Below are 57,671 nucleotides of genomic sequence, written 5' to 3' on the forward strand. Positions count from 1 at the left end.
CGTGCACCGGACATGAGTATGGGGAACCGAGTAATCGTTCAGGTCGAAGCGGACATAGGGTGTCTTTCCGACCTTCGCGGCGATCTGCTCCTCGATGGGGTACGGGTTGGTGGGCAATGGCAGAAGCATGGGCTGCTCCTGCGCAAACACCTGACGAACCGTCATCGTCCGGTCCTCGGGGCATGGCCGGTCGGCGGCCTGGTTGCGGCACCATTGTTCGGCCTGGGCATTCAGATCGTCGAGGTCCTTGAACTTGCGGGCGATGAAGAAGGCTTCCCGGATGTGACGAATGGCGCGCTCGACGCGGCCCTTTTCGTTGCCCCGCGCCACGGCGACGGGACGGGGCTCGAAGCGATAATGGCCCGCGAAGGCCAGAAGTGTCGGATGGAACCGGATGGCATCGCCGTGACGCTCAAGCACAGCGCTCTTAAGGTTGTCATAGAGCAGCACCCTGGGCAAACCATTCCAGGCGTTGAACGCACCGGCGTGGCCGCGCAGGAAGTTTTCCATGCGGGCATCAAGAAAGAAGCGCAGATAGATGTCGCGCGAGTAGGACAACACCATGACGAAGGCCATCAGCGGGCGGCGAGCCTTGCCGATTTCGATGTGACCAAAATGCGCCCAGTCGACCTGGCCTTGCTCGCCCGGCAGGGTGCGCAGACGCAGGAACGCTTCCGCAGCCTTGCGCGGACGGTGGAGCGCGATCATATGCCGGAAGTGGGAGGACGAGCCCTTGTAGCCGCGCTCCTGCACCATCCCGTACAGGCGGCTGGCGGTCAGGTCTGGATATGTCTCAAGCGTCCGCTGGACGAACGGCAGATACTGGTCGACCTCGGCGGGACGTATCACCGGCCTGTGGCGGGGCAGACCGGCCTCCTTCAGAACCCGGAAGACCGTCGTATGGTGGCAATGCAATTGCGTTGCGATCGTTCCACAGCGCCACCTCTCAACGTGGTACAGGCGCAGGATCATCGCTTCCTTCTCGGCGGATATGGTCATCGGTTGGGTCTCCATAGTCGTGTTGACGGACATAGGCCCCTCGGCGACGCACGAAGCCGCCGCGAAAGAACGGCGGCAGCCGACAACTGCAGCGCCGGCAGCACGGAGCCGGAGGGATCGATGGCACCGCTTCAGCGGTGACGTCGTCCAGTGCGAGGGTGCCGTCGATCAGGGGCGCGTTCAGTCGTGAACCATCCGGCAGACAAGGTGGAGACTGATGCGTCACGTTGTTTTTGCAGCGCTGGCGATATCGGCGGGAGCGGTCGGCGTGGGCAAAGCGGCCCCGGCGGGTGTTCTGGTAGCGCAGCCCCGCCGCACGCAGACTGTCACGGCGGGCTTCATGGCCGCAGTCAGAACCACAGAAGCGCTGACCCCGATCGCAATGCCGGCAAAGCAAGACCTGTGAGCGGCACCGTGCGCAGAGAAAGAAACGACCGGTTTGCATTGCGGCGGCGAACCTCTCGGAACGCCGTCGGGATTGCGGGGAAAAGCTCGACGGAATGCGCCAATGCCATTATGCTGGCGCATACCGTGAACCAGTCGGCATCAGTGCCCGGGGACCTGCAAGTCCCCTCACACGGGCCGTTGGGATAGGACATCGAGTTTACGTGGTAGTGGGTCGATGTCTGATTGCGGCGCTCCGCACATGTAGCATGCGCGGACGCAGCGCGGGATGCGCCTCAGTCGCCCTCCGGGCTCCTGTCGGCGCATCCCGCGCTCTCATCCCCAACCAAATCAGATCATCAGCGTCATTCAGCACCACTCCGAGCCGAATTCCGCATCAATTCCCTCTCGGCGCCATCTATACGCGGTTCTCAACCGCCATCGACATGGAGGCACGCAGCGGTCTTACCATCCTTCTGCATCGCGGCATGTGGGCCTGGGTTAGCGCGATCTTGCGTATGCCGGGCTGGTCCCCACCCGCGGCTTTGCCGCCAGTCGCCAGGCTGCCGATCGCAGACGAAACGTCCGAGCGACGCACAATCATCCACTTGCTCGCCACCATCGTGATGGCGGCCCCTGAACGGAGAACAGCATGAACGAAAAGCTCAAGGTCCAATCGCATCATCTCGAGCGTGGCGCCTACCTCTACATCCGACAGTCATCGATGCGACAGGTCATGGAGAACGTCGAAAGCACCAAGCGTCAATACGATCTTCGTGGTCGCGCGATCGGGCTTGGATGGCGCGACGACCAGATCACCGTCATCGACAGCGACCAGGGCGAATCCGGCGCTTCAGCGGCGTGGCGCGAAGGCTTCCAGCACTTGGTGTCCGATGTCGGCATGGGGCGCGCGGGGATCGTCATGGGGCTGGAAGTATCCCGCCTCGCCAGAAACAATGCGGACTGGCATCGGCTGCTGGAGATCTGCGCTTTGGCCGACACACTCATCCTCGACGAAGATGGCGTGTACGACCCGGCCAACTTCAATGACCGGCTTCTGCTGGGCCTCAAGGGCACGATGAGCGAGGCCGAGTTGCACGTTATCAAAGCCCGGTTGCGTGGTGGCATTCTCAACAAAGCACGCCGCGGTGAATATCGTTGCCCCCTTCCGACCGGCTTCATCTATAATGAGGTTGGCGATGTGGTCCTCGATCCAGACGCTCAGATCCGGGAGATGATCACCCACTTCTTCGAGACGTTCTCGCGGGTCGGGTCGGCTACGCAGACCGTCAAGGCGTTTGCCAGCGAAGGTCTGCTCTTCCCATCCCGGTTCCGCAACAGCAAGCGGGTGGTCTTCCAACCCCTGACCACATCGACAGCCTTACGCACGCTGCACAATCCTCGCTTCGCGGGCGTCTATGCCTATGGCCAGCGTCTTTACCGCAGGACCGTCGACGGAAAGAAACAGGTCCGTAAACGTGAGCCCAATGAATGGCTCGCATGCATCCCGGACGCCCATCCCGGCTATATCAGTTGGGAGCAGTTCCAGCACAACCTGAAGGCGCTCGAGGCCAATGGCCAAGGCTACCAGACCGCGCGGGTCTCGCCACCGCGCGAAGGCGCGGCTTTGTTGCAGGGGCGCGTCATATGCGGGCGGTGTGGCTGCCACATGAGGGCCCGTTACGTCACCCGGCGCGGTCAGGTGGACACTTGGTACGTCTGCAGCCGCGCCTACGTCTCTCGGGGTGAGCCTCACTGCCAGTCGATCGCAGGCTGGCCCGTCGACGCGGCGATCGGTGAACTGATCGCCGCGGAAATGACGCCCGCCGCCGTGGAATTAGCTCTGGAGATCCGAAAAGAGATCGAAGCGCGCTATGACGAAGCGGACAAACTCCGGCTCCGCGCCGTCGAACGCGCCCAAATCGATGCCGATCTTGCACAGCGGCGGTTTATGCTGGTCGATCCGAACAACCGCCTGGTTGCCGACACCCTTGAACGCGAATGGAACGACAAACTGCGCATGCTGGCTGATCTACGAGAAGAAAGAGCGCGCGCTCTACGCGAAGACCGAGCGACACTCGACGATGCAATCCGTGATCGATTGATCGCCATGACGGCCGACTTCAAAACGGTCTGGTGCGACCCCACCTTGCCGAACCGAGAACGCAAGCGACTCCTTGCCTATCTTGTCGAAGACGTCACATTGCTCAAGTTCCAGGCCGAGGGAGAGACCCGGATCCACATCCGCTTCAGAGGCGGAAGGACCGAAACATTGACCACTCAGAACCCGAAATCCTCCGCACAGCAGGTAAGGACCCGGCCCGAGGTGGTCGAATTGGTCGACAAGCTTCTCGACGATCATATCTGCGCTGAAATCGCTGACATCCTGAATGCAAGGGGAATCCGTCCCGGCGGCTCAGCGCGGCGCGGCAAGGCTGACGCCCAGTTCACCGACTTGCGCGTCATCTATCTTGTCAAGCAATATGGTCTGCGCTCGCGCTACGACCGGCCGCGCGAGCGGGGAATGCTGACAAAAGCAGAAGCCTGCGCAAAACTCGGGATCACCGAATGTACCCTGGTCAGATGGGCGAAATACGACATCGTGAAAAGACATGCCTACAACGGCTATATCGGCCTCTATGAGCTGCCAGGACCGCACGTCCCAGCCAAGCAGTGCAGCCGATGGAACCAGCTCGCCCATCGGGCAGAAGCCATCCGCCGACTCAACTCCTCAAAATGCTCCGATCTCAAGGAAAGGGCTGTAGTATGAAGCCAGTTAGTTTGTAAAAAGGCAGAACCCCTGGTCGTCATGCGCCAGAATCTTGATGATATGACCCTTGCGTCCACGGAAGCAGAAGATCGCGCCAGTGTGCGGGTCGAGCGCAAGCACCTGCTGCACCATGCGTGCCAGGCTGTTGATCCCGCGGCGCATATCGGTCGCGCCGCAGCACAGGTAAATCCGGTCGGTCGGCACCACCGTGATCACCTGGTCAACTCCGCCAGAACGATGTGCAGCGCTGTCGGATCGACGATCCCGTCGATCCGCAATCGCGCGCCGTTCGCAAAGGCCATGACGATCCTGCCGGCCGGGTCCGGGCAATCGGCGACGGGGCGTTCGACCTCGGGCAGATCGCTCACGTCGATGCGCGCGAAGGTCGCCATCGCCTGATCGGCATCAGGCTCGCCGCCGGCCATCTGCTTGCGCCAGGCATAGAGCTGTGATGGGGCTACGCCGAACGCTTGCGCGACCTCGGTCACCGACGACCCCGCCGCGCTCGCCAGGTCGACCAACGCGCGCTTCTCAGTGCAGCTCCACAGCCTTCGTTGCCGCGCGCGCCCGGGCGTCGTTGCACAATCTTCGGCCGCCGCCGCACCGCTTAACTCGGCGACCAAATCGCCCTCTGCATGTTCCAATGTCATGGCGCGAAAACTCCATGTTCATCGGCCTATTGCAAGGTGCCTTGGTGCACCGCTTACACTGAGCGTCCCAGTCGTAGGGAACAATCCTGGTGAGGCAACGCGGGGGGCTGTTTCTCAATTCGCCCGACAAGGCGGCCAGCAGATGGTTCTTTGGGACGATATTCGAACCGCCCCACGGCACCATATGCAGATGTCTTTCCAGCAGCGCGGCCGCGGGATCGTTGGTGACGTTCGGCAGCTAAAGGTCGATGTCGATAGCTACAACGAGGCGAGGTCGGACGAAGAGCCTATCCAGATGGATTTCGACTTCACTATGGACTTGCGGAAATCGAGGCAGCAGAAGCCGCCTAGTCGCCGCGCCTTCTCCAGCGGGCGGATGCAGCTAATCGCGTCGCTGCTTCGGCCCTTTGTTCTGCGCGACATGCGGTCAGCCCGCACGCGGCCGCCAATCTTGCCACCGCGCCGCCCTAGCTCCACAGCGGCCTTGTTCTTGAGATCTTCTTCAGCCGGCGCCTCGCCAGTCGCGATGTCAACTATCGACCTCGCCAATTGGTTTGCGTCGCGCGGGCGCTTTGGATGCTTATCGGTCATAGCTTGAAGATGGCCTTCGTTTCCGCCTATTTCCACACGGCGTATAGGCGAAAGCGCCTATTGTGGTTGGGACGGAGTTTCAAACTGACCCCACTACCGCCGCGCCGAAGGGCTTGCATCGCCCGCTGGATCCGGCGTTGCTGAATGCTCTCGAACGCGCATGATGGCATATTCGTTTTATATGGGACGCTTCAGCATATCGTAGCTAAACAAAAAAGATGCCGTTGCCGGCCAGGAGACCCGGGAGACTCGGGGACGGTAGTCGGCCCGGCAGGAGCGGCTGGTGAGGCGATGGGCAAGGAGTTGAAAGCCGCGTAGCCAACGCTCAACGAGGCGCGCCCGACCGGCGACGGCCATGTGGAGCTGGCGTTTGGGCCCAGCTCAGGACGAACTGGCCCGCGAGATCAAGTCGCGCTGATGCCAAGTGCTCCGGACCAAAGGCTCGAAGTTGTGAGTGAGGACACCAAGCGAAATGATGCCACAACTGGACCACTGGCTCCAACAGGTAACAGGAATAACGGGGCTGCTCCCGGAGTTACTCGGCGCGATTGCGGAAAGGCTCAGCCCGATCGATCTGCTGGCGGTGTCGCAGACAGACGGCGAGCTGCGTGCTGCTGTCCAAATGTCCGCGGCGTTGGAAGAAAGGCGCCAGATGGCAATCCGGGTTCAGGCCGTCTGGAACAGGTTAATGGTCCCGCAGCCAGGAGTCGCGAATCCCTTTGTCGCACTAGTTGTTCCCGGCGTGTTGGAATCTCTCGCATCCAATTTCAATTGCCTGACCAGCGTGCAGCAGGAGCAGCTCGTTGCCATCGCCGAAGGACATAACGACCCCGAGCACCGCGTCTTTGCCCTGCGAGCCCTCGGCGGGGGGCTGGGAGGGCTCGCGCCCACGCTTCAGCAGCGCCTCGTCGAGGTCGCCGAAGGACTTGACGACGAAGAGCACTGCTTCCAAGCCCTGGAAGCGCTCAGACGGGGGGTGGGAGGGCTCGCGCCCGCGCTCCAGCAGCGTCTCATTGATCGCGCCGAGGCGCTTGACCCCGAATATCGCTTCTTGGCCTTGGAGGACCTCGGGCTGGCCGTGGGTGAGTTTACGCCCATGCTCCAGCAGCGTCTCGTCGAACTCGCCGAGGGGGTTGACGATCCCCAGTATCGCGTCGCTGCCCTCGTTTGTCTCGCAATGGGTGTGGGAGGGCTTGTGCCGGCGCTCCAGCAGCGTGTCGTCGATCGCGTCGAGGAGCTCAACCCGGAAGACCGCGTCTCGGTGCTTCGAGCCCTCGGGATAAGCGTGGGAGAGTTTGTACCCGCGCTCCAGCAGCGTGTGGTCGACCTCGCAGCAGGGCTTGTCGATCCCGTGCATCGCGCTCAAGCCCTGCAGCGCATCGGACTGGCCGCAGGAGAGTTTGCGCCGGAACTACAGCAGCGCCTCGTCAGGCTCGCCGAGGCGTTTGTCGATCCCGAGCATCGCGCTCAAGCCCTGGAGGGCATCGGACGGAACCTAGGAGAGCTTGCGCCCGCACTACAGCAGCGCCTCGTCGTGCTCGCCGAGGGGCTCGCCCAGTACGAGCATCGCGTCACAGCTCTGCGGGGCCTCGCAGTGGGCGTCGAAGGACTTGCGCCCACGCTCCAGCAGCGCCTCGTCGACCTCGTCGTGAGCCCTGACCTCGAAGATCACTTCTCGGCCCTCGCAGCCCTGGAGTCAGCCGTGGGAAAGCTTGTGCCCGAGCTACAGGAGCGCCTCGTCGTGCTCGTCGAGGGGCTCGCCCAGCCTCATCAACGCGTCTTAGCCCTATGGGGCTTCAGATGGGGCGTAGGCCGGTTTGCGCCGGCGTTACAAGAGCGCATCGTCGTGCTCGCCGAGGGGCTCGCCCAACCCGGAGATCTCAACCAGGCCATGTGGATCTTGAGAAAGGGCTTTGGACGTTTTACGCCCGAGCTACAGGAGCGCCTCGTCGTGCTCGCCGAGAATCTTAACGACCCACACGATCGTGTCACTGCGCTGCTAAGCCTCGGAGAGAGCGCGGGATTGCTTCCGCCCGAGCTACAGGAGCGCCTGGTCACCTTCGCCGAGAGTCTTAACGACCCGGACAACCGTGTCGCGGCCGCGCGGGTCCTTGGAGCAAGCGTGGGAGCGTTTCCGCCCGCGCTACAGCAGCGTCTCGCTGCTATTGCTGAAGGTCTTGTCCATCCGTGGGCTCGGGCTGCCGCCCTGGCAGCCCTGTGTCCTAGGAACTAAACCCATTCACTTGGGGTTTTTCCGCCCAGGGTAATTCAAGTCTTGCAATCGGGCGGCCTCCGGCCGCGTTGCCGGTACGAACTGATGGAGCACGAAAGCTTGATCATGTCACCGCTGTTGGCAAATGTCTCGTGGTGTTCTCGCGTCGGTCATTCGCGTCCTGAACAGCTCGGAAATGTCTGGTCGAATGGGTCATGCCCTAGCCCGCGGCGTCCGGGCTCCGTCGAAGTCGAGAAGGGTCGTCGTGCCATCAGCTCATCTTGAAATCGCCGGATGGCTCCTGTGGATCTCGATCAACTTTCTGGGAGCATAATGGGACGGGACTGAGAAGATGGACATGGTTGGACAACTTGTTAGCCTCAAAGGCCACATGCATATCTGCCCCCTGGTCGAGCCTGGACCACGGCCGCATATCGGCGGCCCCGTGATCTTGACCGGTCAGAATTTTGTCTGCGTGGAGGGCGTTCCAATCGCCACCGTGAGCGACAGATGCCTATGTTCCGGCGCGCCGACAACCTCCGACAGCATTAAAGAAGGCTCTTCAATCGCGCGGATCAACGGCAAGAGGATTGCGCGGATGGGAGATTCCTGTTCACACGGTGGGCGCTTGGTTCAAGGCGTGCCGTGGATAACGTTCGAGTAACATCGCCGGCGAACGCGCTGGCGCCGACTCGAACTTCGAGACGCCGCGGCATCGTGCAGGGCAACGCCACGCCGCCGCTCGTGCCGATGCCGGAGGCGATGAAGCGAGAGCTTGAAGAATACCCCGGGCGTATTTGCGACCAATTCTGCGGCGGAGCGGGCAACAACTCAGGATGCGGGCGGCCGAGGCCGAGCACGACTGCGAGGACCACGTGATCGTTGCGATGCGCCAGACGGTGGTCTACTCCTGTGAGCTGAAATTAGACGATCTGGAATATTCAAACAGCTTGAAGGCTGTAGCCTCCCGCATTCAGCACCGGCAGACGTGGCGGCCGCGCAACGAGGGCACGCAAGCGCCGACGATACTTTAGTGGAGTGCGTACATAAATGGTCCCGTGCTCGCCACCCACGAACTGCCGTTGCAGAGAGGACGTGAAGCCGCTCCACGTTGGCACGGTGCCGTCGCCGACGTCCTCTTCCTCGATCGCGCGGGACGCAGTTTGCCGAGATGGACCGACGTGCTTGAGACGGCATGATCCGTGTCGTCTGGCGTCACTGGGTTAACAACGTCGGACGTCTGCGCCCCGGTAAGCTGGCAGATCCATTCCATAACATCGGCAGCAAACGCCACCAAACAGCGGCCGAAATCCTGATGGAGGTCGCACGGGACTTTTGAGGCCGATCGCGCTTCATGGTTTGCGATCAAAGGCTGGAGCTAACCAACCCGAGTGCTGGCTACATCGCCAACCATATGTCATTCATGCTCGATCTCCTGAAGGTGCCGCGTCCGCACGCAGGTGCCGTCGACGGCCGCAGACATCTTTGGGCAGTCGCAGCCTGGATTGCCGCCTTTCACTCCGGTAGGCGCAGGAGGCGCCACGAACTTCAATAGCCCTTGACTGTATCGCAATTGAGACACATATAGGGGGTCATATCGCCATTCGATGTGAGTGGGCCACCGGCGAGTTGTTCGTTATAAGGAGTCTTGATGTGGCTGCCACTAAAATGATTCATGTTCGGGTCGAAGATGACATTCGTGAAGAGGCTTCCTTGGTTCTTGGGTCGTTCGGTCTTTCGCTTTCGGATGCCGTTCGGGTGTTTCTTCATCGAGTTGTGGCGAGCCAAAGCTTTCCTCTCGAGCTCAAGGTTCCCAACGAAACAACCCGCGCCGCCCTGACGGAGGCTCGTGAGATCAGGAAGGCCCGTAAGGCTCGCTTTATGACACCGGATGAGCTTTTCGCCGAGCTGAACGGCAAGAAGTAAATTCAGCGAGCAAGCAGCTTGAAGAAACCGAGCGACGTCAGACGCACCTCCCTTCCAAGAGCATCGGAATACACCAGACAATTTCGAAAGGACTGGAACCGATACAATAAGGCCGGGAAAATGGATATGAGTCGCGCAATCGAATTGATGACGCTGATCATTCTGAAAAGGCCACTCGGCGCTGAGTGGGCCGACCACGAGCTCTCAGGTAGAGAGTGGAAAGTGGCGAGGGAAGCACATATCGGTGGTGACTTTCTCCTTGTCTATACTGCCGATGACGACTTCGTCGAATTTGTCAGGCTTGGCTCACATTCAGAGCTGTTTGGAAGATAAGGCGCGGCGCTGGCGCGCCCGACATCGCGATTTGTATACCGCAAAAAGGGCAGAGCCGCCCAAGGGAGATTGGGGGCTTTTGCTATCCAATGCCGCATATCTGCTTGTCACGAGCACAAGCGGTAGTTCTCGTCCAGGCTCGGGGATAATGGTTACCGCTTCGCGCGTCGAATAGAAAACCGCAATCGCCGCGGTAGTCCCATCCTCTTCGACGCGCTCAAGGTGGTATGCATCCCGCCGTTCCGGTCTATTTTTGTCAGTTAACTGTAAGCGGTTTCCGACGGCCGAACGCTCGCCCGCGAGTGGAGAAGGCTTGCGTTGCGCCTTAGCTCGTGAGCCCCCCAAAACACAAATATTTCAGGTCCAGGTAATCATCGACGCCGTATTTCGAACCTTCCCGGCCAAATCCTGACTGCTTGATACCCCCGAACGGCGCGACCTCAGTCGAAATGAGCCCGGTGTTGATGCCAACCATGCCATACTCCAAGGCCTCCGCGACGGCCCACACACGGCTCATGTCCTGGGCGTAGAAATAGGCCGCAAGCCCGAATTCGGTGTCATTTGCCATCTCAATGACGTCATTGACCGCATCGAAGCGGAACAAGGGCGCCAACGGCCCGAAAGTTTCTTCGCGGGCGACCGCCATCTTGGAGGTTACCCCGGTCAGGACAGTCGGCCAGATGAAATTGCCGCCAAGAGGGTGGTCTGGCCCACCCGCCACAATGCTGGCGCCCTGAGAGACTGCATTCTCAATGTGACGCCTGACCTTGGCCACGGCGCGGTCATCGACCAGCGGGCCGATCTCGGTGCCTTCCGCAAAGCCGTCACCAACTTTGAAGGCTTTGACGCGATGCGCGAGCTTGTCGGCGAACTCTTCGTAGATACCGCTCTGCACGTAAAGGCGATTGGCGCAGACACAGGTCTGGCCAGCATTGCGGAACTTGGAGACGAGGGCTCCTTCGACGGCCGCATCGACATCGGCGTCGTCGAAGACGATGAACGGTGCGTTGCCGCCCAGTTCCATGCTGAGCTTCATGACTTGCGCCGAGGCTTGCGCCATCAGGGTGCGGCCGACCTCGGTCGACCCGGTGAACGTGAGTTTGCGAACCTTCTCGTTTTCGCAAACCTCATCGCCGAAGTCCGAGCTCTTCGTGATCGGGACAACGCTCAATAGCCCGGACGGCACCCCTGCCCTTTCCGCAAGTACGGCGAGGGCCAAGGCGGAGAGTGGCGTCAGGGCTGCCGGTTTGAAGACGATCGAGCAGCCCACCGCCAGCGCCGGAGCGATCTTGCGCGCCACCATCGCCGAGGGAAAATTCCAGGGCGTAACAGCGCCGACGACCCCGACAGGTTGCTTGATCACGACGATCCGCTTGTCACGGGCATGACCGGGGATAGTGTCGCCATAGACGCGCTTGGCCTCTTCGCCGAACCACTCGATGTAGGACGCGCCATAGAGGATCTCGCCCTTGGACTCGGCGAACGGCTTCCCCATTTCAGCGGTCAGGATCGTCGCCAGGTCATCAAGATTGGCGATCGTCAGATCATACCAGCGCCGAATGACTGCAGCGCGCTCCTTGCCGGTACGGGCAGCCCACTCCTTCTGGACGACATAGGCCACATCGATCGCATTGGCGATGTCGGCTCGGGTAAAATCGGGCAGCCTGGCCAGCACTTCGCTGGTCGAAGGGTTGGTGACCTCGAAGGTTTGTCCGGACCGGGATTGGCCGAGCCACTCCTTGCCGATCAATCCCGCTTCCCGGATCAGATCCTTGTCCTTGATCTTGTTGAGGAGTGTCGCTGATACGGCCATGGTTAGACACCTTCACTGAGTTGCGAACGGCCCCGCGCGAGAAGTGCCCGGGCCTGGGCGATAATGGGAGCGTCGATCATCTTGCCGTCGACAAGGCGCGCTGCGCCGTCCCGGGCCGCGTCGACGACGCGCTGCGCCCAGCGCAGTTGCTGTTCACTCGGCTGGAAAGCCGAGATGACATGGGAAGTCTGGGCAGGGTGTATGCAAAGCTTCCCGCCGGCCCCATGATCTAAGGCCTGCTGGCATTCGGTGGCCAGTCTGGCGGTGTCCGTGACCTCGAAGGATGGGCCATCCAACGGCAGGGGCATGCCGGCGGCCCTGCTCGCCACCGCCAGCCGCATCATGGCATGCGCTTTGAGGTCATTGGAGGCGGGCACACCCAAGTCCAGCGCAAAATCTGCGGGTCCGAAGGCCAGTCTCGCGACATGCGAATGAGCGGCCAGCGCCCCCGCCGCCTGCAGCCCTCGCGCCGTCTCGATCAGCGCCATGATCTCGATGTCGTCACCCAAAATCCGAACCATCGCGTCGAGGATCGCCGCGGACTCCGCTTTTGGCAGGCAGATGCGCCGAAGCCCGAGCGCCCCGACTGCAGCAAGGTCAGTCGTGTACCAGCTGCTGTCTTGGCTGTTGATCCGAACGTAGGTGGGGTTCCGCAATGTCAGGGCATGGTGAAGGTTGGACCGGGCGCCATCCTTGGCGGCGGGCGCAACGGCGTCCTCAAGATCGATAATAATCGCGTCGGCTCCGGACCGGTCGGCCTTTTCAAAACGCTCTGGCCGGTCGGCCGGAACGAACAAAGGCGCGACAGGCGTAAAATGCAAGTCACCCTGTGCAGACATCAGGCCACACCCCGGTCGATATCGGCTTCCATGTGCACGGCGCCGCTCCCGCCTTGCGTCCAGAGTCGCTGACCATCGATGCCGACCCTGACGGTCAGTTCACGGTCTACAATCGCCGGAGCTATCCCGCGGTAGCGAAACGTCAGGGGTATACCGGCGCCTTGGGACGCCGCGAGGTTGAGGAGAAGCGTTGCCTGGAGGGGGCCATGGACAACCAACCCCTCATAGCCTTCAGCCTCGGTCGCGTAAGGCAGATCGTAGTGGATACGGTGACCGTTAAAGGTGATCGCAGAGTAGCGGAAGAGCAACGTGGACGAAGGAACGACAGACCACACTTGCGCTGCTGGCCGGATTGCCGTGGGCTCGGCCGGTGAGGTGTTTCGAGACACGCCATTTCCCGAGATCGCAGCTTCCCGATAAACGATGTCCTGCCGTTCACTCAGTGCGAGACCACGATCGGAATGATAAGCGTGGCCGACCGCGACGAACCAGAGTTCACCGGATCGGCCTTGCTTGCGCACTATGTCCAGGATGGTGGACGCCTTGCGGACTTTGTCACCGATCCTAAGGTGATCATGCAGCTGAAGTTCACCACCAGCCCACATGCGGCGCGGCAGCGGCACAGGCGGCAACGACAGGTTCTTGGCGGGGTGTCCGTCAGCACCCAACTGGTCCATGCCGGCGATTGCCGGCGACAGGCACCAATGGATGCCCAACGAGGCGGCATCTGCGGGCAGCGGCGCTAGATGCGGTTCGAAAATGGCGCGGAAGCTCATCACGAGGCGCTCCGAAACGACATCGATGCTTTCGCTCTGACGGCCAATCCATTCTGCCGATAGCTTCTGTTCGGTCGCGTCCACTGGCCTTTACCGTCAGTACGAACGTGGCATCCCGAGCACATGCTCGGAGAGGTAGGACAGGATGAGGTTCGTCGAGATCGGCGCAACCTGGTAAAGCCTGGTCTCGCGAAACTTGCGTTCGACGTCATACTCTTCAGCGAATCCGAAACCGCCATGCGTCTGGATACAGGCGTTCGCGGCTTCATTGGAAGCATCAGCAGCCAGCATCTTGGCCATGTTCGCTTCAGCGCCGCAGTCCTGACCGGCCTCATAGAGCCGCGTGGCTTCGCGGACCATGAGTTCGGCTGCACGCATGTTCGCGTAAGCCTTAGCGATGGGAAACTGGACGCCTTGGTTGGCGCCGATGGCCCGGCCGAAGACGTTGCGGTCGCATGCGTAAGTGGAAGCCTTGTTGATCAGCCACTTGGCGTCGCCGACACATTCGGCGGCGATCAGGATCCGCTCGGCATTCATCCCGGAGAGGATATACCGGAAACCCTTGCCTTCCTCACCGATCAGGTTTTCGGCAGGGATCTTCACATTATCGAAAAAGACCTCCGTCGTGGAATGGTTCATCATCGTCCGGATCGGCCGGATTGAGAGACCCTGCTTGAGTGCTTCCTGCATATCAAGAATGAACACAGATAGGCCGTCAGTGCGCTTTGCGACCTGATCCTTCGGGGTGGTCCGGGCGAGCAGCAGCATGAGATCCGAGTACTCGGCCCGGCTGGTCCAGATTTTCTGACCGTTGACCACGTAGTGATCGCCGTTCTTCCGTGCGAAGGTACGGATTGAAGTGGTGTCGGTGCCGCTGGTCGGCTCGGTTACACCGAACGCCTGCAGCCTCAATTCTCCGGAGGCGATTTGCGGAAGATAGCACTGCTTCTGCGATTCATTGCCGTGGCGAAGCACCGTGCCCATGACATACATCTGCGCATGGCAAGCCGCACCATTGCATCCCGCCCGTTGAATCTCCTCGAGCACGGCGGCCGCTGCCGAAAGCGTCAAGCCCGACCCGCCATATTCCTCGGGGATCAGCGTCGCAAGGTAGCCGGCCTCGGTCAACGCGTTGACGAAATCCACGGGGTAGGCGCGGCCGGCATCGAGCTTGCGCCAGTATTCGCCCGGAAACCGCTCGCAGAGCCGACGCACGGCGTCGCGGATGTCCTCGTTGTCAAAGTCCTTGAACATCAGGCGCTCCGCGCGGCATGAACCTGGGGAGGCGCGTCCCCAGCGGTTTCAAACAGACCCAGCGAGCGCACCGGACGGTTGTCGGTAAGGCCCAGGATAGCGCCGATCAGGTCGTCGGCACGGGCTTGCGAAGTGCCGCCGGCGACGAGCTGCGTGCGCGCCTTCTGAGACAGCTCGGCTGCCGTCACCGGGTTATCGGGATCGCCCTTGGCGTCGTGTCGGGCGGCGAAAAAGCGTCTGCCGGAAGCCGTCTCGACGATCACCTCGGCACCCCACGATTCCGGATAGGCGGCATCGATCGACGGCGCCAGCTCGACCCTGACCTTCTTGCGTTCGCCGACCATTCGTTGCCGTGCATCAGCATCGAAGCTGGCCTGATCGACGCGGCCGTCCGCGAGCGCTATCGCAACCGTGTGCTGCAGCGAGAATTTGGCACTGTACGGATCTTCCGGAATGGGCCGGTCGCACACGTCAAGGGCCGCCCGGTAAGCCCCGACATGAACCCTTGCGATGGCTTCCCCGGCGATCTCGTTGTGCAAGGCGATCGCGCCGTCGATCGCCGGATGGGTGTGTCTGCAGCACGGCCATGGCTTGATCGAGGTCTTGATCAGTTGCCAGGCCCGCTCAGGCCCTGCCGTGACGGCCTCCGGAATCGGGTCCGGACACAGACCGGCGTAGAAGCCCTTCTCGCCTTCCAGGATGTTCTGCGCGCCCGTGAATCCTTCCTTGGCCAGGAACGAAGCGATGACGCCTGATTCCGCAGCCCTGGCGGTGTGGAGATGCTTGCTCATGGCGCCTTCGGCAAGGAACTCCCAAAGACCCGATGACTGGGTACCCGCATTCCCAAGCGCCCATACGGTCCTGGTGTCGTCGAGGCCGAGGAGCTCCGCCACGGCAAACGCCGCACCGAACGGCCCGCAGGTCGAGGTGTTGTGCCAGACCCGGTAATGCTTCTTGCCGACGGAGGTGCCGACCCGGCAGCAGGCCTCGTATCCTGCGAGAACCGCGCGAAGAAACGCTTTACCGCCAAGATCGTGGTCGTGGGCTACCGCCCAGGCCGCAGGAATGACGACACTGCCGGGATGGGTCACCGAGTCCCGGTGGAGGTCATCCATCTCCAAGATATGTGCTAGGCCGCCCAGGTAGAACGCCTTGCGGGCGGTATCGGTTTGCGCCGGCGGGGCGACCACCTTCAGCATGCGGGCGGGCTCGGTTGGCAATGCGCCGAGGGCGCAGCCGAGCGTATCCAGGACGAATAGCGATGCCCATTCGAGGTCGCGGTCGGTCACTGGCTTTTCACGGATCAACCGTGTCAGGTCGCGGGTCAAGCTCATAGTGCTGCATTTCCTATCCGTTTGGGACCTACCATATCTGGAGGACCGAACTCTTGCCGCAAAGCCCCATCGTGTTCCCCGAGCGAAGGCACACTGCCAAGCACGGGACGCATGCCATTGACAGTGACCGGCGGCGCAAACAGCTCAACCGGACCAACTGCGGTCTCAACCGATACTTTGGTGGCACTGCGATGCACCGCCAGTTCCGCCATGGTCGACACACGGCCATAGGCAATTCTGACGTTGTCAAGCAATTCGCATAATGCAGACATGGTGTAGGTCGCCAAGATCGCCTGCACGCATGCGTCAAGCGGCTCGCGGTTTTTGATGCGAAGCACGTTGCGCTCGAATCTCGGGTCCGTTGCAACCGACGGCCGGCGCAGGACACTGTCGCAGAAGACGACCCATTCGCGTTCGTTCTGGACGGCGATCAGGATTTCCCCGTCACTCACCTGAAACAGCCCGTAGGGCGCGATCGAGGGGTGGGCGAGCCCAAGCCGCCGCGGCTCCTTGCCACCGTAGTGGCGCGCCAGATATGGCACGTTCATGTATTCGGCGAGGGTGTCGAAAAGGGAAAGCTGCAGGTGAGCCCCGTCCCCAGTTCGGCTGCGCATGATCAGGGCTTCGAGGATAGCGGCGTAGGCCCCCTGTCCCGTAGCGATATCGGAGATCGATATGCCGACCCGGGTCGGGCCAGAAGTTGCGGACCCAGTGACCCCCGCCAAGCCCGCTTCCGCCTGGATCAGCAGATCGTAGGCTTTCCGCTCGTGGTCGGGTGTTCCGGGTGCGTAGCCACCGATGTCACACACGATTAGCCTGGGGAACCGCCGCCTGAGGTCGGCGCTGCCGATGCCCAACCTGTCGGTTGCGCCAGGTGCGAGGTTCTGGACGAACACGTCGGCGGTGGCGAGCATGGATTCGACCAGCGCAAGATCATCCGGCTGCTTCAGATCGACGGTGCAGGATTGCTTGCCGCGGTTGTTCCAGATGAAATAGCTGGAGAGGCCGTGAACATAATCGTCATAGCCGCGCGCGAAGTCGCCCTCGGGGCGCTCGAGCTTGATGACCCGCGCGCCCGCGTCGGCCAGACGGGACGTCGCCAAAGGCGCGGCCACGGCTTGCTCCAGCGAGATGACGGTCGTTCCCTCCAGCGCGCCTGGCATGGCTCGCTCCTTATGCTGCTTTTCCGATACCATCGCACCGGAAGGGGTCCTTCCGTCAAATAGCGTTTTGTAATGGGAGGTATAGCGAAACGGTACAGTCGGCCGCCCGCCTGCAGCACCCTAGCCGAAGAGGTTGGGTCGCTGGTTTTCGTTGGATAGCTCTGCGCTCCAGACCTGGTCCTTGACCAGCTGGCGAAGGATCTCCCACGATAGCTGCCCGACGGCGCGGGGCGCTGTCTGCAACGCCCGTTCGGTCGAGTAAGCCAGGTACACTTTACGTGTAATTGGCGGGTTTTGGAAACTCCACGCCCGAAACAAGCCGGCCTGCGCCTCAGCGTTGATCGCCATCCGCGGCAGGATCCCGTAACCGATGCCACGTGTCACCAATCTCTTGATTTGGGTGTAGGAGTCGATTTCGATCGCCGGGTTGATGGCGACCTGGACTGACGTTGCCACGGCTTCGATCAGTTCTCGCAGGCCGTGGCCCGGGCCCGGCACAACGAGGGGCAGTCCGGCGACGTCACGAAGCTCCACAGAAGAGCCCTGCAAGTCGGCCTGGCCCTGCATCGACGGGCCGGCAAAGAGACAGATTTCCTCGGACAAGCCGTGATGTACCGCGAGCCCCCGGGGATCCGAAGTTGCATAAATCATCGCGAGGTCAACCTCCCCGCGCTTCAACCATTCCAGAATGTAGCCGCTCATCGCCTCAACGATGCGGATGCGCACCTCGGGGAACCGCTCGCGGGCGGCCTCGATCAGCGGCGCCGCAAGAAGCTCGCTCACTGTACCCGGTAGGCCGAAACGCACTTCGCCGCGAGGGGCTATGGCGGCGCCCCGGACACTGTCGTTAATTTCGGCAAACTCGGCAAGGATGCGCTTGGCATGCACCATCAGCCGCGTGCCCGCTTCGGTCGCACTGACGCCGTGCGGCCCGCGATGCAGGAGAGCAAGGCCAAGCTCCTCTTCCATGTGCCTGACATGCTGGCTCAACGCGGGTTGTGCTACATGAAGCTGCGTCGCGGCTTTCGAGAACGAGCCGCTCTCGACGACCTTGGAAAAATATCTTAGCTGCCGAAGATCCAAAACGCCTCCCTACGCTCTACGGAGGGCTAGCGTATAACATTTCGTTATTGAGGGAACGACAAAAACCGGCGGTCCGTCTATCCCTGTCCCAACAAGACCACGTCGGCGCTGCCCATGGATCTTTTGATCCGTCCCGCCTGCCGGCGGACTTCGTCAATCAAGGCGGTGAGCACCACTTTCCGGGGGCTGCCTCCCTGGGGCCGCACCACGGCTATAGTGCGGACCATGGCGCTGTCGGCGATCGCATAAGCGCTCAGCACGTGCCCGGCCAGTTCACGCGTGACGCTCGAGTGCGGCAGAATGGTTGCGTACTGGGTGGTTTTGTCCGCAATGACAGCTTTTACGGCGTTGAGCGAGTCGAGTTCGAGTTCCGGCTGCAGCGCGATGCCACGCTCGCGATAGACCCGATCGATGATCCGCCGCAGTTCATGGATTTCGCTCGGCAATATCAACTTTAACCGGCTGATGTCACTCAGCTGGCGCGGCGCGTCGACCTGAGCGCGGGTATAAGAGGTTACCAGCACGAGGCGCTCTGCGAACAGATCCACGATGTCGAGCTGATCCGGCGCACTCGGCCGATAGGTGAGCGCAGCGTCGAGGCGGCCGCCGCGCATGAGACTGGCAAGGTCGCCGCTGTAGGCTTCGACAACATTCAGCGTCACACCCTGATACTGGGCTTCAACAAAATTGCGTATGTCTTCCAGAAACAGCGGCACAATGGTCGGGCATATGCCAAGTGAGATCTCGCCTTTGAGCTTATCCGAGCGCTGGCGCACCTCACGGACCGCATGATCGAGCCCATCGATGTGCAGGCGCGACTGGCCAAGGAGGAACCGTCCTTCGGCCGTAGGCTCGGCACCGCGCCCACTTCGGTTAATCAACGAGATACCGACTTCCTTTTCGAGCAGCTTGATTTGTCGCGTCAGGGACGGCTGGGCGACCCCTATGGATTGGGACGCGCGGGAGAAGCCGCCGTGCTCGCAAACCGCGATGAAATAGCGCAGACGCCTGAGGTCGATGCCTTCCATGCCCTGCCCCGGTTACCGGCCGGTCACGCGGTCGAGGAGCCGTGCGATCCACGGGGTCGAAACTGGCTCTAACAATGGGTTCACCTCCGGCACGAGGACGATCCCGTGGCTAGGACGTTCATCGATAACGGACAGGCGTCCTTGATAGGCCAACCACCACACGATGAATACGCCGACAAACCAGAACAGGACCTGCCAGATCAGCAGCGAAGGCACTCCCGGTGCCACCACCGTGCCAGCAAAAATCGGCTCGCTGAAAAATGTGTTGCCGAGGATTGCACCGGGGCCGAGCGCGAAAAACGCCCACAGAAGTGTCAGGGCCCATTTGGCCGTTGTGGCCGCCTGGCTCCCGTTACGCGCCGGCTGGCTCTCCTCAAAGGCGTCATGGAGGCGATCCCTGCGATCCCGCTCGGCGCCGCTGCGAGTAAACAGGGACACAAGGAGGCACGCCGTAAAATTGGTCGCAAGTCCCCATCCCGCCGAATGGACCGACAAGGGCCAGCGACCCCATGGCAGGTCGACGAAGAGCCGCTCGAACAGCACCAGCCCAAAGCTCTCGGTGAACACCACACAAAGGCTTCCGACAATCAAACCGGCCAGAACACCGCTGCGGCTGATCCAACGCATCCAGCACAACCCGAGCACCGCAGGCAGCAGCTGCATGGACAGGCTGAGCGTGAGGGATGAGAAGATTGTAGCGCCGAGGGGCGCAAAGCTCGCGACGGCAGCGACTGCTCCGTAGACGAGCGCCAGGGTCACGCGCGCGGCAAACCGCGTCGAACGCTGGTCCATGCCCGGGATAATGTATCGTGACGTCAGCTCGATGGTGCACACCGATGCACCTGATCCGGCAAAGAATGCGACGGCGATCTGGCTCGACGCGACCAGAAGAAGTGTAAAGCCCACCGCCACCATCGGATCGAGCGTTGCCAGTCGTGTCGTGAAGGCTGTCAGCGAGCCACTGGCCGCAATCTCCGCGGCCAGAACCGGCCCGATCAGTATCAGGGTGCCAGCCGCGAGGCCCGCGATCATCCAGACCTGGCCAAATGCAAGGCCGCGGCGCGGCGCACTTGTCACGCCCAGAAAGCTGAAGCCGGGACTGATGGCGATGCCGCCCAGAGACAGGGCGAACGTCAGTCCCGCGAAGGTGGTCCAGAGCCCCCCGGCCGGCAGCTCCTTGCCAATGCCGGCGCTAAACTGGATCACGCCCGGGATCTTGTCCGGCAGCACACCGCTGGCTGTACCAATCCCGTTGACGGCGAATGCCAATTTGTCGAGCGTAATGCCCGTGAACCCGCCGAAAAATACCATGAGGGCCAGGACCAGCAGGGACTGGGCGGCGACAAGATAGGCAATCCCGCGCCAGCCTCCGATCACGCTGCAGAGGAACAGGACGAACGCGATCGACCAGATTGCGAGACCGGACGGAACGTCGTTGGCGGTCGCGGCGCTCACCAGGGCACCCGCCTGAGACAGGCACATCGCTGCAAAGGGGATGCTGAAAAGGAACAGCACGAGCAGCAAATAGATGCGAAGGGTCGTGCTACCGAAGTAATCGCCCAGCAGGTCACCAAGCGTGCGCAGCGAGGTCAGCCGGGCGGCAAGCCAGACCCGCTTCTGCGTGATGGCAGCGCAAAGGGCGATACAGATGAGACCGACTGCAACCTGGTTATATTGAAGGCCGAAGGTGGCGAGTAAAAGCAGGTGATCGGGAAGGCTGAGGCTGGCCAAGGTGATGCCGGCGCCGGCGAAGATGGTCACCCATGGCGGCAATGCCAGGCCCGCGTCGACGAAATCACCGGGTTGCTGGGTGTGACGGCCGCTGATGGTCGCAAGGTAAAGGCCCAGGACCGCGACAATGCCGAGCACGGAAACCAAGAGCGGGGTCATATATGGTCTCCCGGCGAGCGTGAGCGGAAGTCCCGGATAACGTCGAACGCTGCGAAGGCCTGCCGTGCCCCGTACCGGGTGATCAGGTAGAAAACGACCACGGCCCCCGTTGTGATAAAACCGATGCTCAGCGGCAAGAAGTTGTGCGCGGCAAACGACGCGCTAACCAGCGAGAGGACAACGAACAACACAAGCGCGAGTCCGTAGATGACCAAGCCGAGCCCCAGTTCTCGGGGCGAGAAACCCGTCCCGTAGACCACATTGACGATCACGTGGGCGACAAAGCCTGCCAGAATGGCCGCGAACCCGGCAAGGATATAGGGTGTTCCGCCCCGGCCAAATCCATACTCAAACAGGATCGCGGCGGGCATGGCCGCTGCCAACCAGCAGGCCATGACCAAGGCGTGGCGGTCCAGCGCTTCGTTTTTGCCGAGCGGGGTCATCGGTTGCTCTCGCTAGTTTCGTACGCGCTCAGTCGTCCTTGTCCTTCGGCGCATCCGGACCCTGGAAGTTCCGGAACGACATGCCGCCGGCGCTTCCGAGGTTTTCGATCGGCAGTCCCAGGTCCTTCATGAGACCGTCTACGAAGGCGACCTGAGTGCGATACTTCATGGCGGAATTCACCACACGGTCTGTCATGTTGCCGCCGCCAGAGCCGCCCTCTCCCCCGCCACCCATCTCGGACGGGCTGTTGAGACCCGGCAGCCCGTCGACCTGGAGGATCTTGATCGATTCGATGTTTTCCATCGGCTTGACCGTTTCGCGGATGATGCTCGGCAGATTGCTGACGAGGTTTTCGTAGATGGCACTGCGTCTGCTGGCATCCGAACGGGTGTTTTCGGACTCGTTGAGCATGCGCTTCCCGGCGGCGTCCTTGGCATAGCGGACCTCGGCCGCATTGGAGTCGGCGATTTCCGCCAGCGCCCTGAGTTCCGTGGCTTCCTTCTCGGCCTTTGCCGAAGAAACGACGCGTTGGGCGTCACGCTCGACCCTGGACGAGGACTGAATGAGCTCGATCCGCTTGATGCGTTCGGCCACCTCTTCTTCGCGTGCGCTGTTGACCTGCTCTTCCTGTTCAACCTGTTTTTTCAGGGCTTCCGCAGCCTCGGTCTTTGCGTAGGCTTCCTCGATCGACTTGTTGATCACCGCGATCAGGCGCTCCTTGTCGATGATTTCGACTTCCTTCTGCTGCTCGATCTCAAACTTATCGACAAACTTCCGCGCAGCGATGCGCAACTCGTCGATCTGGCGGTTGGCGGCGATCGACGCGTCCTGAATCTCCTGAAACGCCTTGGTTTCGGCGAGCTTGATCTTCTGGTTTTTCTCGATCTCGAGCTGCACGATTTCCTCGTCGACCCTCAAGCGTTCGACATCGACATCGTAACGTTTCTTCAGGCGCGCCTTTTCCTGGTCAGCCTCAGCAAGTTCGTTGCTGATGCGAACCTCTTTCGACTTCGCCACGGCGAGCAATTCAATGGTTTTATCGGTTTCAATACGGTGCGACTCGGTTATCCGCTGGTTCTCCAGTTTGGCCTGGTCGATCTCTGCCGATGACGTCGTCTCGATGATCGACAGCTCCTGACGCGAACGGATTTCAAACTCCTTCACATGCTGCTCGTTGTCGATCCGCTCCGCCTCAACTTCCCGGCGGTTCTGGATCCTCTGCATCTCGAGCTCACGGCGCGACATAATCTCCGTCAATTCGGTCTCTTGCTGTTTCCTGATCTCCAATGACCGCACCTCCGACTGAGTGTTGATCCGTTCGGAATCGATGAGCCGGTCCTTGGCGATACGAATCCGCTCGCCTTCTTGTTCGCTGCGGATCCTGGCGTTCTGAATACTGATTGTGGAACTAGATCTCTCGGCCTCAATCTCGGCCAGTTGGGCGGCTTTACGGATTTCGATCGCTTGCGTCTGTTCGATGCGGGCGTATTCGAGGTCACGCTCGATCTCCAGAGACCGCTGCTCGGTCTCGAAATCCTTGAGCTTGATGCCGATCCGCGATTCGTTTTCGATGCGGTTGCGAAGCTGGCGGCGCTCTTCGATCTGCTCGGTCAGCTGCGTCAGGCCTTCGGCATCGAACGCATTGGAGGGATCAAATACGGAGATGTCGGTCTGGTTGAGGCTCGTCAGAGAGGCATTTTCAAGCTCGAGGCCATTCGACCCCAGGGTCGTCGCCGCCAGGGCGGCCGCCTCACTCATGTAGCGGCCGCGATTGGTGTGGATTTCATCCATGGTCATCGTGGAGGCGATGGCCGACATCGCATCGATGAACCGGCCCTGAACGATCTCCTTCAGCGCGGCAGGGTTCTGGGTGCGGTCACCGAGGGTGCGGGCCGCAGTCGACACCCCGGCTTCCGTCGGCACCACCCGCACGAAGAACTCGGCGATGATGTCGATGCGCATTTTGTTCCTGGTGATCAGGGATTGCTCGCCGAGCCTCCGGATCTCCACCGGGATCGCGTTCATGTTGACGCGCGTGATGTCGTGGACAATCGGGATGATCAGCGCACCACCGCCCATGACCACCCGCTCGCCGCCGAGGCCGGTTCGGACGAAGGACTGGTCTTTTGACGAGTGTCTGTAAAGCCAGTGCAGCAGATAGACACCGATCGCGATGATGATCGTTATGAGAATAACGACTGCGATCACATCAGAGCCATTCATGGGACGATCCTCCACTTAACCGCGGGCGCCGAGCAGGTTGGCGCGAAAGATTGACAGCCTTCAGAAACGCTCCTCGCCGGCGACGGCGAGGACGATCATTGAGACAGCGATGAGATTGATAAGGTCAGCAACGGTGTAGAGCACAATGATCGGTGCCACGTGTCCCGTGCCGATAACGACATCCACGAAATGCAGGATCGGGTAAATCACCCAACCGATGGTCATGATCAGCCTGATCCAGAAATAACCGAGCCGGATGGGCCGCGTCGACTTGCCAACGGCATCTGCCATGGCGCCGAAATACAATTCGCCCAGGATATAAAGCCAGAACGCGATCGACAGCAGCACGCCAAGGGTTGGGTTGAAAAGCCGTGCATCACCGAGGTAGCGAGCAAGCACCATCAGGATTGCCGCGGCCAGTGTCCGCCAGAACACGCCCACGGGCACTTTCCCTGCAATGCAGGTAAAGAAAAACACCGATGCGACCTGCATCGGCTGGACCACGAACCACGCGACGTAGCGTGAGGCGGCGCTGAGCTGCTGGCCCACCAGCCAGATGTTGGAGGCAGCATAGTATTCAAGGCCCGACGCCAGGAGCGCAACGGCTGACAGCGCCAGGGGAACCCGCCAGCGCTCTGACGTCCATGTCAGGCCCAGCATTGCCAGGGCAGCTGTGGCAAACATGGCAAGGGTTGCAACGCTGAGCGCGGTGCTGACCACGGCGCTGGACTGAAAGAGTGTTCCAAACATGGGCTTTCCCTAGACCTGGGCTCTGATGTGAGGGGCGCGGCCGTAGAGCGCGACCATCGGCAGGATCAGAAGACCGAAAATGAATTGTTGCCATTCGTATTTGAGCCCGATGCCAATCAGGAAGGCGCTCAGGACTTGCAGGACGAGTACCCCGATCACGGTGTAGCCATAGCCGCCATATCCGCCCATGAGCGACGTCCCGCCGATCACGACTGCGGCCAGGGTTGTGAAAAGATACTGGTCGCCGACCCCGATGAAGCCACCCCCGCTCCAACCGAGCAGGAGCGCCCCGGTCAACGCCGCGGAGAAGCCGCTGATGGTGTAGGCGAGTGTCCAGTATTTGAACTCGGAGACGCCGATCAGCTTGGCCGAGCGGCGATTGCCGCCCAGGGCGTAGATGTAGCGGCCGAAGGCGGAATAACGCAGGCCAACGATGACTATGACCGCGATGACAATCCACAACAGGATCGTTGGCGGGACAGCCAGGCCGAAGGTACGACCGTTCATGGCGGCGAGATTTTGCAGCCATTTCGGAACGGTCCCAAAGACGTTGCCGCCAAAGGACGATCCAATGCTGGTCAGAATCTGGACAAGCCCAGCGATTGCAAATCCCATTCCGAGGGTGAGGATCAATGCCTGACCTTGCAGGCGGTAGGACAGAACGCCGTTCAAGAAACCCAAGGCACCGCCGATGATCAGCACGAACACCACCGCGAGCCAGGGCGGTACGCCAAGACCGATCAGGAACAAAAGCCCTATGTTGGACGCGCCGATAACAAACGGGATCGAGAGGTCCAAGCCGCCGAGCAACGCCACCAGCGTTTGCCCGACGCAGGCAATGCCCAGGAAGGCTGCAAACAGCAAAATTGCTTTGATGTTGGCTGCGGAGAGGAACCCGTTGATCGTAAAGGAACTGATCACAATCAGCGCCAGCAGCACAATCAGTCCAATAAAGGCGCTGCGGCCATGGGCGAAACGGTTACCGACCTTGAACGCAAAGACCAGGATCGCTTCCAGCAGCAGGAAGGCTATCAGGTTGCCAAGGGATCTGAAGGACGGGACCGTGGCCGTGATCAGCAGATACACGATCAACATCACCGCCATGGTGATGATCAGAACTCGGTTGCCGGCCCAGACGCCACCGGCGCCAGCCGGGGCTGCAGTGTCGGTTTCAAGAGACGAAGATCGGGACTCGAAGATGACGGCGACGTAGTTGATCAGCCAGAACAGCACGGCGGCCAGAACGATGGTGTAGAGGATGACGATCTGGGCGCTGAGCCCCTGCCAAAAACCCAGGCTGAAGCTGATCGCCGCCACCACGAACGTGACGGCGAGGTTAAGCCACACCAAGGCGCGCGAATGGGGGATGAAGAGACCGCCATTGCGGCCGCCGTCGCCGAAAGTCTGACTCATGGCCCGATCCCCAACGATTGTCCTGTCGCCAGAATTCCGGCCGCGTGGCTTTGCTGGCCGACGACCAGGAAGAGGAGCAGGATGAGTGCCGAGACGAAGACATAGATGAAGGCGCCAAGGCGCACGGAAACCGCTTCAGCTACGATGACGCGGACAGTGAACGTCAGCACGGCCAAGATGACGGCGAAGCCGAAGACGATCTTTTGCAGCGGCGTGAGATCGGGCAGAGCCGGCCCGCTTCCCGACTGTACGGGCAGCAGCAGATAGCGGGTCATCACGTCCGGATTGGACTTGAAGGCCTCGCCGGCGACGGCCACGCCATAGGTATCGCGGGTGCTGATGTACAGCATGATCCCGACGACCACGCAGCCCAGGACCGCGAAGGCCGCAAAGGGTGAAATGAAGTGGAGGTATCGCCCGATGATGGGGACCAGAAGGGTCAGCAAGAGCGACAGAACGAGGATCAGCCCGTAGAAAAGCTGCGTCACAAAGGCTTGCGTGGAACCGAAATTGAACGTGGCAAGAACATAGCCGATAAGAAAGAGGTTGAGCGCGCCCAGCAGCCCGCCAGCCACGCCACCGCGTCCACCGGACAGGCTGACCCCGCCCAGCACCAGGGCGGTCACTGCCGTCAGCGTCATGGTGGTGCCCTGTGTCGGATCTCCTGACGAAATCAGGGCGGTATAGCAGATCGCGCCCAAGCCAACGAAGAGACCTGCGATGATGTGAGCCCCAATACGCACCACGTTGATGCGGACGCCGCTCGTATAAGCCGCACGCTCATCGTAGCCCATCAAACGCAAATTCGCGTAAAACGACGTCGTGGTGAACAGCAGCCAGGCCGCGATAGCCAGCAGCACGATCAGCAAGATCGGTGAAAAGATCGTGTTGCCGAGGCCCCAGGACGACATCCAGTCCGGTGCGGTGCCGCCAGGTCTTGGGAGGATGACGAGGTTGATCCCGGTCAGGGCCAGAAAGCCACTGAGCGCTACAATGATCGGCTGGACGCGCACGAAAATGATGATGAGGGCAAAGAAGAGCTGATAGAGAACGCCAATCCCCAGGGCGACCAGAAAGACGCCAAAGGGACCCGTGACGATGCCAAGGCCATTGAGCTTGACGATCGTGACGTTGATGAAGGCGAGCAAGGGTCCGACCGCAAGGTCGACTGTCCCACGTCCCGCCACAGCCAGGGCCATGAGTGAGAATGTCGCCAGGATCAGGGGCGCCGACACGATGATCGCGCTACCGAACCCCGACAAGGACACAAGGTTCGGCCCCCTGATGACCGCGGTACTCAAGAGCAGCGCGATCAGCAGGATCGGGACCAACAGGTAGGTGTTCTGGGAACCCCTGGACTGGGACATCAACATTTGTCTTTCGTTGCTAGCGCAACCTAGAACTCGATGACCTTCCGGCCTTCACTGGTCCGCTCACTGCGAGCGGTCGACCGAGTTTCGGAAATGCTCCGTCCGGAAAGGGCGTTGCTGCCCTGGCCGCGCCGTTCGGGATCCGCACCAAGGATCTTCTTCAGCACCGGCGTGATCACTTCCTTGAATTTTGCCGGGTCTTCCGAGGTCGGGAAGTGGCCGCCGCCAAAGATGATGCATTCCGAATTCTTGACTTTTTCGGCCGTGCGCTGGGTCATTTCCGGCGTGCAGGCGAAGTCATACTCACCGGTAAGGAAATAGATCGGCACCTTCCCAGAAATCTTCTGGCATTGATCCCGGAAGTCAGAATCGACGCTGTAAAAGTACAGATCGCCCTTGAAGATGCCGGGACCGCCCTGCGCGTAGTACCACCAGGTTTCCCACCGATAGTCGTCCGGCGAGAGCGGTGCCATGAGGCCGAACACCGAAGTCGCAACCACCTCGCCGCCATGGATATGGGGGTGATGCAGCGCGTCGATCCACCATCCCGGCGAGTAGTCGCATGCCTCTAGCGCGATAAAGGCCGAAAACTCGCTCTCATAGCGCAATGCCAGCGCCAGGCAGATGTTGCCGCCCATCGACTGGCCCATGAGGACCGGCTTGCGCAGTTCGAGGGCCCGACAGAACGCCACGATGAACTCGCAGTAAAATTTGGTTGTGAGTTTGTACTCGTCTTCCATCAGGTGAAAGTCTGCAGGCGGGATCGACTTGCCGTGCCAGGGCATGTCGAAAGCGATAACGCGGAAATTCAGGCTGATGTCCGGGTCGCACAACTGGTGCCGATACTGGCGCCCGTCCGTGCCGGCCGTGTGCAGGCAGACCATCGGAATGCCCTCGCCGTGTTCCTCGTAATAGGTGCGGTACGTCTTGCCTTCGCACTGGACGTAGACGTAGCGCCCAACGATTGGATCGTGTGTATTCATGACAACTCTCCTGCGCTGCCGTTAAACTTGTCGCATCAGCGAGAGCATGCGCGTCAGCGCCCGCAGATTTTGCCAGAAGGGGAGCGAATTGCCCTCGATAATCAGCTGCTTGTGCAGCGGATGCGCCATCGCCCATATGTCGTTGAACATCGGCGGTGGGATTTCCTGGGCAAATTTCGACCAGGCGCTGCTCGGCGCCTTGAGCCAAAATTCGACTCCCATGTCATTCGGAGTGAGGCCTTGCGCAATCTTCTGGATCTTGCCGCCCCGGACGTCGACGAGATACTCCGTGTCGTCGAAGCCGAGCACGAACTTACTCGTGAAAAACCGCCCTACTACCGGCAAAATGCGGTCGTCATTGACCTTCCTTGCCCATCGCTCGATCCACTCCAGATCAAAGCTGCTCCTGCTTCCATATCTACTCATGCGATCCTCCTGATTGGGGAATTACTTGCCCGGTTTTTACGCGGGCAGAGACTTCTTTGCTGGCCCGTAGACTGCCACGAACGACGCTGCATCGATGGCCACCGGCATGACCGCAGCCGCAAATGCGCCAAGATCGGCGTCGGCCGGCAACTCGACCTTGTCCGCCTTGAGCGCATAGAGCGTGAAAAAGTACCGGTGAGCCCTGTCCGGTGGCCAAGGGCCGCCATATCCCTTGCCGAACCCTGGGATCTTGAATGTCACGAAGTCGCTGTTGAACTCAGCGGCGCCGTGCGTCAGCCGCAAGCTGCCGCTGGCGCCTTCTGGGAGCTCACGAACCTCGACCGGAATGTTCGCCACCAGCCAGTGCGCAAACGAGCGGGGGAAATTAAATGCTTCCGGCAGATCAGGATCGGTGACGGCCAAGGCAAAGCTGCGCGTGCCTTCCGGCGGCCCAGACCAAACAAGTCTCGGCGAAAGCCGGTTGTCCTCGGTGAACCGGTCCGGGATGACGCTACCAGGCGCGATATCAGGACAACTCAGCATGAAAGATGGGGTTGCCGCCATATGGTTTACCTCCTTGTTCAGCAGCGTCACAGGCCTCGGCACCGGCCTGCCCTGCTCAAGTCTGGGATTGTGACTCTCGGCGACAGTCGCCGGCTTGCCTGGGCCATTCTCGTTGGCGGCCTCGCCGGGCAAGCGCGCCGTCGCGCGGCGGCCGAACATGGCGTTGAGGATGGCATGGCCATCGAAAGGCGGTTCGAAATCCGCCGATATGGCGCCATTGCGAAACACGTGAACCCGCGTGCACAGGTTCAGAAATTCCTCCAGTTCACTGGACAGGAAAACCACGGCGTTGCCGCGCGCAGCGAATTCCTTCAGGTTGCGGTAGAGATCGAGCTTGGCCCCGACGTCGATGCCGCGGGCAGGATCGTTGAGCACCAGAACCACCGGTTTTTCCGCGAAGGCCCTGGCAATCAGTACCTTCTGCTGGTTACCGCCGGACAGCGACGTGATGAGGTTCTCCGGGCTCCCCATCTTAACGGCCAGTTTGCTGGATTCCCACTCAAACACCGGCGTCAGCTTGGTGCGGTTAATGAAGTTGAGCACCCCGCCCGAGCGGAATTCGCGATACACCGGAAGCAGCAGGTTCTCGTAAATGCTCAGATTGGGAAAGGTGCCCTCTTTCTTGCGATCGCCGCTGACATAGCTGATGTTATTGCGTCGCGCCGATGCGAGATCCGTGACCTCACTGGCCTTGCCGTCGTTGACCACCACCAACCGGCCGGCGATCGGAGACTGGATGCCAGCGATGCATCTTACGAAATCCGCCTGCCCCTGCCCATCCAGCCCGGTAATCCCGACGACCTCGCCAGGATACACGGTGAATCTCACGGGGGCAGCGTCTGACCAGACCCGAAAATCGGTTGCGCGGAGGACCGGCCGATCGCCGCGCCGCGTCGGCAACGGCTGATCACGATTTGTGCCGCTGCGCTCGGCACCGGCAATCAGTTCGAGAATCCTGGCCTCGGTAATCTCTTCCTTCGCCAGCCTGCCGACATCCACGCCGTCGCGCAAAACCGTCGCACGGTCGGCGATACGCACCAGCTCGGCGATCCGGTGGGTGACGATCAGGATGCTTGCCCCCCGTTGCTTGAGCTGCCGCATCTTGCGGAACAGCCTTTCCGTGGAATCGAAGTCGAGCGCGGCCGAGGACTCGTCGAGAATCAGGACTTTGGGATCAGTCAGGAGAGCCCTGGCTATCGTCACCCATTGTCTGACGCTCAGGGGTAGTTCGCCCACCAACCCGGAGAGATTGATGTCAAAGCCGAGGAGTTCGCGCATCAATGCGGATGCCTTGGCTTCTTTTTCTTCCCGGTTCATGGACGAACCCAAAAGGCCATCCGCGCCCAGATAGAGGTTATCCAGCACCGAGCACTCGTCCGCGACGAGCACCTCCTGAAAGACATTTGAGATGCCCAGCTGGCGCGCCTCGTGCGGAGACGTTGCCGACTTTCCGAGTATCGACACCTGGCCACTGTCCGGTATCAGTACGCCGGAGATGACCTTCGCCAGCGTGCTCTTGCCCGAGCCGTTGCCGCCAATGATCGCATGAACCTCCCCAGCGTAGGCCGTCAGGTTGCAACCGCCGAGCGCTACAGTCGGCCCGAAGGTCTTCCTGACCGATGAGAGTTCAACCGTGGGGTACGACATCATAGGTCCAGTTGGCCGACGTTGGTCGGCTAGACTTGCACGGAATGAAGGAAATGCCACCCCGTCACCGCTGACGGGGTGGCCAGACCTCTTTCGGTCAGTTCGCCTTGAAGGCTTCGGGATCGGCCGGACGCAGGAAAAACTGGTCCAGGTAATCCTTGCTTGCCCAGTTTTGGGCACCAACGTTGTACCAGCCATCGGAATCTTCGCTGCAATCAGCCGGGACGGCCTTTTCAAGCTGGTCGTAGGTCATGGTCTGCGGCTTGGTCAGGATCGACTGGATCTTCGGGCCTTGGCCCTCGAGCGTGCGCATCATGACATTCCAGCCGAACTCGAAGTCGTCCCCCGGAGGCCAGGCATGGATCGCCTGCGAGATGAAATCCTTGTTGTTGCGCCAGTAGCAAAGCGCGCCGATCTCACCGCCGATCGAGAACGGGACCATATCGCGGCCGCTTTGCTGCAGTGCGCGCAAGGCGCCCAGTTCAGATGCCGACTGTATGATGATGCCGTTCAGATCGCCTGGATTGGTGGCCAGCCACTTCTGGATTTCCGACTGGGCAACCTGATCGGTCCACATGCCGGCAACCTGGCCCACGACCTTGATGTCCGGGTACTTCGCCAGGGCCTTCAGAACGCCGACGTTCTGTGAGTCGGAAGCAGACGCGCCCGGAATGCCTTCGACCACCAGGACATTGCCCTTGCCGTTGATCTGCTTGGCCATCCATTCGCCGAGCATGCTGCCACCCACGACGAAGTTCGCCGAAGTGTTCACCGCATAAGGCGAGGTGAGATAGCCAACGGCAGAGAAAACCGGGACGTCACGCTGGTGGGCATATTCGACGGTCTGGTTCAGTGACGTCGGGTTCGAGCAGCAGACGATGATCGCGTCGACGCCCTGGTCAACCAACTGCCGCATCTGCTGAATCTGCGTGGAGTCGTTCAGATTGGACTGGGTGATGATCACGTCCTTGATCAGGCCGAGCTTCTTCCATTTCGGAATAATCTCTTCCTGGAGCCGCTTCATGACGTCGGCGCGCCAGGTGTTACCAGCATAGGAGCTGGCGTAGCCGATCGTCCAAGGCGGACCCTTCTTGGGCTTCCAGTCGCGGTAGGCGCTTTCCGCGAGCGGCTGCATCGGATCCATCATGTCTTTGCTATAGAGCTCATCCTGGATGCTCTTGGGCAGCTCATCCACGCCACCGGCAAATGCAGGGGTGACGCTAGCGATCGTTGCGACAACGGCAAGCGATCGCAACATGGTTGCGAATGTCGTCAATTTATCCTCCCTTAGTGCCGGGCGTTGAGCCGTGGGCACGCTGAGTTCAGTGGAACCCGTGGGGGACTATCGGGCAATCAGGACTTTGGAGGTAATACATTTTTCAAATGCGCTCTATACGCTTTCGCTATGGACCTGCCCCCGCGTCGCGGCTCTCGTTTCAGGGAGAGGCCGGGCACTTACACCACCCGCATGGAGGCCTGCTCACCTGTCGCGGAGGTCGACGAGATGGTACGTGAACTCGATGCAGAAACCGACTGCCGCTGGTATCGATTTGCTTCGTCATTCGTGACCTTTGAGATGGGGCAAGGGTAGCTTGGGTGAGGTCGGAGCGTCGCACCTGTCGCTTGCTGACCCAAGATACAAGGGCGTGCGAAGCTGGTTTCAGGCCGGCAGCGATCCGATTTGAGCGGTTGGATGAATGCTGCTTGCGGGGCCTCAACACCTCCCGGAGTTACTTGATCGCCAGCGCGTTCGGCGGCGAACCAACGCCTCCGACAAGGTTCAACGGCTTGGCTGTCAGCAGGAACTCATACACGCCATCCCGCGCGCAATCCGCGGCCAGCTCGTCAAGTTTCCACATCTCGCCGAGACAGACGCCGAGAAGCGCAATGAGATCGGGATGCATCAGGCGCCCGACATTTGTTTCGAATGGCGACGTCGGGATGCTCGGCATCACCTCGACCACGACGGTATCGCTTGCGAGGACTGAGAAGTGGTTGTCCCAAATCCAAGCCAGCATCTCGCGCGACTGTTCGACACCGCAGAATGTGCGCTCCTTGATGATCCAAGCCCTATCCTCCGTCGTCAGATCGTTCAGGAAATGTCTGGCCCAGCCGGTATGCAGCAGAAGGATATCGCCTCGTTCGAACGAGATGCCCTGGGCCTCGGCCGCTCCCTCCAGATCACTGAGCGCAATCACGGAGTTGGTGGCGAGATCCAGAGGTCGCCCTTGCTCCTCAAGATATCGCTGGACATCGAGAAGCACGCCCCGGCCCGCAATTCCTTTCTGGGCAATGTGCTGAACCCCGAGCGCCGGCGAGCCCGCCTCCACTGCTGACGCTGGCACGTTTCCATAGAATCCGTGGATCTTGTGGCGATGGTGCCGCAGACCGTCGATCTGCGAGCTGCCTTGCAAAAAGAAGTCGCTGACGAAATCGTCATAGACTTGACCGTCATGGCGCGACACGACGGTGTGCTGAATTCCTCGACGGTAGGGGGAAACCGGCGGCGCGAACGCGTTCAACTCGTAGTCCAGATTGAAGGTTGCGCCACGCTTCACCAATGAGGCGGCGCTGACGACGGCCTCCGGAGACAGAAGATTGATCGTCCCGATATGATCATCGTCACCGAAGACGCCCCAGCCCGAACCAGCCGGGCCATCCGTGCGAGCCATGATCTCTGAGTAACTGGGCAAATTCGGATAGGGTGCTCTCATCGGTCTTTCCTCCTCACGGGTGGCTGATGCATTTTTATCTTGGCTGTCGAGCGCGTACGCGATCCCGCGGATGCGCTCTGAGCATTCGGCACAATCAAGCGCCTTTGCCGACAGTCCCACGACCAGCGCTTCGAGCGATCCCGCACCTTGATCAAGTTTTGACTAAACTGTCCCTTTAGTCAAGACAGTGTCCCACTTAATGCCGTCGAAAAGACTGAGGTGGCGGCGCCGCGGCCGCTTCCCAGTGGTGGCTCCAGCAGCCCCATGACTCGAAGCCAGCCGCTTCGCCCCCTGCCCATGCCGGGCCAACAATTCTGGGCGACATGCGTTAGAGCGACAGGAGCTCACCCAGGGTCACATTGACCCGGATGATTGCGTATCCTTCGCTGTCAACCTGATCTCGACCGTCGACCGAAAGCTGTGATGCCGATCTGTTTCTGATCAGTTGCCAGTCGTCCGCGGTGGTGGCGGGCGGCATGGGGCCGTCCTTTGGAATCACAAGTCTGAATGCCGGCAGATGTTTGTAGAGATAGTCGCAATAATGTTCGGCCATTCGCCTATCTCCTTGACGACGCAGCGATACGCGCACCAGGAATGTCTTCTGACCGTATATCCTGTTGATAGGCGCCAAAGCCCTGACGCTCGATGTCCTTCATCACCTCGGCATGGACTTTGTCATAAGGCCGCTCCTCCTTGAACTTCCAGTCAATGGGATCCAAACCCGAGGGAAAGGAGCTGCCGCTCTTCAAGACCAGGCGGAAGCTCGGCCGCCTGAGGTGAAGGAAATAGCTGTAGGTGGACATGTCTTCCTCCATAGTTGTTCGTTTTCATCTCTACGCTGCCCAGGCGGGCCGACGGGTCGCGTGCTCCCTGTACGCAGGTACTCAGTCAGTCGGTGATCACAGGTGGTCGAATCCACTGTCTGCCAGCCGTCTCTTCACCGCAGGACCAAGCTGAGAGCCCCCTTTTGCGACGAGCCAGTCTCGGCTTTTTGTGACACCATCGATGACTGCGTTCAGATCGAAATTCGTGAGGACACCATTCTTCTTCACGATCTTGCCGGCGATCAGGACAGTCTCGACATCGGCGGGGGTGGCTAAAAGGACGATCGTCGACAGGGGATTGTTGAGGGGCGAAAGGCGGACCGATCGGGTATTCAAAAGCACGATATCGGCTGATTTGCCGACTTCGAGCGTACCTGTCCTGTCCGACAGGCCGAGGGCGGCAGCTCCCCGCGCTGTCGCCATCTCCAATATGTCGGCCGTTGTGATGTCCCAAGGCTCGACACCCTTGTCTGCAAGGGTTGCCTCATATCCCAACATCCCCCGCAGTGAGCTTAACGTCGACCGCATCGTGCCGAACATGTCACCTGCTACGAAAATCACGGAGTCCGTTGATAACGCCGGCCTTGTCCCGTGGCTCAAGGCGTTTTGAGTCGCGGGCATTCCAAATCCGACAAACATTTCAGCGCAGGGAGAAATCGAAATATGGCCACCTGTACCAGCGATAAGATCGTACTCGTCGGGGGCTAGATTGTTGCAATGAATATAAACCGTGCCCGGCCACAGAAGATCGTCCTGCTGTAGCAATCTGATCGGGTAGGTGCGTCCTCCCCAAAGCCCTCCTCCGATCCCGCCATCCGTGGCGATCCGCAGGCCGAGTTCACGTGCCAGGTGCCAGTCATGAACTCGCACCACGCGCTGGACGAGCTGTGGCGCCCGAGCAGCGAAGGCCATGGTCACGAGCGCCTCGTCATCCGAAAGCTTCTTGCGCAGACGTCGCACGTCGGAAGGATGCTTACGATCGCTGTTCGACCACCAAAGCGGCGCATCGGTGTCATTTGGTGCGCTGTGCGCGAAAACGGCTCGCATGCCCGACGCCTGCAAGGCCGCGACCGAGGCGTCGGCATGTTCGGGGCTGTTCAGAATATGAACCCAGTCCAACACAGTTGTGATGCCGCAGTCGATCAGTTCCAGGGCGCCGGCCAGGGTCGCGGCGTAGACATCTTGCGGACGGAAAAAAGGAACCAGCGCTTCGCGGAGCTGATGTCTGTACTCCGGCGCGATCATGTCGGAACACATTCCCCGCAAAGTCGTCTGCCACAGATGCCGGTGTGAATCGATCAGCCCTGGCATGACGATTGCGTGGCGCGCATCGACAACATCGCACTCTGCCGGCACGCTTCGTTCGCCGGAGGGCGCAATGGCCACGATCTTTTCACCGCTCAGCCAGACATCGTGACTTGGCAAGGGAGCTTGTGCCGAGCGGCCAGTCACAACCGTTCCGCCAAGAATAACCCTGGTCATTTTGTCTTGCACAAGCATCTCATTCTGCTCCATTGCCGCCGGCGAACCATTGTGTGTGCGAGCGCCGAGCCGGGCCGCTGTTGTGGAGGACGATGTGCCTCGCGCCAACGAATGCGTCGCAGCAATGCAGTCTCGCGGCCGGCCAAGCCAAAATCCCCAACCCACCTCCTGAAATCATTGCGACACCTGGGGAACCGGCAAATCTTTAGAATTTCGGCTACCAGATCACGCCAATTTCTTCGACGACAATTGGACCAACCGCGACCAGGACAATCCCCACAAAGATGACACCGAGATAGGGCCATATCGCTTTCATGACCACGGCCGGTTCGACGCGGCAAATGGCGCAGGCCGTGTAGAAGCCGACGCCAAAAGGCGGGGCGAAAAGCCCAAGGCCCATGGCCATCACCGTAACCAGCGCAAAGTGCACCTCGGATACACCCAGGGACTTGGCAACCGGGAAAAGCAGAGGTCCAAGGAGGACAATGGCCGGAATGCCCTCCAGGATGCTCCCCAGAATGATGAACACGATGATGGATATCACCAGGAACCCGTAAGTTCCGCAAGGGAGTGTACCCGCCACGCCGGCAAGGATCGATGAGAAGCCGGACTGGACGAAGCCCCAAGCCATGGCGTTCGCGGAGGCCAAGATTATGAAAATGACCCCCGTCAACGCCGATGCGTCCTTTAGCGACGCATAGAGGCGGCGCCAGTCGAAGCGGCGTTCGATCAGCAGAGTCAGGATCAGGACATAGGCAATGCCGACCGTCGCCACCTCGGTCGCGGTGGCGATGCCCTCGACCACCGCGCCTCGGATCAGGAATGGCAGAACCAGCACGGGCACTGCGACGATCGCCAGTTTGCCGATCTTGCCCCAGCTTGCCTTCTCGGACTGGTCCTCGCCCGATCTTGCGGCCCGGAACCGGGCCAGCACACAAAGAAGGGCCGCGAGGGCAAGCGCCGGATACCAGCCGGCCGCAAACAAGGCGCCGATCGAAACGCCGGTTACGGCCCCGGTCATGATGAGGATCAGGCTTGGCGGAATTGTCTCCGACATGGCGCAGGATGCGGCGAGCAGACCGACGATTTCGCCGTCATTGGCGCCGCGGCGGCGCATTTCCGGCACGAGGACCGGGGCGATCGCCGCCATGTCGGCAGCCTTCGACCCGGAAATGCCTGACAGAAGAGCCATGCCGCCGATAAGCACATAGGATAAGCCGCCCCTCACATGGCCGACCAACGCCACGAGAAGCTTGACCATGTTGTTGGCCATGCCGGAAATGACCAGCAGCGCACCAAGCGCGATGAACAGCGGAGCCGAAAGAAGCAGGATGTGAGCCATCCCCGTTTCCATCCGGGCCGGCACGATGTCGAGTGGGGCGTGTGTGGCAAACAAGACATAGGCCATTGCCGCAATCGCGAAGCAGAAAGCGATTGGCAGGCCAATCGCTATGCAGGCCCCGACGAGCCCGATGAAGAAGACGACCAGGTTCAGATTGCCCAAGCCAGAAAATTCGTCTTGGAGCATCCAGGCTGCCGCCATGACGGCTGCGACCGTTCCAAATGCCGCAAGCGTCGTCGACCGATTGTCAGCCGTGATTTTCTGGATCAGGGTACCAAGAGCCAAGATCGCGATCAACCCGAGCCCGACAATCAACGCACCCGTTTGCCAGGCGGGTGAGATCTCAAGCACGGGCGTCATCAAGCCAAGGTCCGCTCTTGCATCCTTGAGCGCATAGAACGCCAAAGGCCCCGCCACGAGCGCCGTGAGGATGAGACATACCATTTCGAGGAACGCCCTCGCCCTGATCGGCAGCGCGTCCGACAGAACGCTTAGCCTCAGATGCTGACCGGCATGAAAGGCAACTACCGCACCCAGCATGGCTTGCCAGATGAGAATGAGCTCGGCCAGTTCGTCCGACCAGATCAGCGGCGAGCGAAGGACGTATCGGAAGAAGACCGCGGCCGACAATAGGACGATCTCGCCAATCAGGAGGATGGCGCCTGCATGGGCAGCCAACGCCACCACCAGATCCAAAATCCTGGACAGCGAGTCTCTCTTGGGCATGCCGACGGTTTTTGCCTCATGGCATTGAACGATTGCGTCGAGTGTCTTTCCGTCGTCGGCCGCGGTCATGGTCATCTCATCCCAGCTTTCCGACTGCGCCTTCGAGGACACCCCATGCCTCCGCGCCGATTTGTTTTTTCCAGTCTGAATAGAACTGGGTTCCTTGCAGTGTCTTGCGATACACGCCCGGGCCAGGGCTGCCGAACTGCAGCCCTTTCTGATCGAGATCCGTCCGCACCGCGGCGACCTGCGTTGCTATGTCCTTGCGCTGTTGCAGAGCGGCCTTCTGGAAATTGCGAGCCACCACCTGACGAATATCCTCCGGCAGTCTCTCCCAAGCGGCGCGGTTTGCCACAGGCACCCAGCCGTCCCAGGTGTGGGAGGTAAGCGTGCAGAACTTCTGTACCTCATAGAACTTGTAGCTGGCGACCACCGTCAGCGGATTCTCTTGCGCATCCACCGTCCCGGTCTGCAGCGCTGAATAGAGATCACCGAAAGCGATCGGAGTGGGCGAGGCGCCGAGCGCACTGAACAGCGACGTCAGGAATGGAGTTGGGGGCGTCCTGATCCGGACCCCTTTCAGGTCTGCGGGCTGCGCAAACAATCCGTTGTTCGACGTTACATGGCGAAAACCGATGTCATGGATGCCATCCACGACGGCCAGTTCGCCGTGCTCGGCGATCACTTTGGCCACATATTTGCCCAGATCACCGTCGATGGCCTTCCAGACTTGGTCGTAGTTCTCGAAAATGAATCCCAACGTCGGCAAACCGGCTCGCCGATCGAGCGTGGAAAGTATCCCGAAGGACGAGGTCAGGAATTCAAGGGCGCCGGACCTGACCTGATTGAGCGTCTCGACTGGGTTACCCAAGGCGCCATTGGGAAAGCCCTGGATCTGCAACCGGCCATTCGTCTCCTCGGCAATCGTCGCGGCGGCTTCCAACATCCGCTTCGGCAGCGGCTGATCGTCGCGAAGCTCGAGGCCAAGCTTGTAGTTGAACTCGGCCGCACGTGCGTTGCGGATAATGAACGGACTGGCAATGGCTATGCCACCCAGCTTCAGAACGTTCCTTCGAGACATTGTTTGCATTGACAGTCCTCCCTTGATCGCGAGCGACATGCCCGCCATTTCTGTTTCTAGATGGCGCGGCGCGGTCTACGGCGCCCTACCCGCATCCAGCTCCTCCGTGCAGGCCATGAAGTCACCCCTGCGGGTCCAAGCGGCTCTGCGGCTCACTGCCAATTCGATTTTCCGTGCCAATCCCGAAGTCGGGCACCAGGTCTCGGCCTCATGCCAGGCGGCAAGGTCCTTCGATGAAACCAAAGGCAGTTAGCCCGGCGTCAGCCGACAAGCCGGCAGCGTTGACCTTCGGTTTGACCAAGCGGGATACAAATCACCGCGCTCCTCCCTACTTGTCCCACATACCGGGACGATGACCCAATTTAGCAGATAGGCACGAAAACGTCAACGTTCTTGGATTGAAAGAACCACCGGAGTAACTGAAAAGTGCAGAGCATTCGCGGGCGCAGGCACGAGCCAAAAAGCTGCCCTCGGGTGCGTCAGGGGGGTAGAATACGTGCCGTTTGCATTCGCTTCAGCCAGTGCAAAATGGCGTCTTCCGTGTCCGTACAGTCACTAAAACCGGCCTTGCGCAGCTTGATTGGGCTCATCAGCCTGTCGAAGGGGCGCTCGCGCCCATAGCCCAGAGTCAGATCCGCAGTCTGCCAGGAAGCACCGACGATTTCGTTCATGGACAGGATTTTGAGGCTGTGAGCTGCCACAATGCGATCCCACCAGTCCGAAAAGAGCGGCATCTGCTCGCTTAGCTTCATAGGCTCGTCATCGCCGACCGGCATGTTGAAGTGGGCGGCGATCGAGGGCCAGAGGTCACGCCAGACGACGGCGTCTCCATTGACGACATTGAATGTCTCGCCCGCCGCCTCAGGCCGTGTGGCGCAGAACTCCGCAGCGCCCGCAATGAGCCGGCTGTCGGCACAGGCGGTCACATAGGCGCCGCCGCCTGGGAACGTCAATGGCCGTCCCATCTCGCGCATGACGCTGGCATAGACACCCAGCGCCGCGACAATGTTCATTGGACTGCGCAAGGCATCGCCGAGAATAAGCTGCGGCCGCAGGACCGAGAAGGCCCAACCCGCCTCGGCGGAGCGAGCCCGCAAATAGTCCTCCTGCTGCCAGTAGAAGATATGATGCGACATCCGCGGCCAGCGTTCCTTGGCCGGAACCGGCACCCGCCCGAGGTGCGAACCATAGGCCTTGCCGCCCTGCAGGATCGTGACGTGGCTCAGTTCGGATGTCGCCTCGACGCTTTCCACGACGTTCTGCAGCATCTGCAGGTTGATGCCCGCCTGCGACGTGCTGCGCCAGCCCGTCTCCAGATCCTCCTCTTCGTAGAGAGCGGCATAGAGGATATGGGTGATCCTTGGTGCCCCCTTGAATGCGTTGAGGCAGGCGTCGCGGTCGGTCAGGTCGACCGCAATGTGATAACTCGCCTGCGCCAACGGAGGGCGGCGGGACAAAGCCACAACGTCCCATCCGGGCAAGAACGAGAAATGTTCGGTGGCGGCCGCCCCCACAAGGCCCGTTGCCCCAACGATCAGTATCCTGCGCTCGCCCACTGTCATTTCTCCCGTTGGTGCTCCGACGCCTAGAACGAGGCGCCGGATTCCTCTTCGACGATCTTCGCGAGATCGCGGAACCGCTCCGGCACGATGTTCGGATGGCCGACCGTCACAACGGACTGGAACAGCACCTCAAGAACCTCGCGTGCCGAAGCGCCTTGCTTGATGGCCGTGCGCATGTGGTGGCGGGTCTGGACGATTTCTCCAATGGCGAGAGTGTTGCCAACCATGCACAGGAGCCGGGTCCGGTGATCGAGAACCTGTCGACCGTACATGTCGCTGTAGCCGAAATCGTAGAAGGCGTGCGTGAAGTTTTCGTCGAGAGATTCGAGGAAGGTCGCGTTGTTCAGCGTGTGTAGCGGCCGAAGCACCAGCGCGATGCTGATCCCGTGCCAGCCATACTTCTTCAACAGGGAATCTGCCCGTGGATCCTTTGAATCGACCGGATGCCAGGTTTGGCGCTCGGCCTCCAGGCTTCGTTCCGCATTGCGTTGGCCCGGTTGCAGGGCCTTCGCGCTGACGCCGTCGAGCAGACCGCGTGCGCCGGCCTCCTCGGCGAATATCTCCAGCGGCTCGTCCACGATCGACTCGCCGCCGTAGATCGAGCACTGGAGTATGACCTCGAGAACTTCGTTGAGATTTAGTCCGTGGTTGCAGGCGGCAATCACGGTTTCGCGCAGTCGGGCGTGCCGGCGGGACATGGTGAACTGGCCGACCATGACGAGCAGCCGGGTGCGGACGTCCAGCACCGGGCGGCCAAACAGTCGGGCGGCATAGGTCAATACAGCCTCTGCGAAGGCAGGGTCGATGCGACGGCGCAGTTCAAAGCGCTCGCGCACGCCCGGCTGGAATTGTTCGACCACAGCAAGCAGGGCCTCGATCTTGGAATCGCCCTTATTGTGTCCTTGCGCCATCACATCGTCCTCCATCTGGCTTTAGGCAGCAGGTTCGACCGCCCGAAATATGTTGACCTGGATTCACGCTGCGTCCTCGACTGGGTTGCGCAGCAGGCCAACGCGGTCGATCTCGACTTCGACCACGTCACCCGCCTTCATCCACAGGGGAGGTTCCCGCTTCATGCCCACCCCGCCGGGTGTGCCTGTTACGATGACGTCGCCGACCTCGAGCCGGGTGAAGGTGGAGCAGTAGGCGATGATCGTAGGGATGTCGAAAATCATATGGCCGAGGGTCGACTTCTGCACCGTTTCGCCGTTCAGGCGCGTTTCGATCTGCAGGTTGTCGAGCGGGCCGACCTCGTCCGGTGTCACAAGCCAGGGTCCGAAAGCGCCTGTGCCGATGAAGTTCTTTCCGGGCACGAATTGCGAGGTGTGGCGCTGCCAATCCCGGATCGATCCGTCATTGTAGCAGGCATAGCCAGCAATATGACTGAAGGCATCCTCCTCACGAATGGATCGGCCGCCCTTTCCGATCACCAGGGCCAGTTCGCCCTCATAGTCGAATTCGATCGACTCTTTCGGGCGAAGCAGTGGCCTGCCATGCCCGACTTGGACATTGGCAAAACGGGTGAATAGCGTCGGATGTCCCACGACGGCCCGCCCCGCTTCTTTCCTGTGCTCCTCGTAATTCAGCCCGACGCAGATGATCTTGTCGGGGTCGGGGATAACAGGAAGGTACTCGATATCTGCTAGGGGCAGACGGCGCGCAAGGGCGCCGAGAGATGCCAGATCGCTCTTGTCCGACATGGCCTGTCGAAGTGTCGAGGGAGCACCATCGACCAAGCCAATTGCCAATGCATAATCGCCAGAAACGACGCCCCAGGTCGGCAATCCGGAAGCAAAAAAACTGAGATACTTCATGTAGGCTCCATTCAGGTATTCGCGACTTCGCCAAGACCCGCCAGACTGTTTGGTCAGATAACTTTTCCAGGATTTAAGATGTTCATGGGGTCGAATGCCGCCTTGATGGAGCGCATCATTGCCAATTCGTGAGCCGTCTTGTAGCGCTTCAACTCACCCCGTTTCAGCTGGCCGATGCCGTGTTCGGCACTTATCGACCCACCGAGCGCATGGACGGCGTCGTGCACCATCACATAAATCCGATCATGGCTGCGCTGTAGGGCATCCTCTGCGAACCTCGGAGAGGGGCCGACGTTGTAGTGAAGGTTACCGTCGCCAAGATGCCCAAACGGCATTACCGACAGGCCAGGGAATGTCGTCGAAAGGTTCCGGTCCATTTCCTCGACGAATTCGGGGATTTTCGAGATCGGAAGCGCGATGTCGTGCTTGATGCCTTTGCCGCCCTTGGCCTGCGCTAGCGTGATGCTTTCGCGAAGATGCCAAAAGGCCCGCTCCTGTTCCACGCTCGTCGCAATGGTCGCGTCGCAAATCTCACCCGCCTCCAAAGCGTCGCCCAGCATGGTTTCTAGGCACTCGCCCAGCCCTTCCCGGTCCTGGCTGCCGGACAGTTCCAGCAAGGCGAACCAGGGCGCATCGACTGAGGAGCCGTCGAAAGGCAGATGTTGCTGCGGAAATTGTGATGTGACCAGTTTCAGGCACTCATTCGCCATGACCTCGAATGCCGTCAAACTCGACCCAATTTGCGTCTGAAGTCGGATGAGCAGCTGGACACAGCTCGCCATCCCGTTTGTCGCCACAAGCGCCGTCTGGGTCATTCGGGGCAGCGGGAAAAGCTTCAGCGTAGCGGTCGTGATAATGCCTAGCGTCCCTTCGCTGCCCACGAACAATGACTTCAGGTCGTACCCCGTGTTGTCCTTTCGCAGGCCGCCAAGCCCGTTCCATATCTCCCCGTCAGCGGTGACGACTTCGAGACCCAGCGTCAGTTCGCGTATTGTGCCGTACCGCAACACCTGCGATCCGCCGGCATTGCTGGCAAGATTGCCACCAATTGTGCAGCTGCCTTCCGCCGCAAGCGATAGCGGGAACAATCGATCCCGGTCGCGGCAATATTCCTGAAGGGTCTGCAGCACGCAGCCAGCTTGGACGGTGACCGTGTTGTTTTCAGGATCGAAGCCGCAGACACGGCTCAACCGCGACATTGACACGACCACGGCCTTGCCACTCGCGTCAGGCGTGGCGCCACCTACCAGCCCGGTGTTGCCGCCCTGGGGAACGATCGGGATTTCCGAGCTGGCGCAAAGTGCCACGATCCCGGCCACTTGCTCGGTGGTCGCAGGCCGCACCACGCACTGCGCGGCGCCTTGATATACTCCTCGCCAATCGGTCAGGTAAGGTGCCGCGTCGTTGCCTGTTAGAACATTTGCGGCGCCGAGCATCGACCGGAAATTAGACAGTAAGTCCATGGTGCCTCGCCAAACTGTAGGCAAGCGTCGTCGTGCGACGCATTCTGAGGCGCATCGCATTGACACCCGCCGATCATCCTTCGCTGGGACTGACCCTTGCTAAATGCGCTCCACGCCGATGGCAGTCAGCATGGATGAAAGCGCCTCGGCGTGCTTGCTCACGCAAAGGCCAATTTTGTCGAGCCCTTCTGGAGGTATCCGGTTCTTGGGAACCGAGACCGTCAGTGCTCCGATCACTCGATCGCCCGAACGAACGGCCGCAGCCGCTCCGCCGACGCCGACCACACGCTCTTCGATACTCGTCGCATAACCATTCTTCCTCGCCAGGGCGACACTGGCCTTCAATTCTGTCAGAGAGCTCTGAGTGTTCGGGGTGTAGACCTTCATATCGAGCTTACCCAAATCGAAGTCTGGCAAGGCCGCGAGAATAGCCTTGCCGACGGCACCCGCATGAAGCGGTATCGTCGAGCCAAGCGCCTGGATGTATCGCACCGGATGATCGCTCTCGATCCGGTGGACATAAGTGGCATGGCCGTCCGCCTCGGAAAACGTGGCGAGATAGCAGGTCTCACCCAGCTCCTGAACCAGGTCCTTCATGATCACATGTGCAATCTGAAGGACAGGCACGACACCGAACACCCGCGCCGCCAGCATCAGCATTCGCGGGCCGACGACATAACTGCCGCTCTCGGATTGTTGAACGAAGTCGCTACGAGAGAGGGCCTGGAGAATCCGGTGCGTCGAACTGCGGCTGTTGTCGGTCGCTTGCGCTATGGCACGGATGCTCAAGCCCTCGGATTTCTCCGTGAGGGCAAAGAGAGTATCCGCAACGAGATTGATCAGCCCGCCAGACTGGGCAGTCTCGTCCTGCGCCGTGCTCGTCCCGTCTTCGTCCAAGGCACTCCCTTTCTATTCCTTTGACCTCAAGCCGCCTTCAGCCCTATGATCTCACGGGCCTCTTGCGGACTGGCGATTTCGCGCCCCAGCATATGTGCCAGGGCAACCACCTTGTCCACTAGTCGCGCGCAGCTGTCGGCTAGCTCGCCGGGATTCAGATATGGGTTGTCCTCGTAACCTACCCGTACATGTCCGCCCATCGAAATCGCCATTGCAAGAATGTTCCAGTGACGCAGGGGATCCATGCAACTGACGTTCCACACGACGCCTTCCGGCAGGCAATCAATCAAATAGAGCAGGCCGCGCTCTGTGCATGGGGTCCAGGAGCCGCCGGACCATCCAATGAACAGTGTCGTCCAGATTCGCTCATCGAGCAGACCCTCTTCCATCAGCTTGCGCATGTTCCAAAGAGCGCCGGTATGGAAGGTTTCAAGCTCCATTTTTACGCCATGCTGCCGCGTCGCCTGGGCGTAGTCGCGCAGTTCGTCCAGCGGATGAAGAGCGTAAATCGCGTTCGGCGGATAATTCTTGTCAGGCTGAAAATATTCGTCGTGAGCATTGAACGCGACAGCCATCATGTCAGGCCCAAGCTTCATCAACGGAACCCGGTCGTCGAGCCTCGCGCCAGCAATGCCGTACTGGATGATGCAATCCGCCTTTTCTTTGATGCCTTCCGTCATCTCCCGCCAACCATCGACGTCAAGGCGGCTCAGCTTCTTGCCGTCTTCCTGGATCTTGTCTTCAAGCCGTCGCACTCCGTGAAGGTGGGCAATGGCTGCTCCGGCGTTCAGGCAGCGCACATACTCGTCGGCAATCAGCGGCACATTCTCGCGCGTCGACGGCATACAGAAATGATTTGCCGGATAAGAGACCCGCGAGTCATAGGCCGCCGTAATAATCAGTTTTTCCAAGTCGATCTCCTCCCTAGCTGCCGGGCTCTTCAGCAATTCAAGCTATGCGTCCGCACTATCAGATGGGACACTGTCTTGTCAACCGGGACATATGAAAAGTGACATAATCGATTGAGTGTAGGCGGAGAAGCCTCCGTCTCCTTAGCGCGGTTTCGCATTCTGCCTATCTTTGCCAGTGGTGTCCCAAAGGGTGACGAACAGTTTCAGAGCGCGTGAGACATCCTGCACCGTGAAAACGAGGCTTGGGACCCAGCACTCTGCCATTCGCCAACGGGAACCCGGATCGACCCAGCATGCTAGCTCAAGCACCGGTGCTTCAATTTTTGCTCAGGTTGCGGCTCCTGGGCGGATCAAAGGGGACTGAAAAGCTTGGTGGTTCGCCAGCGTTTCCCAGCAGGCGCGGTAGACTGTCTCTGCTTCACCTGCACATTTCTGGGTGAAAATCGCACCACAGGTTTGACACGATCTGATCGAGCTCACCGGCTACACAGCGGTCGGTCTCATCCGTTCCACATCGTCGAGCAGAGCAGAGCCTGCATGTGCTCTGCTAAGTCCATCTCGCCGCGCGCCGTGGTCTCCAAAAGATATCGGGCCTTAGCCAATGGATCGCCTTCTCCGACTGCAGGATAAACGAGTTCAAACAAGCCGAGCGAGCCGAGCAGTGCATTGGCGATCATGTCGACAGTGCCCTTCGTCTCCCTCAACCCGCGTCCGAAGTCGGTCAAATACCGTGGGGGATCAGGTTTCGAATAGAGGCCGGCGACGCCGGCCCAATTTGGATGAGCGATTTCGCTCAGGCTGTCGTACCCGGCACGCACCCCCGGCACCGCCTTGTCCATCCTGTTGATGCAGCTCAGGATTTGCATGGCCTGTGGTCCGTCCGCCCATTTCCTCGAGCCAACGAGAAGCCCGTATCAGCAGATCGTTTAGCTGCTGTGGTGAATGGGTATGCCGCGCATCAAGAATCTCCCAGAGTTTCCATACAAGGGCAGCATTTTCAGTAAGGGAACGCGTCAATAGGGCCGCAACGCTCAGATCCTCACGCTCAAGCGCATTGCATGCGTTGCGCGCAAGTTCTTCGCTTCGCCAGATCAGCGCCTCACGTGCACAAAGCAATTGGAACGGCGCCTTTGAGCGCACGCCCAAGGCCGCGGCCTCGATACGACGCGGCAGATTATCGCCCAGCCTGGTCGCGAACTCGCGCGCTTCGACAATTTCAGCAGAAACCATGTTTGAGGCTGCCTCTATTTTCCTGCCTCTATTCTATCTGAGTCCCGCCAATCGGCGAAGATCGGCCAAAACATCGGCCACATGGTCCTCCCGATTGCAGTTTTGTGCATGGTTATCAGTGAAATAGGCGCCCCGAACATCGGCCATCATGATCATCATCGTCGGGCGGCATCAATGGTGTCCAAGTTGGCGGCGGTGATGGTGCCGAGGCCCGCGCAAGTCGGCAGGATGCCGATGATCGGCCAGAAGATCGGCCAAATGTTCTGGAATATTAGAAATATATATTTATAATTAGGCATTTAGCGGAAACCAAGATCGGCCAATTATGGAAGAGAGCGTACAGCGCATCGAACCGGCACGCCTGACGGATGTATCCGAATCAATGTCGGATGCGCTGGCGGAGCTATCGGCTACATCGGCTATTTTGGGCCAAAGCTTGCACCCGCGTACCGCTGCCAATCTCGCCGATCTCGTGCGCATCATGAACACCTACTACAGCAACCTGATCGAGGGCCATGATACGCGCCCGCGCGACATCGAACGGGCGTTGGCCGGAAACTTCGATCGAGACGAGAATCGTCGCAACCTGCAGCTCGAGGCGGCCGCCCATGTTCGCCTGCAAGCGGAGATCGACCGTATGGCCGCCGAGGGGCGGTTGCGGGAGCCGGCATCGGTAGATTTTCTGCGATGGCTGCATGCGGAATTTTATCGCGATGCGGAAGCGCCCATGCTGAGCATCAAGGGCGCCGGCCGTGAATTTGTCATGGCGCCAGGCGAATGGCGATCGAAGCCAGAGCATGACGTCGCTGTCGGCCGGCATGAGCCGCCTTCGAGCGAGCGTGTCGACGATTTCATGCAGTACTTTGCCATGCGCTATCGCTTCGACAAGCTGGGCAAGGCCGGGCGCATCCTGGCCATTCCTGCTGCGCATCACCGTTTCAACTACATTCACCCCTTCCCCGACGGCAACGGTCGCGTCAGCCGATTGATGAGCCACGCCATGGCCCATGAGGCCGGGATTGCTGCGCATGGACTGTGGTCGATCTCGCGCGGTCTGGCACGCGGCGCGAAAAGCCGCACGGACTACAAGCGCATGATGGATCATGCCGATATGCCCCGCCAAGGGGATCTCGTCGGACGCGGCAACCTCTCCGAACGCGTGCTCGGTGATTTTACCTTATGGTTCCTGCAGGTGTGCATCGATCAGGTGAGCTTCATGACAGGTCTGTTCGATCTCGATACGCTTGCCAAGCGGCTGCATAGCTATGTGGAGCGCAGCGGCGTGAAGCCCGAAGCATCTCGTTTCCTGCAAGAAGCGCTTATGCGCGGCGAATTTGACCGCGGCGAAGCATCCCGCATAAGCGGACTGCCCGAGCGCACGGCGCGAAGGGTGTTTAATGAGGTGATCGGGCTTGGTCTGCTAGCGTCTGACACGCCCAAAGGTCCGGTTTCGCTGCGCTTCCCTGCGGACGCTCTGGACGCGCTGTTTCCGAAGCTGTTTCCGGAACCTAGCCAACTTGCAACCAGAGGGATCAAATCGGACGCTTCTTGGTCATCCCACAATCCGGTGTGAACCGGTCGAAAGGCGAGCCGTCGCTGAAAGTCCATCTCTGCGACACCCACAACATGGCTCAGTGGGGTCAGAATATCGATGAATCCCTAGTATCCAAGCCTATGGGCTAAGTCCTGGGGAGACCTCAATATGGGCAATCCACCTAGTCTTAGTCTAGTACCTGTGCACAGAGATTATGACTCTTTGGCTGTTGGTTTTGGATAGGCCCGGGCCATTTTGGTTCGGGCCTGCTCGGTTGAGAACATCCAGTTGATGCGAGCGGCACTTGCGTTGCGCTGGTGTTCCCAAGCCGCGACCTCGGCGACGAGGCGGGAGCGGCTTTCGATGCGGCGGTCGAGGCACTGGTTGCGCAGAACGCCGATTTCGATCTCGACCATGTTGAGCCAGCTTGCATGTTTGGGCGTGTAGTGGAACTCCAGCCGTCTGAGGACGCGTTGTCGTACTGCACTTGTATGGGGATGTTTTTGTCAACGGTCTTTTTTGCGTCCATTCATTGGGCCTCGTTTGCGTTTAGGGCAGCTGCTCCATCCGCGACAGAAGCAGCCGCCGCTGGCTTATCGATCGCGGACGTCGATACCGAGGGAGCCTGCGCGTGGCGAGACAATGCTCTCGCGTACTTGTATGCGGCGGGTGCTTTGACCCAGCCATGATGCAGTAATGCGCATCGCGAGCAAGGCTCCGGGGCGGCGGGACCATTCTTAATTACGGTGCAAAGCCCATGTGCAGTGCCGGTTCGCCACCGCCTCGGATCGTTGGGAGTCTGGCGCTGTTGGCGCGTCAGGCCCCGATAGCTTGATCCTCTTCTTCGTTATCCAGCGGACCGCACTGCGACGCCCTGCGGGATCTCGCCCATGGTGGCCATGCGCCAGAGCGCGATGAGCAGGCGCCGCGCGACGGCCACGATCATGGTCTTGCGCGTGCCGCCCCGACCATCCTCGGTGCGCTTCCGAAACCACTGCGCCAAAGCGCTATCCTTCTGGAACCGGAGAAAGCGCCAGGCCAGTTGGATCATCCCGCGCCGTACCCGGGCATTGCCGGCTCTTGCGAGGCCTCTCTCGCGCCGTCGCGCGCCGCTCTCATCCGGAGAGCCGGTGAGGCCGGCATAGCGGGCGACCGCCTTTCGATCCCGGAGACGGCGTGACAGAATCTCGTTGACGAGCATATCCGCGGTTTCGACGCCGACGCCGATGACGCTCGAGATCAGGCGAACCATCGCGTGAGGTCCCTTCTCGACGGCCGAGGCCGTCTCCAGCTTGCGCAGGCGTTCCTGCTCGATGGCCTTGATCTGTTCGCGCACCAGACGCAGCCGGGCCATGTCGCGGCGAAACTCAGCCTGGGTATTTTCAGGGAGAGGGGAGCCTTCCGCCGTGCGCAACGCAGCAAGCTTCTCCTCCGCCTTGCGCAACGTCGGATTGAACCCACGAATTCCCAGGCGCGCGAGCGCCGCCTTCATGCGGTTGACGATGCGCGTGCGATCGCAGACCAGCTTTTCCCGCTCGCGGTTCGGCCGCTTGGCGTCTTCCTCTTCGATGGTCGGAATAGCCGCCATGCTGCAGTGGCGCTTTTCTCCGCGCAGCCAGCCGAGGAAGGCGCGCATCAGCAACTCCGTGTCGAGGCGATCAGTCTTCGCACGCCGGTGCTCACGTGACACGGCGACGCTCGATGGATGCATGACATAGGCTTCGATGCCGCGCGACCTGAGCCAGCGCGCCAGCCAAAAACCGTCACGCCCCGCCTCGAAGGCGACAACGATGCGTTCGATCTCGCGCTCCGCCTGGGCCGCTTCCTCGCGCCAGCGATGCAGGAGCCGCAGCAACCCATCCTCATCGGGCGCCAGCTTCTTCAGGTGGTGTCGTTCGACGCCCGGCAGCATTCCCGCGACAAGCCAACTCGATTGACTCATCTCGATGACGACAACGAGTGTGCTATCCTGATTCAGGGTGGCGACGGACCGGCTCAGATCGTTTGATTGCGGCATGGGGCTCTCCATCGGGTTGGTTGGAAGCGCCGAAAGTGCCACCTTCGCCGCCAGCCCCATAGCATCTTAAATGTGAGATTGAGGCGACTTCTCCAGAAAATGAGACCGGTAATTTCTCTGGGGATACTGCGGGCACCCTTCCGACAGCCAGAGCCAAACGTGCGCCCATTATTCAAGCCCAGCCGATCGCGAAGTTCGCAATTGATCTCCGCCGTCCGGACTTGCATGAGCATGTGGGCCCCGTAGGAGGACCTGCGCATCTGCTGCTTTTTGACCATCCGCTTGCCGACGAGTGAATTCACCGCCGACTCGGCCAGAGCGGAGGCAACGCGAAGCCCAGCCCGATAGCGCTTTCCATAGTTGACGATCGCGCCGCGATTTGAATGGACATAGGTCAGGAGCTGCGAGGCGAGGCTAAAAAGCCGTGCGATCGAGAACTCGCCGTCCCTTTGCGAGTCTTTCAGTCTCGCCAGGAGTTGCTCCAGGTCGCGGATCGCGCCATCGACCCGCCCGTGCCAGAGACGCCACTTCACGGCTTTGATGTCCCTGTCGATGGTTGGAAGCACTTCAAAAGGGTCGGACTGGGAACGATGTGATCGGCGATCTGCTGCATGGGCTGGATCTTCATGGCAATGTGGAACCAGTCGATGATGTGGGCTGTCGGCTTCGGCATGGCGCGGGGCAGCCGCTTCAGGATTTCGGCGCCGTCCGAGATCACGGTGACGTTGCCAAAGCCGCAATAGCCTTCTTGCTGAAGTGCGTGGAGGGCTCGATCCCGGATTGCAGCCTGGTCGGTGTTGCTGGTCACGAGGTAGCGGCCACCGACATCACCCCGACCGCCGCGGCCGCATCGAGCTACAACGAGCTCGAAGTTTCGCGCGGAATTGGGATCGGCGCTGCGAACATGTGCCGTATCGATGCTGATGACGAACTCTTTGCGTCGGTCGCCGGGAAGCTGCATTTCAAGCTGGCTTCGATCGTGCCTTTGAGCTCGCGCGCGCCTTTCTTCCTTCGCGATCTGTTCATCGAGCCGTTCACCGATCCTGATGGTCCGCTTGCGCACGGTCACGTACGTCTCGGTGGGTTCAATGGGCAGAAATTCGCCAAGCACCTTCGCTGCCTGCCGATACGGCATCATGCTTCCCAATCGCGCCGTCAGTTCAATCAGTTCAGGCGTGGCTCGATCAGGGCAGATCTCGTTGAGTGGTGCGAAGGCAGCGACCATGCCAGGATGGCACTTCCGGCAGAGCATCCAACGGGGATTGCGAACCTCCACCGTGCCGAAGACAGTCCGGATTTTGCGCGTCGTATAGCCCTTGACCGGCCGGAACGTGTGGCAATCCGGGCAGACGCGGCGAAAGAGCGAGTAGGTCTCCGCCTCGTGGCTGACGACCGCGCTCTGCAGGGCCGCCATGATTTTCTTTCCATCGTCGATCGAGAAGCCGATATCGCCGTCGAACAAGCCCTTCCAGCTCTTGTCGATGCGGACCTCCTTCCGGCAGGTGTCGCCAAATTCGTTCCTGCCCTCGATCGTGATCGTCCATTCCACTGCCATCGCTGCCTCCTTGAAGAAGCGACGGTGATGGACTGCTTGGGCCAAACAACCCGTATTCGACCCCAGAGAAATTACCGGTCTCGCGGCAATCGAGGCTGGCGATCCGGCCTTGGCCGCAGAAGGATGGCTGCCCATTTACAGGCCGGGATCGAGCGCATCTTCGGTAAGCGCAGCTGGTGATTCCAAGTCAAGGGCACCCGGAAGCATTCAAATGCCAACTTGCACTCGCATGGGATGGGACCGCTAATCGGAAGCCGGCCGCCTGCTACAGCAGGCAATCTCACGCCGGCATGCCATCGCATTTTCGATGAGGGGCCTGCCGGGATCACGTCATTTTACCATAAGGTTGAGGACGATCGGCGTATCTTCCTTGGTCGAGACCGCGAAGCCCGTCCCACGTTGACAATCAGCCGCGATCGGCCGGCAGGCCATGATAGGCGTTGTGGAGCAGAGTGCGGATTGCCGCGCGCTCGAGAGGGCGAGGGTTCGGATAGGGGCTCGAAACGGCGATATCTGCGGCCTTGTCCAGCCCGTCCTCCGGCATGCCAATATTTTTAAGGGCGACTGGCGCACCGATCGCTTTGGACAGACTATGAAGCCCATCAACGGCGTCTTTCACCCCGAGAGCGCGCGCGATCCGCCCCATGGCCTCGGGTGCTGACGTGGCGTTGTAGGCGGTCGCATGCGGTAGCACGATCGCATGGGTTTCGGCGTGCGGCAGATTGAATGAGCCTGCGAGCACGTGGCAGAGCTTGTGGTGGAGCGCCATCGCGGCACTGCCGAGCACTGATCCGCACAGCCATGCGCCATAGAGCGCATCGTCATGGCCGGCGTGGCCCTTCGGCAAGGCCGCAGCCAGCGCGCGAATGCCTTCCTCCGCCATCAGCGAGACGATCGGATTTCCGTCTGTAGCGAAGAGTCCCTCGACCGCATGGGCGATGGCATTCAGTCCGCTCGTCATTGCAAAGGCATCGGGCAGCGTCGTCAGCAGATCGGGGTCGTAGATGACGGCCTCTGGCTGGATGCGTGCGTCGCGTCTGGTGGTTTTCAGGCCACCTTCAGTCTCGCCGAGAATGTCGGTCATTTCCGATCCGGCGTAGCTGGTCGGAATAACGAGTTGATTGAAATCGGTCCTGAGCGCTATGGCTTTGCCGAGCCCGGTGGACGACCCGCCGCCCAAAGAGACTATGCCGTCGATACCATTTTCCAAGACAAAGGCGACGGCCTTCTCTGTGACATCAACGGGCGTGTGCATCACGGCATAGGGATACGCTGTGCCGCCGACGGCTCGCGCCAGCTCCTCGCACGAGGCCGCCTGATGTGGTGTGGCGACAACCATCGGCCGCGCCATGCCGAGGCGCCTGGCCTCCGTTGCCGCTTCAGCAATTCGCCCACGTCCGAAGATCACTCGTGTGGGCAGCGGCACATGAACGAACGGCTTCATCGCAAGTCCTCTCTGGTTTCAACGCGATAGCCGACAGGAAGCAGCGATATGCCGAGACGATCGGATACCAGGCCCCAGATTCCCTTCGGAGAGATGACCATAATGACGATGGCGAGCACGCCGAGGATCATAAGATAAATGGAGCCGAGGTCGGCAAGGAACTCGCGCAGGATAAAAAAGAGGATGGTGCCGATAATCGGCCCCTCGATCGTGCCGATACCGCCGATTACCACCATGAAGATCACAAGCACCGTCCAGTCGTTAACGCTGAAGGCGGCATCGGGCGCGATGCGGAGCTTCTGCAAGAAGATCAGCGATCCGACCATGGCGGTCGCGGCGGAAACGCAGACATAGACGGCAAGCTTGATCCGAGGAATGGCGATGCCCAGGCTCAAGGACGCCGTCTCGCTGTCACGGATGGCTGTCAGCGCCAGGCCGATCCGCGAGCGTAGGAGCATATAGACGAATGCCACCGAACCGACGCCGAGCATCAATGCGGCCCAGTAGATAAGTGACTCTCTCATCGCTTTCGAACCGGCCATCTCCTTCATGATAGTGATCGGCAGGCTCGACCCTGACCCTCCCCCGAGGGAGGACATCTGGGCGAAGACGAGGCGGAAAACCTCCGCCACCACCCATGTTCCGATCGCGAAATAGGCGCCGTTGAGCCGGAACACGAGCTTGGCGACCGGAATGGAGACGAGTGCCGCGGCGATGCCCGCCGCCGGGATCGCGGCGAGCGGATGCATCCCGGCATGGATGGCAAGCGTGAACAGCATGTAGCCGCCGAAGCCGACATAAGCCTGCTGGCCCACCGAGACGAGACCCGTATAACCGGCGAGCAGATTCCAAAGGCTGGCGAGCGCCAGATAGATCATGACCTCGCCAATGAGGCGCAGCGTGGCCGTCGATGCCCATGCGGGTGCAGCCGCGAGCAAGACGACAAGAGCAATGGCAGTGACGAGCGCAAAACGGCTGAGCATCGTGGAGCGGGTGACATGGTGCGTGCTCATGTAACCCCTCTGGGGAAAAGGCCTTGCGGCCTGACGGCTAGGATGACGAGGAAGACGAGATGACCAGCCAGTACCTGCCAGCCGGGGTCGATCTGCGCCCCGACTGCCTGGGCGACGCCAAGGATGATCCCGCCGGCGAGCGTGCCCCAGAGATTGCCGAGGCCGCCGATGATGACCGCTTCGAACCCGAAGATCAGTCGGCTAGGCCCCATGAAAGGGTCGAAATTGGCGCGGACCGCGAGAAACACGCCCGCCATGGCGACCACGGCCATAGAGAGTGCCATCGCCCAGGCATAGACGCGCCGGTTGTCGCAGCCCATGAGCTGGGAGACCTCCGGATCATCTGACACGGCGCGAAAAGCCCGCCCCGCCGGGCTGTGGAACAAGAGGACTTGCAGTGCCCAGACCACGGCAATGGCGCTGAGGAAGGTGAGCAGCGGAAAATAGCCGATGTCTATCCCTGGAACGAGGCTAAAGCTCCCGATCTCGAGAGAGCCCGCATTCAGTTTTCGGCTGTCAGCGCTATAGATTTCCAAGAGAGCGTTTTGAATGATGACGGACAGGCCGAAGGTGACCAGCAGCGGCGGAAGAATATCCTTGTCGAGGGTCCTGTTCAGTATGCCGAGTTGCAGGCCGTAGCCGAAGGCCGCAGCCGCCGGTACCACGACGACAAGGCTCGCCAGCGGATGCAGTCCAGTCAACTGAATGACCGTGTAGGCAAGATAGGCGGCGCCGATGATCAGATCGCCATGGGCGATGTTGACCAGGCGCATGACGCCAAAAATCAGCGACAGGCCCGTGGCAAAGAGCGCATAGAGCCCGCCCACCAACATGCCCTGAATGACGATGTTGATCCATCCCATGGGGTCAGGTTCCGAAATAGGCGCTGGTGATTTGTTCGCCGGTGAAGGCGTCCGGCTTGCCCTCCAGCGAAACCTTGCCTTCCAGCATGCACATGAAGCGGTCGGCGACGCTAAGCGCCCGCTTCACGTCTTGCTCGACGAGGATCACGGAAAGACCATTGCCCACGACTTTTGGCAGCAATTCGTAGATCTGCTTGATGACCACTGGCGCCAGCCCGAGGCTAAGTTCATCGAGAAGCAGAATATCGGGATTCGACATCAGCCCGCGGCCGATCGCCAGCATCTGCTGCTGGCCCCCTGACAGTGAGGTCGAGGGTGCATGGCGCTTGTCCCGGAGAACCGGGAAGAGTTCGTACACAGCGGCGGTCGTCCAAAGACCTGGCCGTCCAACCTTGCCGCCTATAAGGAGGTTTTCTTCAACGCTGAGCGAAGGAAACAGGCGGCGGCCTTCCGGCACCAATGCAATTCCTTTCGCCACGATCTCGAATGCCGGGATGCGCAGCAGATCTTCGCCCTTGAAGCGAATGGCCCCTCGCCGGTTCTTCACCAAACCGGCGACGCATTTGAGAAGAGTGCTCTTTCCCGCTCCGTTCGCACCGATGAGGGCGAGCAGCTCCCCCCTGGCCAAAGTGAGGTCGAGGCTGGTCAGAGCCTGCGCATCGCCATGGAAGGCATCGAGCCCTTCGACGGAAAGCAGCGGTTCAGACAAGCGCGTCCTCTCCAAGGTAGACGGACTTCACTTCGCTACTGTCCATCACTTTATCCGGAGCGCCGTCGGCGATCTTCTTGCCAAAATTCACGACAACCAGTCGCTGGGCGACTGACAGCAGCGCGCGCACCACATGTTCGATCCACACGATCGTGACACCCGAGGCATGGACTTGGCGCAGCACGTCAAGCAATTCGTGGCACTCACTCTCTGTCAGGCCTCCGGCGATTTCGTCGAGCAGCAGCAGCCGCGGTTCGGTCGCAAGTGCTCGCGCAAGCTCGAGCCGCTTGCGGCCGAGCAGCGGCAAGGAACCCGCGAGTTGGTTTGCCTTCTTCGACAGCCCCGACAGCTCCAAAGCCTGCATGGCGTAGTCCACAGAGCCCTCCGCCTTTCGCCCGAAGGTCGCGCCGACAAGCACATTCTCGAACACGGTCATGCCGACAAAGGGATGTGGAATTTGGAATGAACGGGAAATACCCGAGCGACAACGTGCGGCCGCCCCTTCGCGGGTGATATCGCGACTTTGGAAAGTGATCGTGCCGGTATCTGGCTTCACGGTACCTGCGATCAGATTGAACAGGGTCGTCTTCCCGGCCCCATTGGGGCCGAGGATTCCGACGAACTCACCTTGTGCGACCTCGAACGAGAAGCTGTCCGTTACAACGAGCGCACCGTAACGTTTGCTTAGAGAGTCAAGGAGCAGCATGGTTATGATGCCGTGGGCGGCGTATCCCACCTTCCTCTTTCTTCATGACAGGAGCTTCAGCTTACCGCCGACGGGAATCGACGGATATTGGCTGTTGTTGGTTATGACGAGCTCGAAGTGGTCGCCATTCTTCTGCCATTGGCCGCCGACGAGAGGCGTGCGCACGACGTTCTTGACCGGGTTGAGCGGCCCGCCCTTCCACGAAATCGGGCCCACTAAGCTCTGCATATCGGTGGCCGCAACCGCATCGACCACCGATTGCGGGTCGCTGAGGTCGGCAGTGCGCTTAATGACATCCGCTGCGACTTCGAACAAGGCATGATTGAAGCCGATCGGCTGTGTCCATTGTTTGCCCGTTACAGCGGTATAGTCGTCGGCGATCGCCTTCGAGCTATCGCCTGTGAGGCTCGACGTGAAAGGATGGCTCGGCGACCACCAGATTTCCGATGTCAGCCCGTCACCGCGAGCACCGAGCGATTCGATGACCGATGGGAAGAGCAGCGCTTTGCCGATCGTCACGACCTTGGGCTTGAAACCCTGCTGACCGGCCTGCGACCAGAAAGTCGCAAAGTCCGGCGGGATCATGTTGCCGGTCACGATTTCGCAGCCGGCTTCCTTGAAGGCGGCGATCTGCGAGGAGAAATCATTGTTCATGACCTGGTAGCGGCCCAGATCGATGAGCGAATATCCGGCCTTGGCGAGCGGCGTCGGCAGGCCGAGCTTGGGATCCCCCCAGGCATTGCCGTCGGCGTCGTTGGGGAACAGGCCACCGATTTTCTTGGTGGCGCCCGACTGATCCCACAAGGCCAGGAAATTGGCGATCACGTCCTCGAGGCCCCAGAAAAAGTGATAGGTCCATTTGAAGCCGGTCGCAGGGTCACCGTTGCGACCGAAGAAGTAGGGTTGCCAGGGCGAAATC

49 protein-coding genes and 2 pseudogenes (2 of these 51 cut by a window edge) are annotated in these 57,671 nt (G+C 60.5%); 8 read left to right on the forward strand and 43 right to left on the reverse strand.

From position 1 onward, the window contains the following. Nucleotides 1-999, reverse strand: partial view of an IS21 family transposase gene (istA, locus tag CGZ66_RS28410; protein ID WP_095090507.1) — the 5' portion only. It extends 501 nt beyond the left edge of the window; only the first 999 of its 1,500 coding nucleotides appear in the window; its start codon is at nucleotides 997-999; its stop codon lies off the left edge, out of view. A gap of 1,036 nt (nucleotides 1,000-2,035) precedes the next feature. On the opposite strand from istA, the gene CGZ66_RS28425 reads away from it, so the two are divergent. Next, the gene (locus tag CGZ66_RS28425; RefSeq protein WP_095090162.1) at nucleotides 2,036-4,153 is read left to right on the forward strand and encodes a recombinase family protein; all 2,118 of its coding nucleotides are present in this window, start codon (nucleotides 2,036-2,038) and stop codon (nucleotides 4,151-4,153) included. Between the two features lie 6 nt (nucleotides 4,154-4,159). Here CGZ66_RS28425 and tnpB read toward each other — a convergent pair whose 3' ends face one another. Both tnpB and tnpA read right to left on the reverse strand, forming a co-directional pair. After that, nucleotides 4,160-4,369, reverse strand: a complete 210-nt coding sequence (gene tnpB, locus CGZ66_RS28430; RefSeq protein ID WP_206073792.1) for an IS66 family insertion sequence element accessory protein TnpB — start codon at nucleotides 4,367-4,369, stop codon at nucleotides 4,160-4,162. Then, nucleotides 4,366-4,803, reverse strand: coding sequence for an IS66-like element accessory protein TnpA (gene tnpA / locus CGZ66_RS28435; protein ID WP_095090164.1), 438 nt, complete (start codon nucleotides 4,801-4,803; stop codon nucleotides 4,366-4,368). Before tnpA ends, tnpB begins: the two co-directional genes overlap by 4 nt. A 1,063-nt stretch (nucleotides 4,804-5,866) precedes the next feature. Here tnpA and CGZ66_RS28450 point away from each other — a divergent pair. The 5 genes from CGZ66_RS28450 to CGZ66_RS28470 all read left to right on the forward strand — a co-directional run bounded on the left by CGZ66_RS28450 (nucleotide 5,867) and on the right by CGZ66_RS28470 (nucleotide 9,865). Then, nucleotides 5,867-7,627, forward strand: coding sequence for a serine/threonine-protein kinase (locus CGZ66_RS28450; protein ID WP_095090166.1), 1,761 nt, complete (start codon nucleotides 5,867-5,869; stop codon nucleotides 7,625-7,627). Nucleotides 7,628-7,997: 370 nt separating this feature from the next. Next, nucleotides 7,998-8,270 (forward strand): PAAR domain-containing protein, encoded by a 273-nt coding sequence (locus tag CGZ66_RS28455; protein ID WP_342586887.1) that lies wholly within the window; start codon nucleotides 7,998-8,000, stop codon nucleotides 8,268-8,270. A gap of 531 nt (nucleotides 8,271-8,801) precedes the next feature. Next, nucleotides 8,802-8,945, forward strand: coding sequence for a hypothetical protein (locus tag CGZ66_RS40045; RefSeq protein ID WP_167392285.1), 144 nt, complete (start codon nucleotides 8,802-8,804; stop codon nucleotides 8,943-8,945). Nucleotides 8,946-9,259: 314 nt separating this feature from the next. Continuing rightward, entirely contained in the window at nucleotides 9,260-9,532 is a 273-nt protein-coding gene (locus CGZ66_RS28465; protein ID WP_245331265.1) for a type II toxin-antitoxin system RelB/DinJ family antitoxin, read from the forward strand. A gap of 18 nt (nucleotides 9,533-9,550) precedes the next feature. Continuing rightward, nucleotides 9,551-9,865 (forward strand): type II toxin-antitoxin system YafQ family toxin, encoded by a 315-nt coding sequence (locus tag CGZ66_RS28470; RefSeq protein ID WP_210200184.1) that lies wholly within the window; start codon nucleotides 9,551-9,553, stop codon nucleotides 9,863-9,865. Nucleotides 9,866-10,190: 325 nt separating this feature from the next. Here CGZ66_RS28470 and CGZ66_RS28475 read toward each other — a convergent pair whose 3' ends face one another. The 11 genes from CGZ66_RS28475 to CGZ66_RS28525 form a co-directional block, all read right to left on the reverse strand. After that, nucleotides 10,191-11,678 carry an NAD-dependent succinate-semialdehyde dehydrogenase gene (locus tag CGZ66_RS28475; RefSeq protein WP_095090173.1) on the reverse strand — a complete coding sequence of 496 codons (1,488 nt, stop codon included), beginning with the start codon at nucleotides 11,676-11,678 and terminating at the stop codon, nucleotides 10,191-10,193. Nucleotides 11,679-11,680: 2 nt separating this feature from the next. Next, entirely contained in the window at nucleotides 11,681-12,517 is an 837-nt protein-coding gene (locus CGZ66_RS28480; RefSeq protein ID WP_095090175.1) for an HpcH/HpaI aldolase/citrate lyase family protein, read from the reverse strand. After that, nucleotides 12,517-13,377 carry an HTD2 family dehydratase gene (locus tag CGZ66_RS28485; protein ID WP_095090178.1) on the reverse strand — a complete coding sequence of 287 codons (861 nt, stop codon included), beginning with the start codon at nucleotides 13,375-13,377 and terminating at the stop codon, nucleotides 12,517-12,519. The genes CGZ66_RS28480 and CGZ66_RS28485 overlap by 1 nt, the downstream gene beginning before the upstream one ends. Before the next feature lie 12 nt (nucleotides 13,378-13,389). Then, nucleotides 13,390-14,547: an acyl-CoA dehydrogenase family protein gene (locus CGZ66_RS28490; protein ID WP_095090180.1), complete on the reverse strand. Its 1,158-nt coding sequence runs from the start codon at nucleotides 14,545-14,547 to the stop codon at nucleotides 13,390-13,392. Continuing rightward, nucleotides 14,547-15,881: an MmgE/PrpD family protein gene (locus CGZ66_RS28495; protein ID WP_095090184.1), complete on the reverse strand. Its 1,335-nt coding sequence runs from the start codon at nucleotides 15,879-15,881 to the stop codon at nucleotides 14,547-14,549. The genes CGZ66_RS28490 and CGZ66_RS28495 overlap by 1 nt, the downstream gene beginning before the upstream one ends. Then, complete coding sequence (locus CGZ66_RS28500; RefSeq protein ID WP_095090511.1) at nucleotides 15,878-17,044, reverse strand: CaiB/BaiF CoA transferase family protein; 1,167 nt, start codon at nucleotides 17,042-17,044, stop codon at nucleotides 15,878-15,880. Before CGZ66_RS28500 ends, CGZ66_RS28495 begins: the two co-directional genes overlap by 4 nt. 120 nt (nucleotides 17,045-17,164) lie before the next feature. Continuing rightward, nucleotides 17,165-18,127 (reverse strand): LysR family transcriptional regulator, encoded by a 963-nt coding sequence (locus CGZ66_RS28505; RefSeq protein ID WP_095090188.1) that lies wholly within the window; start codon nucleotides 18,125-18,127, stop codon nucleotides 17,165-17,167. Between the two features lie 77 nt (nucleotides 18,128-18,204). Continuing rightward, nucleotides 18,205-19,155: a LysR family transcriptional regulator gene (locus tag CGZ66_RS28510; protein WP_095090192.1), complete on the reverse strand. Its 951-nt coding sequence runs from the start codon at nucleotides 19,153-19,155 to the stop codon at nucleotides 18,205-18,207. A 12-nt stretch (nucleotides 19,156-19,167) separates the two neighbouring features. Further along, a complete protein-coding gene (locus tag CGZ66_RS28515; RefSeq protein WP_095090194.1) occupies nucleotides 19,168-21,045 on the reverse strand; it encodes an SLC5/6 family protein in 1,878 nt (625 codons plus the stop codon). Next, complete coding sequence (locus tag CGZ66_RS28520) at nucleotides 21,042-21,488, reverse strand: hypothetical protein (protein ID WP_095090196.1); 447 nt, start codon at nucleotides 21,486-21,488, stop codon at nucleotides 21,042-21,044. Before CGZ66_RS28520 ends, CGZ66_RS28515 begins: the two co-directional genes overlap by 4 nt. A gap of 28 nt (nucleotides 21,489-21,516) precedes the next feature. After that, nucleotides 21,517-23,541 (reverse strand): flotillin family protein, encoded by a 2,025-nt coding sequence (locus tag CGZ66_RS28525; protein ID WP_342586888.1) that lies wholly within the window; start codon nucleotides 23,539-23,541, stop codon nucleotides 21,517-21,519. On the opposite strand from CGZ66_RS28525, the gene CGZ66_RS40975 reads away from it, so the two are divergent. Then, the gene (locus CGZ66_RS40975) at nucleotides 23,473-23,619 is read left to right on the forward strand and encodes a hypothetical protein (protein ID WP_167480942.1); all 147 of its coding nucleotides are present in this window, start codon (nucleotides 23,473-23,475) and stop codon (nucleotides 23,617-23,619) included. The two genes, CGZ66_RS28525 and CGZ66_RS40975, sit on opposite strands and share 69 nt — an antisense overlap. Nucleotides 23,620-23,772: 153 nt before the next feature. Here CGZ66_RS40975 and CGZ66_RS28530 read toward each other — a convergent pair whose 3' ends face one another. From CGZ66_RS28530 to CGZ66_RS39435, 20 genes are all read right to left on the reverse strand, one after another. Next, nucleotides 23,773-24,432, reverse strand: a complete 660-nt coding sequence (locus CGZ66_RS28530; protein WP_167392286.1) for a bacteriorhodopsin — start codon at nucleotides 24,430-24,432, stop codon at nucleotides 23,773-23,775. Nucleotides 24,433-24,471: 39 nt separating this feature from the next. Beyond that, nucleotides 24,472-25,875 (reverse strand): ABC transporter permease, encoded by a 1,404-nt coding sequence (locus CGZ66_RS28535; protein ID WP_095090199.1) that lies wholly within the window; start codon nucleotides 25,873-25,875, stop codon nucleotides 24,472-24,474. Continuing rightward, nucleotides 25,872-27,206 (reverse strand): ABC transporter permease, encoded by a 1,335-nt coding sequence (locus tag CGZ66_RS28540; protein ID WP_245331269.1) that lies wholly within the window; start codon nucleotides 27,204-27,206, stop codon nucleotides 25,872-25,874. The genes CGZ66_RS28535 and CGZ66_RS28540 overlap by 4 nt, the downstream gene beginning before the upstream one ends. 65 nt (nucleotides 27,207-27,271) lie before the next feature. Next, entirely contained in the window at nucleotides 27,272-28,228 is a 957-nt protein-coding gene (locus tag CGZ66_RS28545; RefSeq protein WP_095090200.1) for an alpha/beta fold hydrolase, read from the reverse strand. A gap of 21 nt (nucleotides 28,229-28,249) precedes the next feature. Further along, complete coding sequence (locus tag CGZ66_RS28550) at nucleotides 28,250-28,537, reverse strand: hypothetical protein (RefSeq protein ID WP_095090201.1); 288 nt, start codon at nucleotides 28,535-28,537, stop codon at nucleotides 28,250-28,252. A gap of 153 nt (nucleotides 28,538-28,690) precedes the next feature. Continuing rightward, complete coding sequence (locus CGZ66_RS28555) at nucleotides 28,691-30,865, reverse strand: YbhB/YbcL family Raf kinase inhibitor-like protein (protein ID WP_167392287.1); 2,175 nt, start codon at nucleotides 30,863-30,865, stop codon at nucleotides 28,691-28,693. Between the two features lie 97 nt (nucleotides 30,866-30,962). After that, a complete protein-coding gene (locus tag CGZ66_RS28560; RefSeq protein ID WP_095090203.1) occupies nucleotides 30,963-32,123 on the reverse strand; it encodes an ABC transporter substrate-binding protein in 1,161 nt (386 codons plus the stop codon). 472 nt (nucleotides 32,124-32,595) lie between these two features. Continuing rightward, nucleotides 32,596-33,699 carry a cyclase family protein gene (locus CGZ66_RS28570; RefSeq protein WP_143748876.1) on the reverse strand — a complete coding sequence of 368 codons (1,104 nt, stop codon included), beginning with the start codon at nucleotides 33,697-33,699 and terminating at the stop codon, nucleotides 32,596-32,598. A gap of 208 nt (nucleotides 33,700-33,907) precedes the next feature. After that, nucleotides 33,908-34,132, reverse strand: a complete 225-nt coding sequence (locus CGZ66_RS28575) for a hypothetical protein (RefSeq protein ID WP_095090206.1) — start codon at nucleotides 34,130-34,132, stop codon at nucleotides 33,908-33,910. Between the two features lie 4 nt (nucleotides 34,133-34,136). After that, the gene (locus tag CGZ66_RS28580; protein WP_143748878.1) at nucleotides 34,137-34,382 is read right to left on the reverse strand and encodes a hypothetical protein; all 246 of its coding nucleotides are present in this window, start codon (nucleotides 34,380-34,382) and stop codon (nucleotides 34,137-34,139) included. Between the two features lie 96 nt (nucleotides 34,383-34,478). Further along, a complete protein-coding gene (locus CGZ66_RS28585) occupies nucleotides 34,479-35,903 on the reverse strand; it encodes an amidohydrolase family protein (RefSeq protein ID WP_167392288.1) in 1,425 nt (474 codons plus the stop codon). A 199-nt stretch (nucleotides 35,904-36,102) separates the two neighbouring features. Then, complete coding sequence (locus CGZ66_RS28590; protein WP_095090513.1) at nucleotides 36,103-38,022, reverse strand: TRAP transporter large permease; 1,920 nt, start codon at nucleotides 38,020-38,022, stop codon at nucleotides 36,103-36,105. Between the two features lie 7 nt (nucleotides 38,023-38,029). Next, nucleotides 38,030-39,082, reverse strand: coding sequence for a TRAP transporter substrate-binding protein (locus CGZ66_RS28595; RefSeq protein WP_095090209.1), 1,053 nt, complete (start codon nucleotides 39,080-39,082; stop codon nucleotides 38,030-38,032). Between the two features lie 431 nt (nucleotides 39,083-39,513). Further along, nucleotides 39,514-40,596, reverse strand: a complete 1,083-nt coding sequence (locus CGZ66_RS28600; RefSeq protein WP_095090210.1) for an SDR family oxidoreductase — start codon at nucleotides 40,594-40,596, stop codon at nucleotides 39,514-39,516. A gap of 23 nt (nucleotides 40,597-40,619) precedes the next feature. Beyond that, nucleotides 40,620-41,522 carry a carboxymuconolactone decarboxylase family protein gene (locus CGZ66_RS28605; protein ID WP_095090211.1) on the reverse strand — a complete coding sequence of 301 codons (903 nt, stop codon included), beginning with the start codon at nucleotides 41,520-41,522 and terminating at the stop codon, nucleotides 40,620-40,622. A gap of 48 nt (nucleotides 41,523-41,570) precedes the next feature. Continuing rightward, a complete protein-coding gene (locus tag CGZ66_RS28610) occupies nucleotides 41,571-42,410 on the reverse strand; it encodes a fumarylacetoacetate hydrolase family protein (RefSeq protein WP_095090212.1) in 840 nt (279 codons plus the stop codon). Nucleotides 42,411-42,463: 53 nt separating this feature from the next. Continuing rightward, nucleotides 42,464-43,873, reverse strand: a complete 1,410-nt coding sequence (locus CGZ66_RS28615; protein ID WP_095090213.1) for an FAD-binding oxidoreductase — start codon at nucleotides 43,871-43,873, stop codon at nucleotides 42,464-42,466. Between the two features lie 99 nt (nucleotides 43,874-43,972). Beyond that, nucleotides 43,973-44,770: an IclR family transcriptional regulator gene (locus CGZ66_RS28620; RefSeq protein WP_095090214.1), complete on the reverse strand. Its 798-nt coding sequence runs from the start codon at nucleotides 44,768-44,770 to the stop codon at nucleotides 43,973-43,975. 26 nt (nucleotides 44,771-44,796) lie between these two features. Continuing rightward, nucleotides 44,797-45,681 (reverse strand): beta-keto acid cleavage family enzyme, encoded by an 885-nt coding sequence (locus CGZ66_RS28625; protein ID WP_167392289.1) that lies wholly within the window; start codon nucleotides 45,679-45,681, stop codon nucleotides 44,797-44,799. A 500-nt stretch (nucleotides 45,682-46,181) separates the two neighbouring features. Continuing rightward, nucleotides 46,182-46,547, reverse strand: coding sequence for a hypothetical protein (locus tag CGZ66_RS39435; RefSeq protein WP_143748879.1), 366 nt, complete (start codon nucleotides 46,545-46,547; stop codon nucleotides 46,182-46,184). A gap of 689 nt (nucleotides 46,548-47,236) precedes the next feature. Between CGZ66_RS39435 and CGZ66_RS28640 the strand changes: the two genes are divergently transcribed. After that, entirely contained in the window at nucleotides 47,237-48,484 is a 1,248-nt protein-coding gene (locus tag CGZ66_RS28640) for a Fic family protein (RefSeq protein WP_095090217.1), read from the forward strand. Between the two features lie 173 nt (nucleotides 48,485-48,657). Here the strand turns inward: CGZ66_RS28640 and CGZ66_RS28645 are convergent. From CGZ66_RS28645 to CGZ66_RS28690, 9 genes and pseudogenes are all read right to left on the reverse strand, one after another. Then, nucleotides 48,658-48,918: pseudogene (locus CGZ66_RS28645) on the reverse strand (transposase); the annotation flags it as partial. 374 nt (nucleotides 48,919-49,292) lie between these two features. After that, nucleotides 49,293-50,462, reverse strand: a complete 1,170-nt coding sequence (locus tag CGZ66_RS28655; RefSeq protein ID WP_095081722.1) for an IS110 family RNA-guided transposase — start codon at nucleotides 50,460-50,462, stop codon at nucleotides 49,293-49,295. Nucleotides 50,463-50,641: 179 nt separating this feature from the next. Beyond that, nucleotides 50,642-52,017, reverse strand: a pseudogene (locus tag CGZ66_RS28660) (ISKra4 family transposase); the annotation flags it as partial. Nucleotides 52,018-52,423: 406 nt separating this feature from the next. Beyond that, a complete protein-coding gene (locus tag CGZ66_RS28665; RefSeq protein ID WP_095090219.1) occupies nucleotides 52,424-53,461 on the reverse strand; it encodes a maleylacetate reductase in 1,038 nt (345 codons plus the stop codon). Then, nucleotides 53,458-54,474, reverse strand: a complete 1,017-nt coding sequence (locus tag CGZ66_RS28670; protein WP_095090220.1) for a branched-chain amino acid ABC transporter permease — start codon at nucleotides 54,472-54,474, stop codon at nucleotides 53,458-53,460. The genes CGZ66_RS28665 and CGZ66_RS28670 overlap by 4 nt, the downstream gene beginning before the upstream one ends. Continuing rightward, the gene (locus CGZ66_RS28675; RefSeq protein WP_095090221.1) at nucleotides 54,471-55,337 is read right to left on the reverse strand and encodes a branched-chain amino acid ABC transporter permease; all 867 of its coding nucleotides are present in this window, start codon (nucleotides 55,335-55,337) and stop codon (nucleotides 54,471-54,473) included. The genes CGZ66_RS28670 and CGZ66_RS28675 overlap by 4 nt, the downstream gene beginning before the upstream one ends. 4 nt (nucleotides 55,338-55,341) lie before the next feature. Continuing rightward, nucleotides 55,342-56,046, reverse strand: a complete 705-nt coding sequence (locus CGZ66_RS28680; RefSeq protein WP_206073793.1) for an ABC transporter ATP-binding protein — start codon at nucleotides 56,044-56,046, stop codon at nucleotides 55,342-55,344. Beyond that, nucleotides 56,039-56,758: an ABC transporter ATP-binding protein gene (locus CGZ66_RS28685; RefSeq protein ID WP_206073819.1), complete on the reverse strand. Its 720-nt coding sequence runs from the start codon at nucleotides 56,756-56,758 to the stop codon at nucleotides 56,039-56,041. Before CGZ66_RS28685 ends, CGZ66_RS28680 begins: the two co-directional genes overlap by 8 nt. Nucleotides 56,759-56,794: 36 nt before the next feature. Further along, on the reverse strand, nucleotides 56,795-57,671 hold the 3' portion of the coding sequence (locus CGZ66_RS28690; RefSeq protein ID WP_379018107.1) for an ABC transporter substrate-binding protein. 392 nt of this gene lie beyond the right edge of the window; only the last 877 of its 1,269 coding nucleotides appear in the window; its start codon lies off the right edge, out of view; its stop codon occupies nucleotides 56,795-56,797.

The organism is Mesorhizobium sophorae (assembly GCF_002270415.1).
GTDB lineage: Bacteria > Pseudomonadota > Alphaproteobacteria > Rhizobiales > Rhizobiaceae > Mesorhizobium > Mesorhizobium sophorae.

Coding starts and splice junctions, on each gene's coding strand:
- CGZ66_RS28425 (WP_095090162.1), top strand. CDS start 2,036: ATGAACGAAAAGCTCAAGGTCCAATCGCATCATCTCGAGCGTGGCGCC.
- tnpA (WP_095090164.1), bottom strand. CDS start 4,803: ATGACATTGGAACATGCAGAGGGCGATTTGGTCGCCGAGTTAAGCGGT.
- CGZ66_RS28450 (WP_095090166.1), top strand. CDS start 5,867: ATGATGCCACAACTGGACCACTGGCTCCAACAGGTAACAGGAATAACG.
- CGZ66_RS28455 (WP_342586887.1), top strand. CDS start 7,998: ATGCATATCTGCCCCCTGGTCGAGCCTGGACCACGGCCGCATATCGGC.
- CGZ66_RS40045 (WP_167392285.1), top strand. CDS start 8,802: ATGATCCGTGTCGTCTGGCGTCACTGGGTTAACAACGTCGGACGTCTG.
- CGZ66_RS28475 (WP_095090173.1), bottom strand. CDS start 11,678: ATGGCCGTATCAGCGACACTCCTCAACAAGATCAAGGACAAGGATCTG.
- CGZ66_RS28480 (WP_095090175.1), bottom strand. CDS start 12,517: ATGTCTGCACAGGGTGACTTGCATTTTACGCCTGTCGCGCCTTTGTTC.
- CGZ66_RS28490 (WP_095090180.1), bottom strand. CDS start 14,547: ATGTTCAAGGACTTTGACAACGAGGACATCCGCGACGCCGTGCGTCGG.
- CGZ66_RS28495 (WP_095090184.1), bottom strand. CDS start 15,881: ATGAGCTTGACCCGCGACCTGACACGGTTGATCCGTGAAAAGCCAGTG.
- CGZ66_RS28500 (WP_095090511.1), bottom strand. CDS start 17,044: ATGCCAGGCGCGCTGGAGGGAACGACCGTCATCTCGCTGGAGCAAGCC.
- CGZ66_RS28510 (WP_095090192.1), bottom strand. CDS start 19,155: ATGGAAGGCATCGACCTCAGGCGTCTGCGCTATTTCATCGCGGTTTGC.
- CGZ66_RS28515 (WP_095090194.1), bottom strand. CDS start 21,045: ATGACCCCGCTCTTGGTTTCCGTGCTCGGCATTGTCGCGGTCCTGGGC.
- CGZ66_RS28520 (WP_095090196.1), bottom strand. CDS start 21,488: ATGACCCCGCTCGGCAAAAACGAAGCGCTGGACCGCCACGCCTTGGTC.
- CGZ66_RS28535 (WP_095090199.1), bottom strand. CDS start 25,875: ATGAGTCAGACTTTCGGCGACGGCGGCCGCAATGGCGGTCTCTTCATC.
- CGZ66_RS28545 (WP_095090200.1), bottom strand. CDS start 28,228: ATGAATACACACGATCCAATCGTTGGGCGCTACGTCTACGTCCAGTGC.
- CGZ66_RS28555 (WP_167392287.1), bottom strand. CDS start 30,865: ATGTCGTACCCCACGGTTGAACTCTCATCGGTCAGGAAGACCTTCGGG.
- CGZ66_RS28560 (WP_095090203.1), bottom strand. CDS start 32,123: ATGTTGCGATCGCTTGCCGTTGTCGCAACGATCGCTAGCGTCACCCCT.
- CGZ66_RS28575 (WP_095090206.1), bottom strand. CDS start 34,132: ATGGCCGAACATTATTGCGACTATCTCTACAAACATCTGCCGGCATTC.
- CGZ66_RS28580 (WP_143748878.1), bottom strand. CDS start 34,382: ATGTCCACCTACAGCTATTTCCTTCACCTCAGGCGGCCGAGCTTCCGC.
- CGZ66_RS28585 (WP_167392288.1), bottom strand. CDS start 35,903: ATGCTTGTGCAAGACAAAATGACCAGGGTTATTCTTGGCGGAACGGTT.
- CGZ66_RS28590 (WP_095090513.1), bottom strand. CDS start 38,022: ATGACCGCGGCCGACGACGGAAAGACACTCGACGCAATCGTTCAATGC.
- CGZ66_RS28595 (WP_095090209.1), bottom strand. CDS start 39,082: ATGGCGGGCATGTCGCTCGCGATCAAGGGAGGACTGTCAATGCAAACA.
- CGZ66_RS28600 (WP_095090210.1), bottom strand. CDS start 40,596: ATGACAGTGGGCGAGCGCAGGATACTGATCGTTGGGGCAACGGGCCTT.
- CGZ66_RS28605 (WP_095090211.1), bottom strand. CDS start 41,522: ATGGAGGACGATGTGATGGCGCAAGGACACAATAAGGGCGATTCCAAG.
- CGZ66_RS28610 (WP_095090212.1), bottom strand. CDS start 42,410: ATGAAGTATCTCAGTTTTTTTGCTTCCGGATTGCCGACCTGGGGCGTC.
- CGZ66_RS28615 (WP_095090213.1), bottom strand. CDS start 43,873: ATGGACTTACTGTCTAATTTCCGGTCGATGCTCGGCGCCGCAAATGTT.
- CGZ66_RS39435 (WP_143748879.1), bottom strand. CDS start 46,547: ATGCAAATCCTGAGCTGCATCAACAGGATGGACAAGGCGGTGCCGGGG.
- CGZ66_RS28640 (WP_095090217.1), top strand. CDS start 47,237: ATGGAAGAGAGCGTACAGCGCATCGAACCGGCACGCCTGACGGATGTA.
- CGZ66_RS28655 (WP_095081722.1), bottom strand. CDS start 50,462: ATGCCGCAATCAAACGATCTGAGCCGGTCCGTCGCCACCCTGAATCAG.
- CGZ66_RS28665 (WP_095090219.1), bottom strand. CDS start 53,461: ATGAAGCCGTTCGTTCATGTGCCGCTGCCCACACGAGTGATCTTCGGA.
- CGZ66_RS28670 (WP_095090220.1), bottom strand. CDS start 54,474: ATGAGCACGCACCATGTCACCCGCTCCACGATGCTCAGCCGTTTTGCG.
- CGZ66_RS28675 (WP_095090221.1), bottom strand. CDS start 55,337: ATGGGATGGATCAACATCGTCATTCAGGGCATGTTGGTGGGCGGGCTC.